We start from the raw sequence: 54,870 nt of genomic DNA on the forward strand, positions 1-54,870 counted from the left end.
GTTCGCTGGAGGAGGCCTGGGAAGCGGCCGCGCGGGCGGGCCTGGCCGAGGACATCAAGGCCATGCCGATGGGCATGCACACGGTACTGTCCGACGGCGGCGGCACCGTCTCCGGCGGCCAGCGCCAACGGCTGATGATCGCCCAGGCGCTCATCCGCAAACCGCGCATCCTCTTCCTGGACGAGGCGACCAGCGCGCTGGACAACGCGGCCCAGCGGGTGGTCATCGAGTCCACGCGCGCCGAGCGCTGCACGCGCATCGTGATCGCCCACCGGCTGTCCACGATCATGGACGCCGACCGGGTGATCGTGATGTCCGAGGGGCGGATCATCCAGCAGGGGGCGCCCGCCGAACTCCTCGCCGACACGGACGGTCCCTTCCACGACCTGGTGCGCCGCCAGGTCGGCTGACGTGCCCCGAGCCGGCCGTCCGGCGCGGTCTGCCACAATCACGGCATGGCTGAGCACGACGCCGAACGCGGCTACCTGCTGGACAACCGGCAGTCCCAGGCGGGCGTCCGCTTCGGCGCCCTCGCCGAGCTGTTCGACCCGGTGACCTTCCGGCACGTCGACCGCCTCGGCATCGGCCCGGGCATGCGGTGCTGGGAGATCGGCGCCGGCGGTCCCTCCGTTCCCCTCGGACTGGCCGAGCGGGTCGGCCCGACGGGCACGGTGCTCGCCACCGACATCGACGTCTCCTGGATGCGCCACATCGCCGGCGGCGTGATCGAGGTGCAGACCCACGACGTGACGGCCGACCCGCCGCCGCCCGGCGGCTTCGACCTGGTCCATGCCCGGTTGGTACTGGTGCACCTCGCGGACCGCGCCGAGGCGCTGCGCACGATGGTCAGGGCGCTGCGCCCGGGCGGCCGGCTGCTCCTGGAGGACGCGGACCCCGCACTGCAACCGCTGCTGTGCCCCGACGAGTCGGGCCCCGAACAGCGCCTCGCCAACCGGTTGCGGTCCGGATTCCGTACCCTGATGGCCGCACGCGGCGCGGACCTCGCCTACGGCCGCACCCTGCCCAGGGTGCTGCGCGAAGCAGGGCTGGCCGACGTGCAGGCCGACGCCCACTTCCCGATCACCTCGCCGGCGTGTGCCGTGCTGGAGGAGGCCACGGTCCGGCAGATCCGGCAGCGCCTCGTGGAGCAGGGGCTCGCCACCGACGAGGAGATCGACCGCCATCTGGCGAATGTCGCCGCGGGACGGCTGGACCTGGCCACCGCCCCGATGATCTCCGCCTGGGGCCGCCGCCCCTGACCGTGACCGCCGGTCGCTACGGCCGGACGGCCGTACGCGCCGCGGCCGCCTCGACCGAGCGGCGGGCGGCCCGCACCGGATGCCGGTGGTCGAGCGCGTGCCGGGACCGGTAGGCGAGCGAGGGCTTGCCGTGGGTGTCCGCGGCGGCGATGAGCAACCCTCCCAGCGCGGACAGGTCCGTCAGGAAGTGGGCGCGCTGCCGCGCCCGTTCCTCCGGGTCCTCCACCGTCCAGAACGCGTGGCCGATGAGGGTGGTCGGCACCAGGGTGGCGGCCAGCGTGAGCGCGGCCAGGCGCGGCGCCCGCCCGGTCGCGAACAGCAGGCCCGCTCCGGCCTGGACCGCGCTGTTGACGCGTACCAGTTTCAGCGGGTCCCCGGCGAGCGCCGGGATGCGTTTCCCGACCGCCCGTGCGACGGGTTGGGCGAGTTCCGCCACGGCTTCGGGGCGGCGCAGGGTGTGCAGTCCGCCGGTGATGAACGGGGCGGCCAGCATGGGGCGGGCGAGTTTTCGAAGGACAGCCATGCCCACCCTGGTGCCCCGGCTCGGCCCGTCCATCCGGCCGGATCCGCCGGACGCACGGGCGGGGTGGACCCGCCGTCAGCTCAGGGGCTTGTCCAGAACGGCCTTGCGGTGGCTGAACGTCTCCAGCGAGTAGCGGCCGTGGTAACTGCCCATGCCGCTTTCCCCCACGCCGCCGAAGGGCAGGTCGGAAATCGTGAGGTGGGCCACCGGCAGTCCGAACGTCAGGCCGCCCGAGGAGGTTTCCCGGGTCAGGCGCCGGCGCGTGGTGTCGGATTCGGTGAAGGCGTACAGGGCCAGGGGCTTGTCCCGGTCGCGGATGAAGGCGATGGCCTCGTCGAGTCCGGCGACCTCGACCACGGGCAGGATCGGGCCGAAGATCTCCTCGCGCATGACGGGGGAGTCGGGCGCCACCTCGGCCAGGACGGTCGGGGCGATGTAGCGGTCGGCGCGGTCATGGGTGCCGCCGGTGACGGTGCGGCCGGAGTCGAGCAGGCCCGTCAGCCGGTCGAAGTGGCGCTCGTTGATGATCCGGCCGTAGTCCGGCGACGTCGCGGGATCGTCGCCGTACATCGCGCGCAGGGCCTCGGCCAGGGCCTTCTCCAGTTCCCTGGCGGTCTCGGGGTCGGTCAGTACGTAGTCCGGCGCGACACAGGTCTGGCCGGCGTTCATGAACTTGGTGGACGCCAGCCGGGCCGCCACGACGCCCAGGTCCGTGTCACGGTCGACGAAGGCGGGCGATTTGCCGCCGAGTTCGAGCGTGACGGGCGTGAGGTTCTCGGCGGCGGCCCGCATGACGACCCGGCCGACCCGGCCGTTGCCCGTGTAGAAGATGTGGTCGAAGCGCTGGGCCAGCAGCTCGGTGGTCTCGGCCACCGCGCCCTCCACGACGGCCACCGCCTCGCTGTCCAGGTAGCGCGGCAGGAGGTCGGCGACGGCGCGCGAGGTGGCGGGCGCCAGTTCACTGGGCTTGGCCACGACGCAGTTGCCGGCGGCAAGCGCGCCGACGACCGGGGAGAGCAGCAACTGGACGGGGTAGTTCCAAGGGGCGATGACGAGCACCACGCCGAGCGGGTCCTGCACGGTGTGGGCGACGGCGGGAGCGAGCCGTTCGGGTACAGGTGCCGGCTGCGGCCGCAGCCATTCGGCCAGGTGTTCCAGGGTGTGGTCGATCTCCCGCACGGTGAAGTCGATCTCGGTGCGGTAGGCCTCCGCCCGGCTCTTGCCGAGGTCGGCGTGGAGCGCGGCGGCCAGCTCGTCACCCCGCTCGGTCAGCAGCGTCCGCAGCGCTTCGAGCTGACCGGTGCGCCAGGCCAGGCACTTCGTACGGCCGGTGTCGAAGGCGGCGCGCAGCCGCGCGACGACGTCCGCGGGCTTTTCCGAGGGCTGGTCCGACATGCGTTTCTCCTGGGGTAGCACGAGTTCCGATGTATTTAGCAACTAATTGCCGGGCGGTATTCCCGGCAGGGGCGCGGGGTGCTCGTTGTAGCGGAGCAGATACGCGGCGAAGCGGTCGAGGTCGTCGGGGTGCCAGTCCGCGAGCCGCTCGTCGAACATCGCCCGCCGTTCCCTGACCGTCCTCGCCAGGGTCGCGGCGCCCGCGGGTGAGAGTTCCAGTACGTGTACCCGATGGTCCTCCGGGTCGGTGCGCCGCACCACCAGCCCGGCCCGCTCCAGCGCGGCCACCTGGCGGCTGACCGTCGACTTGTCCAGCGCGTAGTGGGCGGCGAGGTCGGAGGCCCGGCAGCCGTGACGTTCCTCCAGATGGCTGAGCAGGGTGAACGACACCAGGGAGAGCTCCGGGTGCATCCGTGCGGCTGCGGACCGGGCCCGCCGGGCGAACGCGGTCATCTCGCGCTGGATCGTGTCGACGGCTGCCGCCCGGCGCTCGTCGCCGGGGCGGGGGGTGTCCGATGTGTCCGTGGTCACGGCGACTCCTCTCTGTGTAGTTGTATAGTACAACCGAAAGGGAAGTTGTATATGCCAACTATTGGAGCGGTTGCCGGGCCCCGCCCGCCGCCCGAGCCGACACCGGAGGTCCTGTCGCATGTCCGGTCGCACATCCGCACACCACCACGCCGCGGACCCCGCGCTCCGCCACGTCCTCACCCATCTGCTGACCCCGCTGCTGATGTGCCTCGGCATGGGCCTCGCCTACATGGGAGCCTTCGTCCAGCCGGAGCCCCACCACCTGCCGGTCGCCGTCGTCGGCGAGGGGCCCCGCGCGATGGTCCTCGCCCAGACGCTCAAGGACGGCGCCGGCGAGGCACTCGACGTACGCACGCTCACCCACCGCGCCGACGCCGTCGACGAGCTCAAGGGCCGCCGCATCGCAGGCGCCTACGTCCCGAGTGACACGGCCCCCGAACTGATCGTCGCCACCGCCGCCTCCGACACCAGCGCCACCGTGGCGGAGAAGATCTTCACTCCGGTCGCCGCCCGGCAGGGCATGCCGCTCAAGGTGACCGACGTCGCCGGCACCGTCGCCGACGACCCGACCGGCCAGGGCCTGTTCTTCCTGCTCGTCGCGGTCAGTATCGGCTCCTACGCCTCGGTGGCGGTCCTGGGCGGTGCGGGCGCCGCACTGCGCATGCGCGCCCGCGCCCTGCTCGTCGTAGGCGTCTCCGGTGTCGTCAGCGCGATCGGCGCCCTGCTCGCCGGGCCGGTCTTCCACCTCGCCCACCACGGCCTCCCCGGCGTCTGGGGCCTGAGCTGGCTCTACTCCGCGGGCATCCTCTTCATCGGAGTGGGACTGCACACGTTCCTGAAGCGCTGGACGACGCTGGCCATGATGGTGCTCTTCGTGATGCTCAACTTCACCAGTTCCGGGGGACTGTTCCGGCCCGAGCTCCAGAACGGCTTCTTCGGATCGCTGCACGCCTTCTGGAACGGCGCCGGGTACGTCGACGGCCTGCGCAGCCTCGTCTACTTCGGCAGCGACGGCCTGCCCCGCCAGGTGGCCACCCTCGTCCTCTGGCTGCTGCTGGGGCTGGCGCTCACCGCCGCGGCCGGACTCGCAGAACGCCGTCGCACCGCCGGTGAGGCGCCTGCTGCCGAGCCGGAAGAGGAGGAGATGGAGGAAGCGGTCGGCGTCTGAGGCGCGGTCTCCACGGGGGCCGGAGCGCGCCGCTCCCCGGCCCGGGCCGGAGCACCCTGCTCCTTGGGATCGTCTTAGGCCCTGCCCGACCCGTCCTCGTCCCGGCGCGGCCCGTCCGCCGGCGCGCTCCAGAAACCGTCCAGGGCGGCCAGTACGAGCCGGCACACCGTGTCCGGATCGGCGCCGGCCAGGGGCTCGCGGGGGGCGACCGTCCGCATCAGGCCGATGCCCAGCAGCCAGGCCATCGCCAGGTCGGCGCGCAGGGCCCCGTCATCGGACGCGGAGAGCCCGGCCAGCACCTTCTGGTACGCCCCGCCCAGCTCCCGCAGCGTCCCGCTCGCCTCATCACCCCGCCCGACGGACCGCAGGTACACCTCCAGGGAGCGGTCGGTCCCCGCGGCGCTGCGCGTCAGCAGCGAACGCAGCGCCGTCTCGAACAGGTCCTCCGGCGCGGTGGCGTGCAGCTGCTCCAGGCCGCCGCGGGCGACGACCTCCGTCAGCAGCCCGTGCTTGGAGCCGAAGTAGCGGAACAGGAGCGCCTGGTTGGCTCCGGCGCGCTCGGCTATTGCCCGGACCGTGGTGCGTTCATATCCCCGTTCGGCGAACAGGTCACCTGCGGCTTCGAGCAGCCTGAGGCGGGTGGCCGCGGCGTTGCGGGGGTGCTCCGCGGGCTGCGGCCGGGGGGATTCGTCCACGCTGATGGTCCTCTCGGGGGGCGAAGGCCCGTCAGGATAACGGCCACAAACGGTCGTTGACCCGCCCGACCGCGCGTCCTACGTTGTAAGCAGCTGCTTACAACCCGCGTCCGGAGGCCGAAATGACGAACACCGGCACCACCGCCCTCGCCTACCCCTTCAACACCGCCGAGGGGCTCCAGCTCGCCGAGGAGTACGAGCGCGTACGCGCCCAGCCCGGCCTGTTACGCGTGCAGATGCCCTACGGAGAACCCGCCTGGCTGGTCACCCGATACGCGGACGCCCGCCTCGTGCTGGGCGACGCCCGCTTCAGCCGCGCGGCGGGCAGCTCCCACGACGAACCCCGCCAGTCCGAGGGCCGCACCGACAGCGGGATCCTCGGCATGGACCCGCCCGACCACACCCGGCTCCGGTCCCTGGTGGCCAAGGCGTTCACCGTCCGGCAGGTCGAGGGGCTACGCCCCCAGGTGCGCGCGCTCACCGCCGAGCTGCTCGACGAACTGGAGGCGGCCGGGCCCCCCGTCGACCTCGTGGACCGCTACGCGCTGCCCATCCCCGTCGCCGTGATCTGCCGCCTGCTGGGCGTGCCGGTCGTGGACCGCCCGCGCTTTCGGGTATGGAGCGACGCCGCGCTCTCGACCAGCTCGCTGACGGCCGAGGAGTTCGAAGCCAACCGCGAGGAACTGCGTGCGTACATGGCCGGACTCATCGAACAGCACCGCCGCGATCCGCAGGACGACCTGATGACGGCGCTCATCGAGGCCCGGGACAGCGACGGCGACCGGCTCTCGGAACTGGAGCTCATCGACCTGTGCGTCGCGGTCCTGGTGGCCGGGCACGAAACCACGGCCTCCCAGATCCCGAACTTCGTCCTCACCCTGCTCGACCACCCGGACCAGCTCGCCCTGCTGAGGCAGAACCCCGCCCTGATCGCGACGGCGGTGGAGGAGCTGCTGCGGTTCGTACCGCTGGGCAGCGGCGCCGGCCAGGCCCGGTACGCCACCGAGGACATCGAGGTCGGCGGGACCCTCGTCAAAGCCGGAGACCCGCTGCTGGTCGCGACCGGCGCCGCCAACCGCGACGCGCTGCGCTTCACCGCCCCCGGGGTCCTCGACATCCAGCGCCCGTCCAACCAGCACCTCGGTTTCGGCCACGGCGTCCACCACTGCCTGGGGGCGCAGTTGGCCCGTATGGAACTCCAAGAGGCGCTGGGCGCGCTCCTCCTGCGTTTCCCCGGCCTCAAGGTCGTCGGTGACGTCACGTGGAAGACCGAGATGCTGGTGCGCGGACCGCGCGTCATGCCGATCGGATGGTGAGTGCCGCGAGGCGGACGCCACTGTCCTTCCCCCGGGGCGGCGCGGCTCAGGTCTCCGTGCGCTACGAGGACGGACAACGGCCGGCTTTGAAGGCCGCGCAGGCGAATGCCACGCCGCCCACGGCGAACCAGGGGTTCCACAGCGCCAGCGTCCACCACCGCTGCCCGTCGCTGATGGAGGCGCCCATCTGCGTCACGTCGGACAGCAGCAGGATCTCGACGCCGGCGGCGCGCAGCAGGAGCACCGCGGCCACCCCCCAGCCGGCCCACCTCAGCAGCTGCCCGCGGCGCCCTCGGAGCGGCCGGCGGGCCAGCGCCCACCCCAGCAGGCCACCGACCAGACACAGGGCCCCGACGCCCCACAGCCCGGCGACGACGAACCACAGAGGCCGCTCGGCGGCCAGTGCGTCGCCCGCTGACACACCGAGGCCGCGCCTCCCGCCGAGGGCCCAGTAGAAGTGGAGCCCGCCGAACGCGGTCGCCCAGAGACATGCGGGATACCCCCAGAACCCACGCGGATGCTTTCGCCCACCCATGTCACCCACCCCCGGCAGCGACTGTACTCAACCGCTCCCACCGCCCCGGCCCGTCCCGTCGACGGGCCGACGCCAACCCATTCCAGAAAGCCACCCGACAGCAGCCGCAGACCGCCCCCTGACGGCCCTCGGCGGGACCTGGCCGCTCCGGCGCCGCCCTCCGGGGGACAGGGGTCCCCCCGACCCTCAACCCTGCGGCAGGCGGCCGGGGAGGTCTCCGGTGGACCTGCCTGACCTGCGGTTTCCTGCCATCGGGACCTAAGATTTCCCCCAGGGGAAAGGGGACCTGATGGACCGGAACATACGCACGGTGGACGATGTGCTGAGGCTCTTGGACGGCCTGTTGGCTCCGCACGCCGATCGCTCGACGGCCGGCGCGGCGTCCTGGTGGGACGGCTTCTACGCGGACCGTTCCCGGCCGGTGCCGTTCTTCGAGGCGAAGCCGGACGAGAACCTCGTCTCCTACCTCGACCGCGGCCTGGTCACCGGGGGCCGGGCCCTCGACCTGGGGTGTGGGCCGGGGCGCAACGCGTCGTACCTCGCTGCCCGGGGCTTCGAGGTGGACGCAGTCGACCTGTCACCGGCTGCCATCGCGTGGGCGCAGGACCGGGCCCGTGAGGCGGGGACGGACGTCCGGTTCCGCTGCGGCGACGCCTTCGACCTCGTCGGAACCGAGCTGAGCGGTCCGTACGACCTGATCTACGACTCGGGGTGTTTCCACCACTTGCCGCCGCACCGCCGCATCAGCTACCTCGGCGTCCTGGACCAGGCCCTGGCGCCCGGCGGTCACTTCGCCCTCGCCTGCTTCGCGGCCGGCTCGGTCGGCTCGATCGGCTCGGCCGGCTCCGAAGTCTCCGATGGAGACTTCTACCGGCAGCCCCGGGTGCGCGGCGGTCTCGCCTACACCCCGGAGGCATTGCGCTGGATCTTCTCCGCTCTGACGGAGGTGGAACTGCGCCGAATGCGGGACGAGCGCCCCCGGTCGCCCCGGTTCGGCGAACCCTTCCTCTGGACCGCCCTCTTCCGCCGCGAATCGGGCCGCGACGGAAGCGGCGGCGCCCCGCACTCACCGCCCGTGCGGCCGGGGCGTCACACCTTGTAGTAGAGGTCGAACTGTCGCGTGCCCGTAGCCGAGTTGTTGGTGATGCCGAAACAGAGCCGCAGCCCCTCCGGGCCGGTGTACACGGCCATGCCCTCCGGTTCGCGGGGGTCGGCGCTCGCGTCGGCCTCCGAGTGCGTGCGCTGGATGTAGCCGGTGGCCGGGTCGTTGAGCACTCCGTTGAGGTCCATCGAGGTCGTGTGGATGGTCCACTTGTCCACGCCCGACAGCGGCAGCGACGGGTCGCCGGTGCGGCTCTCCCCGTCCAGCATGTACACGTACCGGCCGTGCGAGGCGAAACCCTGGAACGTCGCGGCCGTGGCGGTCGGAGCCCCGTTGGCGTCCGCCTCGGGCAGGAACGGCTGCCGGATCCGGGCGAGCGGGGCCGGCAGGGCAGAGCCGTCGGCGGCTGCCGTCCGAGCCGCCGCCAGGTCGTAGGCGGCGAACCAGTGGTCGCTGCCGAGCGCGTAGCGCAGGAGGAGGATCCCGCGGGCGGCGTCCACGTACGGCGTCATGGAGGTCGCGGCGGGGTCAGGGGACGCCAGCCTCTGCACGGCGGGGTGGCTGGTCCACAGCACCGTCTTGTCCACGAACGGGAACCGTACGATCTCCTGGCCGTACCCGTTCCTCGCCGCGCCCGCCTCGGTCCATACGCAGGCCGGTGCGCTCGCGGTGGCCGGCTCGATGCCGAGCGACACCCCGTGCCCGAAGCCCAGCAGGTACATGTGACCGAGGACGTTGCCGTTCAGGTCGTGCCGGGTGAGGCACAGGTCACCGGAGGTGTCGTGCTGGGTGGCGCCGATGGACGGTGTGATGGCAGCCTGGCTGCCCGACTTGAGGTAGGCGACCTGGCTCGCCCCGGCTATCTGCAGGGTGTACAGGTGCCCGTTGACCGAGTCGAACGCGATGCCCTGCAGCGTGGTCGAGGTGTCCTCGTTGACGATGGCCGCCGGATTCCAGCGGGTTGACGGATGGTCCACCGCGATGAGCGGTGCCCCGTCGGGAATCTTCGCAGGGTTCACCGCGGGCTCCGCGTGCGCGGTACCGGCGGCGGTCGCGACGGACGCCGCCGCGCTCGCGACGGCAACGCCGGCCCCGGCGAACATCAGTCGTCGTCGGGACACTCCTGTCGATGGCATCTGACTCCTCATCCGCTGTAAGTGGTGCCGCTCGGCGCGGCGTTCAGGGGCCGGCCTGGCGGATCACTGTAAGGGAGCCCACCGCGAGACGGGGCGGCGGCCCGCCCCCTCGCCGACGGGATCGGGGCGGGAGCGTGGCCTGCACGGTCGGCGACGGATAATGACTCGCCCCCGGCCTGCCCGGCCATCGCCCGGTGCCAGGCGGTGGCCGCGGCCGCAGGGCGGGGCACTCCGTAGCGCATCAAGAGAGGGAAGGGCCATGACGCTCAAGGAAGGCCGGCGGGTGAAGCTGGCCGTGGACATCGGGCTGGCCGACGCGGTCGTCATGGCCGAGGGAGCGGCGGCGGGGCCCGTCGCCGGGTTCCTCGCCCTGGCGGCGGGGACGGAGGGAACCGTCGACCGGGTGGTCGGGGAGCAGGAACCGAGCGGGGAGGTCCGCGAGTACGAGCGGCTCAAGTCGCTCCTCGATTCCTTCGGCCACGACATGCCGCCGGAGAGCAGGAGGCAGCTGGAGGAAAAGGTCGGCTCCCTGGAGTCCGCGTGGGCCGCCCATCAGGAGCGGGGCGCGGGCGTGATGGTCAGGGTCCGCTTCGACAACGGGTTCGTGCTCGACGGTGCACGGGACGACCTCTTCACCCCCGCCTGACCGGTCTCTTCAACTCGCCCTGACCGGCTGGGCGAGTGTGGCCGGTATGCGGGGACCCATTGAAGATCCTATGGATTTCCGCAGAACGCGTGTGGATGTCCCCGTTGTCCCACGCTCCTTGTCCGAGGCGCGGACGATGGGAGGAACGGCTTCGGCGAGGAGGAACGGATGAGGACACGTCACCTGCGCAGCCTGCTGGTCTTCGGCGCGGCGGTACTGACCACACTCGGCACCACGACGCCTGCTCAGGCACTGCCCGCATGCCCGGGCAACGCGATCTGCTTGTGGAGGTTCCAGGACGGGACGGGTGACCTCTACGTCTGGCGGGGCGGCTACGTCGACCTCCCGGGGAAGTTCGTCGACCACGTCTATTCCTTCCGGGCCAACAGGACCGGCGCCTTCATCGACTGGGCGAAGGGCAAGGAGTGCCACGCGGTCCGCAAGGGCGACTACGGCAGCAACTACGGTTCCCGCTTCGGATCCAAGATGGATGCGGTCGGCGACAACTGCTGACTCCGTTGCGCCCTCCGGCCAAGGGCGGACGCGCCGCCCCGGCTCGGGCATGCCGTCATGCGCGGAGGGCCTTTCGCAGGAGTTCGCCGAACCGGGTGGGATGGGTGGTCAGGCCGGTGTGGCCGCCGGGGAAGTGGCGGAGTTCCGTGCCGAGGCGCTCCGCCAGGAGGGCTGCCGGACGGTAGGGCAGCTCGCCGCGTGAATCCTCGCCGCAGGCGAGCACGAGCCGGTCCGACACGGCCTCCAGCCGCTCGACGTCCGGGGCGTAGGACATGAAGCTCGGCACGATGCGCCCGACGAAGAACGGCAGGTTGGCCATCGTCCGCTCGGCACGTGCCGCTGCCTGCGGCGGCAGCCTGATCCCGGCCTTCGGGCCGGTGGTGTCGCCGTCCTTCCTCAGGCCGTCGGCGAAGACGGCCATCGCCTCCATCAGCCCCTGGGTGCGCAAGGTCTCCTGGACGCGCGCGATGAGCGCTCGGTGCTGTGGGGCGTCCGGCAGGACCTCCACCACCGGCGGCTCGTGCGCCACGACGCGTTCCACGCGTTCGGGGTGGGCGGTGAGGAGGTGCAGCGCGACGATGGCACCCGAGCTGGCGCCGAACACCCGGGCGGGCTCACCGGGCGACAGGAGTTCCAGTACGCGCAAGGCGTCGTCGGCGTGCTGGTCCACCCGCTGTTCGGCCTCGGTGTCGTCCAGCGTGCTCCGGGACAGGCCGCGCGGGTCGTAGGTCGCGACCGTGTACTCGTCGGCCAGGTCGTCGGCTATGCCGTCGAAGGATGCCGCGTCGCCCGCTCCGCCGGGGATCAGCAGCAACAGCGGCCCTCGGCCGCGGACTTCGTAGTGCAGGGTCGCGCCGCGCACGCGCAGGCTGCCGGTGGCCGGGGCGGTCATCAGGAGTCTCCTTCTCGGGACGGGGGCCAGTGCTCCAGGAGCGTGTGGAGCGCGTCGAGGGCGCGGAGCCAGGAGCGCTGCGGCGAACGCTCGTGAGCGAATCCGCCCGCCGCCTCCAGCGCGACGAACCCGTGGAACGTGCTGCGCAGCAGCCGGACCGCGTCGGTCAGGTCGGGCTCGGCCAGTCCGTAGCCGCGCAGCATGCCGTAGGTCAGCTCGACCGCCCGTCGCGGACCGGGCGCTTTCGCGGCCAGCTCCGGGTCGATCCGGATCGGGGCCTGGGTGGCCGTGTAGCGGCCCGGATGCGAACGGGCGTACTCGCGCCACGCGTTGGCGAACGCGACCAGTGCCTCCTTGCCGGCCCGCCCGGCCGTCGCCTCCGCGAGACGGATGGTCTTCTCGTCCGCCGCGAGCAGCGCGATCCGTCCGCGCAGGTCCTCCAGGCCGCGCACGTGCGTGTAGAGGCTCGCGTCCTTCACGCCGAGCCGGCGCGCCACTTGCGACATGGTCACCTGATCGAGCCCGACCTCGTCCGCCAGCTCCGCGCCCGCGGTCGTCACCCGCTCCGCGGTCAGCCCTGCGCGTGCCATGTACCCTCCCGTGATCCTAGGGGTTCTAGGTTTAACCTAGAGTCCCTAGGATCGGCAACCGGATACATCCCCCGCCGGTCACGTCACGTCATGTCGGCCCGGTCCACCACGTCACAGTCCGTGTAGACCGGCGGCCTCGTCATGAGCTCCGAGAGCCTGCCGGCGAGCTCGGCGGTCTCGGGCGCGCTGCTGTTGGCCATGGCCTTCTCGTAGGAGTCGAACTCGACCACGGCCAGGAAGCGGCGGGGGTTCTCACGGTCCTTGAGCAGGAGCCGGCTGTTGGGGCCGTTCTCCCGGCTCTGTGAACGGGTCTGTTCCTCGTAGGAGCGAAGGAGCGCACGCACCTCGTCCTCGCGCTCGGTCTCGAAGTCGATGATCTGGGCGAACTTCACGTCGGCCTCCGCGTCTGCCGCACCGGGCCCTCCCCAGGGGCCGGGGAGCGTTCCCGAAGCGTCTGCCGTGAAGGGAATCACCGCGGACGGCGCCGACCCCGGAACCACACCCGTCGGGCCCGGCCGATTCACGTGCACGGCGCCAAGGGCTCCGGCCGGCCGGAACCGGGGACACCGGCGCGGTTGCGGCCGCGACCGGCACCGAACAGCATGATCAGGGGCGGGACCGGCGACGGCGGACGGAGGAGGAAGCTGCCATGACCAAGGACGACGAGCTGCGCTCGGGCGACAAGGTCTCCTGGAGCAGCCACGGCAAGACCGTGTCCGGCGAGGTCAAAAAGAAGATCACCAAGCGTACGAAGGCGGCGGGCCGCACCGTCGACGCCTCCAAGGACGAACCGCAGTACGAGGTGGAGAGCGGCAAGTCCGGCCGCAGGGCCGTCCACAAGCCGCAGTCGCTGCGCAGGCGCGACGACGACACCTGATCGGCGCGAGCGACGCACGCCACGGTCAGGGGTCGTACACGCCGGCCGCCGGTCAGAGGGCGTAGAACACCCACAGGCCGCCGGCCCGGCGAAACCTCGCCGGGCCGGCGGCCTGTGCGGACTACCGGAACGTAGGCGCGGGTCAGGAGGCCTGGACGGCGACTTCGGTCTCGGCGTCGGGGTGGGGGATGCGGTGCAGCCCCCTGCGGTCGTAGAGGCGGGTGACGGCGAAGCCGAAGACCAGCGCGGCGACGAGGGCGACCCCCATCGAGGCCCACGCCCGGGTCAGGCCCGCGTCGGCCTGGGCCCCGTAGTACAGCAGGGAACGCATGCCTTCGGTGATCTGGCGCAGCGGCTCGAACTGGGCCAGGGCGCGGAAGAACCCGGGCAGCGCCTGGATCGGCACCGTGGCGCCGGAGGAGGGGACGGCCATCGCGACGAAGACGATGGTGGCCAGCAGCATGCCGGGGGTGCCGAAGGCCGCGAACAGGGCCAGGCTGCCGACGCCGACGACAGCGATGGTGGAGACCGAGTACAGCCACAGCAGGCCGAGGTGGGAGGCGTCCATGTCGAGGATGCCGACCGTGGCGACCTCGACCAGGGTGCCCATGACCAGGGACAGGCCGAGCATCAGCGCCATGCCGATGGCCAGGGTGCGGACGCGACTGGTGTGCTGGACGGGTTCGCGCTTGCGGAACGGGCCGAAATCGGTGTGGAGGTAGCCGAGCGCGGTGTCGACCTGGGAGTTGACCACGTTGGCGCCGAGCATGCCGCAGACGACCAGGACCAGCGCGTAGTAGAAGGCGCTCAGGCCCATGGCGCTGCGGGAGCCGAGCGGGTGGCCGTCGGCGACGTTCACGGTCACCGGGTCGGCCAGCTTGAGCTGTGCGGCCGTCGGCAGCGGTGCCTTCTGGGCCGCGGCCTGCTTGAGGAGCTCCTGGCCGAGCTGTGCGGAGGCCGCGTGGGCGGCCTTCTGGGCGGCCTGGGAGGACATGGAGGAGCCGATGCTGCCGGCGGCCTGGTTCGTCAGTACGGTCAGGGTCGGCGGGACGGGCTTGTCCTGGGTGGCGGGCTGGGGCGCGGCGAGCGCGGTCACCGAGGCCGAGAAGTCCTTGGGTATGACGAGGGCGCCGAAGACCTTGCCCCGGCCCAGCCGCTTGTCGGCTTCCTCGCGGCTGACGACCTGCCAGTCGATGCTCTTGTCGGCCCCGGCGGCCTTCTGTATCCCCGCGACGATCTGCCGACCCATGTTGACGCGGTGGCCGTTGACGTCGGCGCCGCCATCGGCGTTGACGAGGGCCACGGGCAGGTCGCGCAGGTTGCCCCGGGGATTGACGTTGCCGCCCACGTAGAGCAGGGCGAACAACATGGAGACCACTGCGGCGATCAGTCCCGTTCCGATCCACAGCTGTGGGCGGCGGAGCACGGAGGTGGGAGTGGGGTGAGGCATCGATTCTCCGGTGCGAGGCGGTGCGGTGTGGTGCATGCGGTGTGCGTGCGGTGTGCGTGCGACGTGGGTGCAGCGTGAGGGATGTGTGGTGAGGTCCCGGCTGGATACTTGAAGTATCCAGCTACTGGATATTGGCAGTATCTTGTAGTGGTGTCCAATCGCCGGTCGCCGATACCGGACCGCATGACCAGCAGGGAAGCCGTATGAAGATCTCTGAGCTCAGCCGGCGGACGGGCGTGTCGGTCGCCAGCATCAAGTACTTCCTGCGGCAAGGCCTGTTGCCCGCGGGCCGCGCGACGGCCGCCACGCTGGCCGAGTACGGGGACGAGCACGCCCAGCGGCTGCGACTGATCAAGGCACTGACCACGCTCGGCGGCCTGTCCATCGCCGCCACCCGTGACGTGCTCGGTGCCGTCGACCAGGCCGACAGCTCCGAGGGAGCCCTCGGAGCGATCAGCTACGCCCTCCCGGTGCCGGTGGCGGCCCAGCGCGCCGCCACCCCCGAGGAGGAAGCCGAGGCCGACGCGACCGCCGGGGCAGAGGTGGCGGAGCTGCTGGCGGACCTGGACTGGCAGGCCCCCGACACGTCACCGCACGTACAGGGACTGACGGCGGCACTGAAGGAGCTGCGGCGGCTGGACGCCCGGTACGCCCCGGACGAGCTCGCCGCCTACGCGAGGCTGGCCGAGTCCGTGGCCCGGCTGGACCTGGAGCGGGCGGCCGGTGTCGACGACCCCGTCGCCCTGGCCGAACGGGCGGTCATCGTCTTCGCCATCTGCGCCCCGGTGTTCGAGCTGCTGCGACGCCTCGCCCAGGAGAACCAGGTCCGCCGCCGGGTCGCGGGCGACGGCGCCGAGCCCGCACCGCCCCAGGCCCCCGGCGCCCGCAAGGCCGTCAGCCGAGAAATGGATCACGGCAGCGCGCAGTTGTAAGGGGCATGCCTCTTGATTCCGTGCGGACCGACCTGGTCCACCCCCTTCTGACCGGCCGGTTCAGCCCCTACGCGTTCGACCCGTCCGGGCGCGTGGACGACGACGCCCTCCACGCGCTTCTGGAAGCCGCCCGGTGGGCACCCTCCGCGGGGAACTCGCAACCATGGGGCTTCCTCACCGCCCGGCCCGGCGAACCGGACCACGCGCGGGTACTGCCGCACCTCGCGCCCAGCTCCCTGCGGTGGGCGAAGGACGCGGGTCTGCTCGTCGTCGCGCTGACCCGCCGCCACGTCGACGACTCGCCGCTCCTCTACTCCGAGTTCGCCGACTACGACCTCGGACAGGCCGTCGCCCACCTCACCGTCCAGGCCCAGGCGCTGGGACTGGCCACCCATCAGTTCCGGGCCTTCGACCTCGAAGCCCTGGCCGCGGAGCTGCGGCCGAACCCCGGATGGGCGATCGTTTCCATGATCGCCGTAGGGAAGGCGGCGGACGAACCCTCACCGGTACGGGAGCGGCGCAGCGCCGACGACCTCCGGACCGCGCCCTGGTCGTCCACCCCGGCGCAGTGACCCGCGCCCTCGTCCTCGACCCCGGCGCAGTGACGCGAGCCCGGCCGCCGTCGCACCGGGCCGTTCAGATGCCGATGTTCGCCAGCGCCACACCGATACTGCGCAGGGTCCCGGCGACCTTGGGATGGTCGGCCTCGAAGCGTTCCGCCGCACGCGTCACCCCGCCGGTCAGACCGGAGTGGGAGGCGGTGTCACCGGTCTGGAGCCGGTCCTCGATCCTGTCGATCAGCGCGTGCATGTCTTCGCGCTCCCGCAGCGAGAGGGCCGGCTGCTCTTCGAGCTGCTCGCGCAGCGACCGGAGTTGGTGACGCAGGTCCTGCTCGGACATGGGGTCCTCCCTGATTGGATCACTCGGCCATTCGACGTCAAAGGCTCGGTTCCGGCAGCGGGCTCTCGCGCGGCGCGGTTCCGACAGGGACTCCACTGCCCCGCCTCGGGCGGAACGATCACGAAACCGGGACGTTTGAAAGTGCGTTCGCGGCGCAGACGATCGTTGACAACAGCCTTATACATCGAGGTAGGAGACGGATCATGGGCATTCTCGCTTGGATTCTCATAGGGCTGCTCGCCGGCATGATCGCCAAGGCGATCATGCCGGGCAAGGACCCCGGCGGCATCATCATCACCATGCTCATCGGTATCGCGGGCGGTCTGCTCGGCGGCTGGCTCGGCAAGGTCATCTTCGGCGTCGACTCCATCGACGGCTTCTTCGACCTGTCCACCTGGGTCGCCGCCATCATCGGATCCGTCATCCTCCTGGCCCTCTACCGGCTGGTCACCGGCAACCGGCGCCACCACAGTCACGCCTGAATCACGCGCCTGAACCACGCGCCTGAACCAGGCACCAGGACCACCCGCCGCACCTCATCACGGCACCCCATACGGAAACGGCTCCCCTTCCCCGAAGGCGGAGCCGTTTCGCCACCCCGCCGGCCCGCATCCGCTACCGGCGCCCCTCACCACCCCCGCCGCCGGGCGAGCCCTGCTCGGCGGGGACACCCGCGACGGCGTGCAGGCTGCGCTCGGCCAGGATCAATGACCGCTCGCGGACGCAGTCGGCGTGCACGACGACCTCGCCGGGATCGAGGCAGTCGATCGCGCTCTGCACGGCCGCCAGCGCGGGCTCGTACTGCCGCAGCCTGCGCAGCGCACCCGCCTTGCGGAACAGGGCCTCCGGCCCCAGCAGGCCTCCGGAGAAGGCGGAGGCCTCCAGCAGGTCCAGCATCAGCGACGCCTGGCGGGGCAGGTTCTCCCCGAGCCACAGCCCGTGCAGCAACGCGTGGACCACCTTCTCCTCGTCACCCGCCCGGGCCACCACCGCTTCCATCAGCGCCAGCCCCTCCGTGCGCGAGCGCCCCAGCAGGGCGAAGGCGCGCAGGGCGTCGGTGTACGGGTCCGCGCGGTCACGGCCGGGCGGCAGCCCGTCGAAGAACTCCTCGATGGCCACGCAGCGGAAGTCGTACCGCAGCGTCGTCAGGAAGCAGTGCCACAGACCCCGCCCCAGGGCGGTGCCCGGATCCAGCGAGGTCACGTACGCCCCGTCCAGGAACAGCAGGGCGCTGAACCCCTCGGCCCGCGCCCGCCAGGCCAGGTCGCCCGTCACCCGGGCGGACTCGCGCCACGTCGCCCCTCCCCGCGCGAGCCATACCGCGGCCTCACGCGTCCAGTCCCGCCCCGAGCCGATCTCCTCCGTCACCCGGGCGCGCACCATCACCCAGCCCCGCTCCCGCAGCCCCTCCTCGCCGTCCGCTCCCTGGGCCAAGGCGTACTCCACGGCATCCGCCGCCCTCGGCAGCCGCCACAGCCCGCCGGCCGCCCGCTCCGAGGCCGCCGTCCACCTCGGGGGCAGCGCGCGGATCGCCTCCTTCGCCGCTTCGAGTCCCGGGTGTCGATCCACGTCCACCAGCCACCTTCCCGACCTGCCCGTCCACGTCGCATCCACCTCACGTCCCTCACGTCCGCGACGCACACCCGCGGCCGCGCCCCGCCCTCCACGGTGATACCCGAGTCGTGGACCAGGTCGGGTGACGGCGCGCAGGGCGACCCTCCGGACGCCGCAGGTCCCGCCCGCCTCGCCGGCGGGGCGGTGTGGATGTCCGTGGTGGTGGCGGTGCTGCTCGTGACGGGCCGGATCGTGGGAGGCTTGAGGGGATCGACCAGCCCGGTTCTGTCGATTCGAGGCTTCGAGTGGCCCGCTGGAACGCGGGTCGATGTTGGGCATGACGGTGATGCCGTCGCGGCTTTGAGCGTGGGACTTCACGCGGCACCGGCTGCGTGCCTGGCCGCGGCACTCGCGGTGCCGCCGCCTCGGGCTGCCACCCCTGCGTGGGGAGCATCCCATGATCAAGCGCCTCGGAATCCATGCGCAGGTGCTGGGCCGCACCGTGCTGTTCACCCTGTGCGGACCCGCCCACCGCGACGCCCGGCGCGACGTGGCCCAGGCGCTCGGGGATCTGCCGACGGGGGTCATGTCGATCATTCTCGACGTGGACCACGGGCCGCGCCGAGGCGGCGACCGGCTCGTGCGGCTGGTCGGCGACTACGCGCGGAGCCGGGGTCTGTATCTGGTGACGATCGGCCCGGCGGTCAGTGCCCCGAGATCCACCGTCCCCGCCGGCAGGGTGGCCGGCAGGGCCGGCACGGCGGAGGACGGGCTGAGCCGGGCGCTGTTCGCCCGGGCCCTGTGCGGCCAGGCCTCGGGTGTGCGCGCCGCCCGGAAGGGAGACCACCCGTGCGGGCGCTGACGGGCAGCCATCCCTGCGGCACGTCGCCTCCGCCGCTGGCCCCGGTACGCCAAGGGCACGCCGAATAGTCGTCAAGTCGGAGAAGCGGGTTGCTTTCGAGCACACCCCGGTCCTCGCTCCGGGCAGTCCCTCCGGCCGGGCGACCCCAGCCGGGCGACCGAGGCCGATGCCGGATTCGCCTCCGCGTTCGTGGTGCGTCGAAGCACGTTTTCCGGGGCCAGGGTGCGGCGGATGAGCGCGTGGGCCGCTTCCGTGGGGCGGGTGTTCGTGGCCCGGCTGTACTCGTGCAGGGCCCGCGCCGCATCGGCGATGGGCAGGCCCCCGGTCGCGGCCGGCATGCCGGTCGCGGTGTCGATCGCGGCTCCGGCGTTGCTGATCGGCAGGGCGTGGGCCCCGGCGAAACCGGCCCGGGCCGCCGCCGGAACGAGAACGGGCCACCGGTCTTGGTGGGCCGCGAGATCGCCGGCGTGCACCGGGGCGCCCGTCTTCCAGGCGTCGCTGCACAGGCCTTCGTCGCCCTGGACCTGGAAGGCCTCCACCCTTTCGGCCCTGCGGTCGGAGACGGACATCGGGCGCAGGGCCCCCCGGGCGGACCCGGTCGGCCCGTCAATCACTCAGCGACTCTTTTCCGGTGACGATGTCGCGGGCCGCCTCGGTCACGCTCTGTCCACGGGTGAAGGCATGGGCCCGGAGCCGGGCGAGGGCCTGTTGCGCATCGAGGCCGAGGAGCACCATGAGCATTCCGGTGGCCTGATGGACTTCCTCGTGGTCGTTCTCGGCAGCGTCCAGCCACTGCCCGCGGCCGTCGCCGGGCCCGCCCTCCAAGGCCAGGAACGCGTGGGTGATCGCGTCGGCCACGGGAAAGGCCACGGCGCGGTCGTGCGCGCTCAGCGGACCCGGCTCACTGCGGTAGAGGTCGAGGGTTCCCACCGTGCTGCCGCCCGTGCTCAGGGGGAGGGAGAAGACGGCGCGGACTCCGAGATCCAGGGCCTGCTGGGCGAAGACCGGCCAGCGTTCGGCGTCGGACCCGCCGGCGAGGTCGGCGGCCAGTACGGGCGAGACGAGCTCCAGTGCGCTGCGGCACGGGCCGACCCCGAGGGAGTACTGGGCTTCGGCGAGCCGTCCCGCCGTCTCGTCGCTCGACCACCACAGCGCCCGCGAGTCCTCGTCCCCGCTCAGCGACACGGACGCACCGGTGACGTCGAGGAGGTCGACGCAGGCCCGGCAGAGGCGGGCCACGACATCGCCGCCCGCGTCGACGGCCGACGGGCCGGTGATCCCGTCGAGGAAACCCAGCACGTCCTCCACGTCGGCGTGGGGTTTCGCACCGGTGCCGTCGCTCTGGTCGCCGGTGTCACCGTGAGGGTGCTGCGGGGACACCATGCCTCCACCTCCCCGGTCGGCGCCTGGTTCCAAGTGTCGCACCGGCCGTGACGCGGTGCGGGGACCGCCCGGCCGAACGCGGCCGCCGTACGGGTCCGCCCGAGGGGCGGGAAAGCGAGGGATGACTACGCGGCGCCGAGGGTGGATGCTGGTGGGGCAGCCTCCGAAGAGGAACCGGCGTCATGGAAAACTTCTTCGAGATCACCGTCGAGCGAAACGGTGACACCGTGCGCATCACCCCGGCGGGTGAGATCGACCTCGCCGCCGAGGCCGAGCTCGAAGCCGTCCTCGACTCCGTACCGGACCGGGGCGCGGTCGTCCTCGACATGAGCGCCGTGACCTTCATGGACCTCACCGGCCTGTACTTCCTGCTCGACCTGCGGCGGGTGGCCGACCGGCGCGGCTCGACGCTGACGGCCACGGGATGGCGGCGCCAGCCGCTGCGTCTGCTGGCCTGCACCGTCGGAGCCGGCGGGTCGGCCTACGGGTCCGCGGAGGCGACGGCGCCGGTGGCCCGGGCCGCGAGTCCGTGCCCGTCAGGCGCCGAGCCGGGCCACCGCGGCCTGCAGCACGGAGGCAAGGACCTCGGGATCGGCCTTCTGCGGCGGGCTGAGGGCGGACATCGCGTCCAGGTCCTGCGTGGAGGCGACCTCAAGCGCGCCCTCGTACGCGGGATCCCGCAAGCGGGCGGCTGCCACGACTTCCACCCGGCCCTGGATCACGATCAGGACCCGTTCCTCGTCCGCGTGCTCCAACAACGCCCGCACATGATCCGCCGTGACCGTGGTGGAGCGCGACCCGGGCGGTTCTCCGGGACCTGCGGCATGCGATACGCCGTCTCCCATGGCGTCCTCCTGCTGCGTCACCCGGCGCCTTCCCAGGGAGCGAGCGGTTACGCATACCGCCGGAGGGAGGCCCCCGCGCCCCCTGGGTGTCGCCTGCGGGTCGGACAACGAGGCCCCCCGCCGGCCCCCGTCAGGACACCGGTCCCCTCCCGTCCCGCAGCCGCTCGGCGAACCTCCGCGCGGCGGCCAGGTCACCGGCGTCGGGGCGCTGCTTGTGGAGCCCGCCGAACAGCTTGAACGGCGCCCAGGTGTCGAACGCCCGGCAGGAGAAGCTCCCGTCCACCGTGAACCCCCTGTCTTCGAGGAGCCGGACGACAGGACGGGTGAACGGCGCCGGCGGGATCTCGGGCAGGCCGCTGGTGGCGAACACGAACGCCCGGCCCCGCCCGGGGGGAAGTGCCTTGACGAAGTCGGTCAGCCGGGGGTGCAGCCTGCCGTAGAAGACGCCCGAGCCGAACCCCACGAGGCCGGCGCCGGCCAGCGCCGCCAGGTCGGCCTCCTCGGGCGTGACGACGTCGGCGCCGCCCAGCGCCCGGGCCATGGTGTCGGCGACACGGCGCGTATTGCCGTGCGCCACGGACGCGCACACGATGACGGTCTTCATCATGCTGATCCCTTCTCTCGCTCCTGCAGCGAGGACAGCGCAGCACCGCGGGATGTGACACCCCCGGCTGGCGGCCGCCACGTCGGCGCCGGGACGGCGACGGGCGCGGGCCTACAGCGCTTCGTCCACGGGCCGCCAAGCCGGGCCGGCGCCGTCGCGCCGGACGTGTCCGAACACCACGTCGGCGAAGTGGACGCCGAAGCCGATCGTGCCGGGCTCGGCCAGCTCGGCGACGAGACGACGGCGGTGGTCGGCGGTCCGGGCGCGGTCGTGGTCGAAGGCGGCGGACCATTCGGGGTGGTCGATCTGGACGGGGGAGTGCGCGGCGTCACCGAAGGCGATCAGGCGCCGGCCGCCCCCGGTGATGACGTACTCGGCATGCCCGTGCGTGTGACCGGGGGCGATCCGCACGCGTACGCCGGGGAAGACCTCCTGCCCGTCCGTGATCGTACGTACGCGCGGTGCGAGTGCGGCGACCTGCTCGGTCATGCCACCGGCTTCCAGGACGTCGCGCCGCTCCCACTCCGGCTCGGAGACCAGGTAGTCGGCGTGGCCGAACAAAAGCCGGTCGGTGCCGGGGGAGGGGAGGCAGGCCCAGCCGAGGTGGTCCGGGTGCAGGTGGGTGAAGGCCACCGCTTCTATGTCCTCGGGGCGGCGGCCGAGGTCGGCCAGGCTCTGCGGGAGCGCGCCTCCCCGGATCACGGAGAGGGGGCCGTCCTGAGCCTCGAACGTCTGCGGGCCGACGCCGGCGTCGATCAGCAGCGCGCGGTCGCCGTGCTCCACCAGCAGGGCGCCGACGCTGCCCGCGAGGTGGCCGGTGGCGTCCACGTACTCCGGGTGGGCGGCCCACACCTCGTCGGTGGTGTCCTGGAGCAGTTCCAGGGGCCGGAAACGCACCTCGCCGTCCGGAACGTACGAAACCCGCGTGTCGCCCAGCCGTATCGAGCGGATCCCCGCCGCCCGACGCAGTCGTTCGTCGTGGTTCACCGTCAAATCACCCATGAGATCTCTCCTGTGATCGGTCATCAGGTCGCCGCCGGACCGCCGGTGGCGACGGGGCCAACCATAAGCATCAAGTTCGAATCATTCAAGCTGTAAATGTTTTGTCTTGATGGACTTGCTAGGGTGGTGGCATGACGACGCCATCCGACTCCCAGGCCATCGCCGAGCGCCAGCTGTGCGGTCTGGTGAACGGGCTGGCGCAGCGGATCGGCGAGCATGTACGGGAGCGCGCGGCCACTTTGGGCCTCACGGCGTCCCAGGCGACCGCGCTGCGCGAGATGAGCGGGCCGATGACCATGCGGGAGCTCGCCGAACGGATGAGCTGCGAGCCCTCCAACACCACCTTCGTGGTCGACAAGCTGGAGAAGCAGAACCTGGTCGAGCGCCACCCGCACCCCACCGACCGCCGGGCCAAGCACCTCGTCCTCACCGCAGAAGGCACTGCACTGCGCCGGCGTCTCCTCGACCTCCTCGCCGTGGACAGTCCGCTGTCCGGCCTCAACCCCCAGGAGCAGCGGGTCCTTCACGGCCTGCTGGAGCAGGCCGTCACCCACCCGTAGGCCGTACCGCTCCCGGGCACGGCGCGGCGGCGGCGCCGATGCGAACCGGGCCGCCGCCGGTGGTGGCCGCCGTCAGCCGCCGACGTAGACGTCCTCCACGTAGCGGCCGTCCGCGACCAGCCCCCGGAGCCACTCCGAGGCCGTCGACCCGTCCTTCCCGCTGAACCGGACGTACAGCTGCCGGAAGGCCTCGCGGACGCCCGGGGCCATCCGGGAGCCGTCTCCGCACACATGGATGCGGGCACCGGCTTCGATGAGCCGCCAGATCTCCTCGCCCTCCGCCTCGATCCGGTGCTGTACGAAGCGGACCTCCCCTTCGGGCGCCAGCGAGAAGGCGGGGCGCATCGACACGGCCCCCTCGCGTTCGGCGTCCTCCAGCTCCGCCCGGTGCAGGTAGTCCACATCCGGGTGGTCGCAGCCGAAGTAGCACAGCGCGGGCGCCAGTTCGGCTCCCGAGGCACGCAGCGCGCGACGGTCGGCGATCGCCCCCCGGAACGGCGCGAGGCCGGTACCCGCACCGACCATGATGACCGGCGTCCGCTCGTCGTGCGGGATGCGGAAGGCCTCGCGGCACGGCTGTACCCGGGCGAGGACCGTGTCGCCGGGACGCACCCGGTGCAGGTACGAAGAGCCCACGCCGCGGAACACGCCGCCCCGTCCGGAGCGGTGGGGGGCTTCCAGGAGCGAGATCATCAGGTCGGCCTGCCCCGGCCCGGCGGAAGGCGACGAGGAGATGGAGTAGTGGCGGGGCCGCATCGGCTCCAGCAGCTCCAGCAGTACCGGCCACGGCAGGCGGCCCCGGAGTGCGGGGTGCTCCTCGACCAGGTCCACGAGGCTGCCCGGGCGGGCTCCGTCGGCCCCGGCCGCCCGCGCCGCGAGCCGTTCCAGTGCCGCCTTCTCCGGCGGACACGGGTTGTGCGCCGCGAGGACGGCCGCCTGCCCGGCCGTCACCGGGGCCTGGAGGTCGACGTACCGGCTGAGCAGTTCCCGCACGGCCACGGGCCGGTCGATCGGAAGGGTGGTCCGGCCGGGGCGGCGGGTGCGGATGTCCAGCACCGTGTCCGGGTCGGCTCCCAGGACCCGGGCGGCCCGCTCCACCTCGGCGGGGTCGTTGGCCGGGAGGACGGCGAGGTGGTCGGCGGTGCGGTAGCCGACCCCTTCGGGCAGCCTGACGCGCAGGAACCGCTTCGACCTGCCCGCCGGGTGGCCGAGGTCGCCGAGGTCCCCGGTGTCCGTCACCGTCATCGGCAGCAGGTCGTGTCGTCGGGCCAGCGCCCCGAGCGGCTCACCCGTGACCTCGGCGACTTCGTACACCGGGCCCGCTGACTCCCGAGACGGGGAGGCCGTCACGGACGCCGGGTCGCCGTAGCGCTCCAGCAGCGTGCGGCGCAGGGCGGCGGTGAAGCCGCGTACCGCCCCCGCGAGGTCCCCGGAGGCGTCCGCCTCGGCCCGTTCCATCAGCCGCCCCGCGCCCGCCGCGGCGAGGCCGCCGTCGATGAGCGCGGGTACCTGCTGGTACGTGGCGGCCCAGTTGCGGTCCCCGACGCCCAGGACGGCGTACCGCACGCCCTCGGCGGCGCCGGGAGCCGCCTGCGCCAGCCAGGAGACGAATCCGGCCGCGTCGTCGGTGGGCTGACCGTTGTACGACGCGGCGACGACGACCAGCGGCCCGTCCGTGGGCAGCCCGCCGTCGCGGTGGTCGTCCAGCGGCGCGACGCGGGTCTCGAAGCCCAGATCCCCGGCCATCTCGGCCAGGTCCTGCGCGTACGAGCTGCAGGTGCCGAAGTTGGATCCGTGCAGCAGCGTCAGCGTCGTACCGGGCACGGCCCGCGTGGGGGACGCGCCCGCTGCCGGGGCCGGTGCTTCCTCCCGGTGGCCGGCCGCGAGGACCGCCCCGAGGGCCGCGCGGGTGCGGGCGCGGTCGGCGGGAGTGCGCCGGCCCAACGCCATCGTGAACCCCTCGGGCTTGAGCGTGAGCGTCTCCTTGATGCGCAGCCCGTAGCGCGCGTGGTCGACGAACCGGTAGCGGTGCACGAGCATGCCCAGCAGCATCGTCGCCTCGTGGAGGGCGAACTGCCGCCCGATGCATGCCCGTTCCCCGGTCCCGAACGGCTTGTACGCGTGCGGGGAACGGGCCGCCTCGGCCTCGGCGGCGAACCGGTCCGGATCGAACTCCTCCACGTTGTCGCCCCACACCGGGTCGCGGTGCAGCATCGGGGTCAGCACCAGCATCCGCTGCCCCGCCTTCACCGGGTAGCGGCCGCCGATCACGGTGTCGGCGCGCGCCTCGCGTGCGAACGCGGCGGCGGTCGGCCACAGCCGCAGTGCCTCGTTCAGGACCTGGCGTACGTAGCGCAGCCTGCCGACGTCCTCGAAGGAGGGCTCGGGATCCGGGTCGTCGCCCCACAGCGCGTCCGTCTCCGCCTGGGCCAGGTGCAGCGCCGCCGGGTTCTTGAGCAGGTGGTACAGCGCGAACGAGAGCGCGCCCGAGGTGGTCTCGTGGCCCGCGATCAGGAAGGTGATCACCTGGTTCCTGATGTTCGCTCCGTCGAGCAGCTCGCCGGACCGGGGGTGCGGGGAGCCCAGCATCAGGCCCAGCAGATCGTCGGTCGAGGTGTCCCCCGAGGCCCGGCGCTGCTCGATCACCTCGTCGACCACCCGGGCCAGGTAGGCGGCGTCCGCGGCGAACGCCTCGTCCTCGGCGGTGTGGTCCGCGCCGGGCACCCGGCCGAGCTTGGCCTGGCTGTGGGCGAGGGCCCGGACGAGCGCCTGCACGAACGGGTGCGCCTGCTCACGCTCGAAGGAGGCGAAGTCGTAGCCGAAACCGGAGAGGCCGATGGTGTCCAGGGTCATGCGGGTCATGTCCTCGGCGACGTCGACCGGGGCCGACACGGCGGCGCCCGCGGCGAACCGGGCGTCCCAGGAGCCGATGAGCCGTTTGGCGACCCGCAGCATGTGCGGGTGGTAGGTGCGCATGGAGGTGAGGGCGAAGGCCGGGAGCAGGATGTCGTGCGCCTTGCCCCAGTTGGGCTCGTCGTTGTAGGCGGTGAACAGCCCGTCGGCGGCGACCTCCCGTACGTTCTCCAGCGCCGGGCCGATGCCCTTGGCGAAGCGCTGCTCGTCGCAGAGTTCCTCCACCAGCGCCGCAGAGCTCACGAACATGGTCTCCCGGTCGTGGAAGCGCTGGACGAAGACCGGACCGAGCCGGCGGGCGTGCCCCATGGCCGTCTGCAGCGGGGTGCTCGTCATCCCCGAGCCGCTCACGTCGACGACCGGCGGGTACGGGGCGTGCGCAGCGGCGTCGTCGTCAAGGGATCCGGTGCCGGCGGTGTGCGATTCACTCATGGCGTCTGCCTCTTCTGGTCACGTCATTGCCTGGACCTGTACACCCGCCCACTGATCGGGCGCTGTGTCGTGTCCACGGTGACGCGGCCGCCGGGGCGATCCCGCACGAGAACTACCTATTCTTGTAGGGGTGTTTTCCGTGCCGGGCCTTGATCGGGGGCAGTCGCCGTGAGTGGGGGAGAGTGCGTGACGCAGCCGTCACCGCATGTGTTGAGCGAGGCGGCCGCAGCCTGGCGCTCACGGTTCGTCAGCTTGTTCGACAGGGCGCCCGTCGCACTGGCGATCAGCGACGCGTACGGCCTGATCCTCGGTGCGAATCCCGCCTTCGCCTCCGCATGGCAGCTCCAACCGGGCAAGCTGGAAGGCCGCCGGCTCCTCGACATCCTCACCCCGACCAACGACCGGCAGCTGCGCCGACTGGACGAGGCCCTGCGCTCGCGCCGCAGGTCCCGCTACCCCGTCGAGGTGAGCTGGCGGGCCCGGGGAACCACGCGACACGGCCGGGTCACCGTCGAACCGGTCTCCGACCCCGAGGACGACGTCCCCCGACTGCTGGTCTCGCTGACCGAGGAGGCGGGCGGTGCCCGGCCCGATCCGGTGCGCAAGGACGCGGCCAACGGCCTGAGCGCCCAGGAGGCACGCATTCTGCCGCTCGCCGCGGCGGGGGCGTCGGGATCGGCCATCGCCCGCGAGGTGGGACTCACCGTCGACGGGGTCAACTACCATCTGACCCGCCTGTGCCGACGGCTCGACGTACCCAACCGCCCGGCCCTGATCGCCCGCGCCTACGTCCTGGGCCTCCTGGACCCCACGGCGTGGCCCCCGCGCACGGCGGCGCCGGACGGCCCGGAGCAGCCGTAGGCGATCCGTGGGTGATCCGTCGGTGACGTGTCGGTGGCCTCTGGAACCGTGGACGACAGAGCTGCCCGCGGGGCGGCCGCCGCCCACCGCGAGGGAGTTCCGCCATGCCGTCCACGTCCTCCACCCCCTACTGGGACGTTCACCGGCCACCGGCCGCCCACGACAAGGTCGTCCTGGTGACGGGCGGCAACGCCGGCATCGGGTACTTCATCGCGGAGCAGCTGTCGGCCGGCGGAGCCACCGTCGTGCTGGGCAGCCGGAACCCCGCGAAGGCGCAAGCCGCCGCGGCCTCGATCCGCGTCCGGGTCCCCGGCGCGCGGGTGCGGACCGTACGGCTCGACCTCGCCGACCTCCCGTCGCTGCGGACAGCGGTGGAAGCACTGGGCACCGAACGCCTCGACGCGGTGGTCCACAACGCCGGTGTCGCGTTCGACGACCCGCCGCGCAGGCAGACGCCCGAGGGCCACGAGCTCATGTTCGCCACGAACCACCTCGGCCACTTCGCGCTGACCCACTGGCTGATGCCCCTGTTGTCGGGCGCACCCGCGGCCCGCATCGTGACGATGGGCAGCTTCGCGGCGAAGACCGAGCGGCTCGACCTGGACGACCTGCAGTCCCGGAACGACTACGCCCCCAAGCGCACCTACGGGCGCTCCAAGCTGGCGCAGATGTACTTCGGCATCGAACTCGACCGCCGCCTGCGCGCCGTGCGCAGCGCGGTGGCGAGCGTCGTGGTGCACCCCGGTGGGGCGCTGGACTCCCTGACCCCCTCACGGCCGCCCGTGCACGTGCGGACCCGCGGCGCACGGCTGCGCGGGGCGCCGGCCTCCCTCGTCGTCCAGGGCAAGGACGCCGGCGCCTGGCCGGCCGTCCGGGCGGTGCTCGATCCGCAGGTGCGCGGAGGCGAGCTGTGGGGCCCCCGCGTGTTCGGCTTGCGCGGCCGGCCCCGGCGCGAACCAGTGTGGAGCCACCTGGCCGACGCCTCCGCCGCGACGGGGCTGTGGGAGGCGAGCCGTGACCTGACCGGCGTCGACCCCGCGCGCCTTCCGTGAAGCACGCGGGAGCCCTCCGGGCCCTGCCGCGCCTCAGGTTCCGGGGGCGCGGCCCTTGGGCTGGCGCGGTTCGGGGGAGTCGGGCGCCGGAGGCACGGGGAGCTCGGTCGGCTGGCCCACGGTGAGCCCGACCGGGCTGCCGTGGTGCAGCACGGTGAGGGGTCCTCCGGACAGGAGCGTGTAGCGGACCGTCGCCTGGCCGATGTCGACGCGGATCCGGCGCTCCCTGACCCGGACGTTGAAGGCCAGCCGGGTCAGCGAGGTCGGCAGGCGCGGGGCGAAGCGTACGAGGGTTTCCGTTTCCCCGGCCTGCGGACTCCCGGTCTGCTGGTCCTGCGGGCGCCCGGCGGGGGCGGGACGGATGCGGCGCAGCCCGCCGAGGCCCTGGACCAGTGCGATCCAGGTACCGGCGAGCGAGGCCATGTGGAGGCCGTCGCGCGTGTTGTGTTCGAGGTCGTCCAGGTCCATCAGCGCCGCTTCGCGGGTGTAGGCCCAGGCCAGGCGCAGGTGGCCGGTCTCGGCGGCGAGGACGGCCTGGCAGCAGGCGGAGAGGGAGGAGTCCCGGACCGTCAGCGGTTCGTAGTACGCGAAGTTGCGGACCTTCTCCTCGGCCGTGAACTCGTCCGGGCAGGTGAACATGGCCAGGACCAGGTCCGCCTGCTTGACGACCTGCTTCCGGTACAGGTCGAAGTACGGGAAGTGCAGCAGCAGCGGGTACTGCTCCTCGGAGGTGCTCTCGAAGTCCCAGGGTTCCTGGTCGGTGAAGCCGAGGGCCTGTTCGTGCACCTGGAGCCGCTGGTTGTAGGGGATGGCCATCCGGGCGGCGGTGTTGCGCCAGTCCGCGATCTCCTCGGCGCCGACGCCGAGGTCCGGTGCCCGGTCCGGGTGGTGCGAGGCGGCGTAGGCCGCGGCGAGCAGGTTCCGCCGGGCCATGGCGTTGGTGTACAGGTTGTCCCGGGCGATGGCGCTGTACTCGTCGGGGCCGGTGACCCCGTCGATGTGGAAGACGCCGTCGGAGTCGAAGTGGCCGAGCGAGCGCCAGAGCCGTGCGGTGTGCACCAGCAGGTCGAGTCCCGGCCCGCGGTAGAAGTCCCGGTCCTCGGTGGCGAACACGTACCGCTCGACGGCCGCGGCGATGTCGGCGTTGACGTGGAAGGCGACGGTCCCGGCGGGCCAGTAGCCGGAGCATTCGGCGCCGTTGATCGTCCGCCAGGGGAACGCGGCCCCCTCCAGACCGAGTTGGCCGGCGCGTTCCAGTGCACTGGGGAGTGTGGAATGCCGCCATGCGAGGGCGGAGGCGACGGTGTACGGCGCGGTGTGCGTGAGGACGGGCAGGACGAAGGACTCGGTGTCCCAGAAGGCGTGGCCGTCGTAGCCGGTGCCGGTGAGGCCCTTGGCCGGGATGGCGCGCCGCTCGTTGCGCGCGGCGGCCTGGTAGAGGTGGAAGAGGGCGAACCGGACGGCCTGCTGGACCTCTTCGTCGCCCTCCACCTCCACGTCGGCGCAGGCCCAGAACTCGTCCAGGCACGCCCGCTGTGCGTCGAGCAGTCCCTGCCAGCCGGTGGTCCGCGCCCCCGCCAGCCCGCCCTCCACCTGGTCCCGTACGGCGGGCAGGGACCGCTGCGCCGACCATCCGTAGGTCACGAACTTGACGAGTTCGAGCCGTTGCCCGGGTTCGAGGGTGGCGGTGACGGTCAGACGGGCGACGTCCGGTTCGCTCTCCGCGGCCCACGCGGTGCCGGCGGGGCCCTCCACGATGTGGTCGGCCGCCACCGCGACGCGCTGCCCGCTGGTGGCCGTGCAGTGGATGAGGCGCAGCCGGGTGTCGTGCGCGTAGTGCTCCTCGGGGAGCAGCGGGGAATCGATGGCGGCGGCCATGCGCGGGTCGCCGGAGACGACGGGCAGCTGCTCGTTGGCGACGAGTTCGGACTGCACGGCGATGGTGGCCGGGCCGTCGACGGCCTCGACGGTGTACGAGATCGCCGCGACGGCCCGCTGCGCGAGGGAGACGATGCGGTGGGAGGTCAGGCGTACGGTCCGGCCGGAGGGCGTGGTCCACTCCGCGGACCGGCCGAGGACGCCGGTGCGGTAGTCCAGGACGCGCTCGTGCGAGACCAGTTCGCCGTAGCGCAGGTCGAAGGGGTGGTCGTCGACGAGCAGCCGGATGACCTTGCCGTCGGTGACGTTGATGGTCGTCTGCCCGGACTCCGGATACCCGTACCCGGCTTCGGCGTAGGGCAGCGGATGGCTCTCGTACACGCCGTTGAGGTAGCAGCCCGGCAGGCCGTGGGGCTCGCCCTCGTCCAGGTTTCCGCGCCAGCCGAGGAGGCCGTTGGACAGGGCGAACACGGATTCGCTCTGCGCGAGGACGTCGAGGTCGAGGGTGGTCTCCCTCAGCTGCCAGGGCTCGGTCGCGAAGTTCTCGTGAGTGATCATCCGCGGTCCAGCAGCTCGGCGAGATCGGTGACGACGACGTCGGCCCCGTGCGCGCGCAGTTCGTCCGCCTGGCCGGTGCGGTCGACACCGACGACGAAACCGAAGCCGCCCGCCTTGCCGGCGGCCACCCCGGCCAGCGCGTCCTCGAACACCGCGGCATCGTGCGGGTCGGTGCCGAAGAGGCGGGCGGCCGCCAGGTAGCTGTCGGGGGCGGGCTTTCCGCGCAATCCCTGCGCGGCGATGGTGAGGCCGTCGACCCGGTCCTCGAAGAGGTCCTCGATGCCGGCCGCCACCAGCACGTCCCGGCAGTTGGCGCTGGAGGAGACGACGGCCCGGCGCAGCCCCGCGTCGCGCACGGCGCGCACGTAGTCCACGGAACCCTCGTAGGACTCCACCCCCTGCTCGCGGATGGCACGGAGCACCAGGTCGTTCTTGCGGTTGCCCAGCCCGTGCACCGTCTCCTGATCGGGGCCGTCGCCGCTCGTGCCCTCGGGCAGTGTGATGCCGCGGGAGGCGAGGAAGGTGCGAACGCCGTCCTCGCGGGGACGGCCGTCCACGTACTCGTCGTAGTCGTGCACGGCGTCGAAGGGTACGAAGGCCGAGCCGTCGCGGTCGGCCCGCCGGCGCAGGTAGTCGTCGAACATCTCTTTCCAGGCGGCCGCGTGGACCTTCGCGGTCCGGGTGAGGACGCCGTCGAGGTCGAACAGGCAGGCGCTGACGTGGTCGGGGAGTCCCAGCATGCCGTCGAGGCTAGGAGCGGACGGCGGCCGCTGCGCCCCGCGGCGCCCGTAGGAGGAGTGCGGTCCCCCGTACGACTGAGGGGGTGTGGCGTTCGGAGCAGCGCGCCCGCCGCCTCACCGCGGCTCGGCCCGGCGCCGTTCGGGCAGGTGCCACCGGTAGGGGGCGACGAGGGACGCGATGCCCTCGGGCCCCCAGGATCCGGGGGCGTACGGGGCGACGGGCGGGGGCGCGTCCAGCAGCGGGGAGGAGACCTCCCACAGCCGTTCGATGCCGTCGGAGCGGGTGAAGAGGGACTGGTCGCCCAGCATGGCCTGGAGGATGAGGTGCTCGTACGCCTCCAGGGCGTTGTCGGTGGTGAAGGAGCTGCGGTAGCCGAAGACCATGTCGGCTTCGGCCAGTTGCATGGACGGGCCGGGTTCCTTGGCGAGGAACCGGGCGGTGATGGAGCCCGGGTCGGCGAAGTCGATGACGAGTTCGTTGGCGCGGCCGTCGGCCGCCTCCCGGGCGTCCAGGGGGAACATGCGCAGCACGGGCTCGCGCAGGCCGAGGGTGACGACGTGCCGGCCCTCGGCCAGCGCTTTGCCCGAACGCAGGTGGAAGGGCACACCGGCCCAGCGCCAGTTGTCGATGTCGACGCGCAGCGCGACGAAGGTCTCGGTGTCGGAGTCCGCGGCGACGCCCGGCTCGGCGCGGTAGCCGGTGTACTGGCCGCGCACGACGTGCGCCGGGTCCAGGGGCCGCATGCTGCGGAAGACCTTGACCTGCTCGTCCCGGAGCGCCTGCGCTTCGAGGGCGACCGGAGGTTCCATCGCCACGAAGCCGAGCAGCTGGAACAGGTGCGTGACGACCATGTCGCGGAAGGTGCCGGTGCCCTCGAAGAAGTGGGCGCGGCCCTGGATGTCGATCTTCTCGGGCACGTCGATCTGCACGTGGCTGATGTGGTCGCGGTTCCAGAGCGGCTCGAAGAGACCGTTGGCGAACCGGAGGGCGAGGATGTTGTCCACCGCCTCCTTGCCGAGGAAGTGGTCGATGCGGAACACCCGGGACTCGTCGAAGACGGCGTGGACGGCCTCGTTGAGCGCGCGGGCCGACGCGAGGTCGGTCCCGAAGGGCTTCTCGACGATGACGCGCGCGTCCTGGGCCAGGCCCGAGGCCCCGAGCAGTGCGACGACTGAGGTGAACGCCACGGGCGGGACGGCGAGGTGGAACAGCCGCCGCGCGGTGCCGCCGACGGCCTGCTCTGCTTCGTGGACCGCCGTCACCAGCGGCTCGGGGGCGTCCGGGTCGGCCGCGCCGAAGGAAAGGGCGGCCTCGAACTCCTGCCATGCGGGGCCCTCGGGGCGCGAGCGGCCGAATTCCGTCACCGCTTGGCGCGCGTGGGCGCGGAACTGCTCGTCGCTCAGCGCCTCGGCGGCCGGCGCGGAGCCGACGATGCGGTAGCGCTGCGGCAGGAGCCCCGCCTTGGCGAGGTGGAACAGGCCCGGCAGCAGTTTGCGCCTGGCCAGGTCGCCCGTCGCGCCGAAGAGCACGACGACGTGGTTCGCCGGGCGCGGCCGGGGCCGGTCCGCGGTCTGGGCCGGTTCCATGGCGGGCCTCCTCACGCGTCCGCGCCGGAGCGCTTCTCGGCATGGCCGCCGAACTCGCTGCGCATGGCGGACAGCACCTTGGCGGTGAACTCGCCGAGCCCCCGGGACTCGTAGCGCTGGAAGAGGGCCGCGCTGATGACGGGGGCCGGGACGCTCTCCTCGATGGCGGCCAGCACGGTCCAGCGCCCTTCCCCGGAGTCGGACACGCGGCCCGTGAAGTCGTCCAGCCGCGGTGAGCGGGCCAGGGCGTCGGCGGTGAGGTCGACGAGCCACGAACCGACGACCGACCCGCGGCGCCACACCTCGGCGACCTCGGCCACGTCGATCTCGTAGCGGTAGGCCTCGGGGTCGGACAGGGGGGCGGTCTCGGCGTCGGCGGTACGCGTGCGAAGGCCGGCGTCCGCGTGCCTGATGATGCCGACGCCCTCCGCGATGGCAGCCATCATCCCGTACTCCACCCCGTTGTGGACCATCTTCACGAAGTGGCCGGCGCCGCTCGGCCCGCAATGGAGGTAGCCGTGCGGCGCGGTGCCGTCGGTCCGGGTACGACCGGGGGTGGGTTCGGCGCTGCCGGTACCGGGCGCGATCGTGCGGAAGAGCGGGGAGAGCCGTTCGACGGGATCCCGCTCACCGCCGATCATGAGGCAGTAGCCGCGCTCCAGGCCCCAGACTCCGCCCGAGGTGCCGCAGTCGACGTAGTGGACGCCGTGCTCGGCGAGGGCCCGGGCCCGGGTGATGTCGTCCCGGTAGTACGAGTTGCCGCCGTCGATGACCGTGTCGTCGGGGTCGAGGAGCCCGACCAGCCGGTCCAGGGTCTCCTGGACCACGCCCGCCGGCACCATGAGCCACACGGCCCGGGGCCGCTCCAGCCGCTCGACGAGCTCCTCCAGCGAGAACGCCGGCGTCGCGCCGTCCGCCTCCAGCGCCCGTACGGCATCGGCGCTGACGTCGTGGACCACGCACCGGTGGCCGTCCCGCACGAGCCGGCGCACCAGGTTGGCACCCATCCGGCCGAGACCGACCATCCCGAGCTGCATGGGTGCGTCCGATGCCATCGCCGTTCTCCCGTTCTCCCGTTCCCGGCCGCCGCTCCGCGAGCCCGCGTGCGCGCGGCCGGCGCCCGTACGGCCCTTGGCCCCGCCCGCCCCACTCTGCCCGGCCGCCCCGCCCCCGGCACCCGGAACTGCGCCACTCGGCCCCGTCGGCGGTCCCGGGCCACGGGCGGCGGGCGGCGACCGGAGGCAGGGCGCGTCCGCCGTCGTACCGTTCATGATCGACAGCACCGGCCTCACCGTCGAGCAGCCGGCCGGCGCCTGGCGGCCTCAGCGCCCGCGCAGGTCCCACGCTTCGATGTCGCGGTAGTGGATCGGCCCGGGTCCGCGGCCGATGTTGCTGCCGACGAGGTGCAGGCGTCGGGCCTGCCACCGGCGGCCGGTGAACGCGGCCAGTTCACCGGCGGCCTTCACCACGCTGTGGGGGTCGTCGCGGCGGGCTCGGGCCAGGGTCAGATGGGGGCGCAGGGGCCGGTCCTCGAAGGCGATGCCGCACTCCCTGACCGCTCGGCGGACTTCGCCGGTGAGCCGGTGCAGCCCTTCGAGGTCACCCTCGAGCCCGCTCCACAGCACCCGTTCGTCGAAGTGCCCGCTGCCGTGCAGCGCCAGTTCCACCGGCGGGCTCACGGCGGCGAGTTCCCCGAGGGGCGGCCGCAGGAGCGGGACGGCGGAGACGGGGAGCTCGCCGAGGAACGCCAGGGTGATGTGCCAGTCCTCGATGCGGTTCCACCGCATCCTCGGGTACGCCGCGTAGGCGGGCCGCAGCTCGCGCGCGAGTTCTTCCTTCGCGTCGTCGGGCGGGGCGAGCGCTATGAACACGCGCACGGTCGAGGGCTGGATCTGTTCCTTCACGAAGGACTTAGTACACCACGGCCGGCCCCCTCGGCGGGGAGGGGGGAGGGCAGGAGGAGCACCTGCTCCCGGCCGGCCCCCCCTCAAGACCCGGCCGGACCGATCGACGCCGGCCGCGCGACGGTCCGGCCCGATCGACGCCGGCAGCGCGACGGTCCGGGCCGGCTGACGGCGGCCGGCCCGGACCACCGGGCTCAGGCGAGGTCGAACCGGTCGAGGTTCATCACCTTGTCCCAGGCGGCGACGAAGTCGCGTACGAACTTCTCTCCCGCGTCCTGGGACGCGTAGACCTCGCAGACGGCCCGGAGCTGGGAGTGCGCACCGAAGACGAGGTCGACGGCGGTGGCGGTCCACATCGTCTTGCCCGTGGCGGCGTCCCGGCCTTCGAAGACGTTCTCCGTGGAGGTGGAGGCCTTCCACTCCGTGCCCATGTCGAGCAGGTTGACGAAGAAGTCGTTGGTCAGCTTGCCGGGCCGGTGGGTGAAGACCCCGTGCTGGGACTGCCCGAAGTTGGTGTTCAGGACCCGCATGCCGCCGATCAGGGCCGTCATCTCCGGGGCGGTCAGTGTCAGCAGGTTGGCGCGGTCCAGCATGAGCGTCTCCGGCGACAGCTTCTCCCCTTCCCGCAGGTAGTTGCGGAACGCGTCCGCCTTCGGTTCGAGGACCGCGAACGACTCCACGTCGGTCTGTTCCTGCGATGCGTCCGTGCGCCCCGGTGCGAACGGCACCGTGACGTCGTACCCGGCGTCCTTCGCGGCTCGTTCGACGGCCGCGCAGCCGCCGAGGACGATCAGGTCGGCGAGCGAGACCTTCTTCCCGCCGGACTGTGAACCATTGAAGTCCTGCCGGATCTGCTCAAGGGTCCGCAACGTCTCGGCCACCTCGGGCGAGTCGTTGACCTCCCACTGCCTCTGCGGCGCGAGCCGGATCCGTGCCCCGTTGGCCCCGCCGCGCTTGTCGGTGCCGCGGAAACTCGCCGCCGACGCCCAGGCGGTGGTGACCAGCTGGGGTACGGACAGCCCGGAGGAGAGGATCCTGTCCTTGAGGTCGGCGACGTCCCCGGCCGAGACCAGCTCGTGGTCGACCTCGGGCACCGGGTCCTGCCACAGCTGCGGCTCGGGGATCCACGGGCCGAGATAGCGCGAGAGGGGCCCCATGTCGCGGTGCAGCAGCTTGTACCAGGCCTTGGCGAAGGCCTCCGCGAGCTGGTCCGGGTTCTCGTGGAAACGCTTCGCGATCGGCCCGTAGACCGGATCCACCTTCAGCGCGAGGTCCGTCGTCAGCATCATGGGGGCGTGCCTCTTCGACGGGTCGTGGGCGTCGGGCACCGTGCCCTGCGCCGACGGGTCCTTGGGGGTCCACTGGTGGGCGCCGGCCGGGCTCGTCGTCAGCTCCCAGTCGTACGTGAACAGGTTGTCCAGGTACCCGTTGTCCCACTTCGTGGGCGCGGAGGTCCAGGCACCCTCCAGCCCGCTCGTGAGCGCGTCGGCGCCCTTGCCGCTGCCGTACGTGTTCTTCCAGCCCAGGCCCTGCTGCTCGATGGGGCAGCCTTCGGGCTCGGGGCCGATGTACTCGGCGCTGACCGCACCGTGGCACTTGCCGAAGGTGTGGCCGCCGATGATCAGGGCGGCCGTCTCCTCGTCGTTCATCGCCATGCGCCCGAACGTCTCGCGGATGTCCCTGGCGGCGGCCATCGGGTCCGGGTTGCCGTTGGGACCCTCGGGATTGACGTAGATCAACCCCATCTGCACGGCACCGAAGGGACCGGTGAGCTCCCTGTCGCCGCTGTAGCGCTCGTCGCCCAGCCAGGTGTCCTCCGGCCCCCAGAAGATCTCCTCGGGTTCCCAGACGTCCTCGCGCCCGAACCCGAACCCGAACGTCTTGAACCCCATCGATTCCATCGCGCAGTTGCCGGCGAAGACCAGGAGGTCGGCCCACGAGATCTTCCGGCCGTACTTCTGCTTGACGGGCCAGAGCAGCCGACGGGCCTTGTCGAGGCTCGCGTTGTCCGGCCAGCTGTTGAGCGGGGCGAAGCGCTGGGCGCCGGCGCCACCGCCGCCCCGGCCGTCGGCGATGCGGTACGTGCCCGCGGAGTGCCAGCTCATCCGGATGAAGAGCGGTCCGTAGTGGCCGTAGTCGGCGGGCCACCAGTCCTGCGACGTCGTCATCACGTCGAAGACGTCCTGCTTGAGCGCGTCGAGGTCGATCGTCGCGAACTCCGCCGCGTAGTCGAAGTCCGCGTCCATCGGATTGGACAGGGGCGAGTGCTGGTGGAGCACTTGAAGGTCCAACTGGTTCGGCCACCAGTCCCGGTTCGACCGGGGTCGAGTCGGCGTGGGGGTCGGGGAGGGGATTACCGGGTTCTCGCTTTCGCTGCCGGACACGTCCGTCCTTCTTCCTGTCTCGGAGTTTCCTTGTGCTGGCTGCTTGCTTGTGACGTCGGGTGCCCGCCGGATGCCGAGCAATGCGACCCGGGCGCCGTGGAGCCCCGCCAGCTGGAAACGCCTCACCAGACCCGCGCCAGTCGACGCGGGGGCTAGACCGGCCGGCGAGAGACCCATCCTCACGCACCGCCGCCGCCCGCCACCTGCTCGACACGGCCGCGCACCGGCTGTTCCTCAAGCCGGCCCGGCCGTGGACGGGAGGGCCGGGGAATCGGCCGGGCGGGCGGACCTACGGCGTGGACGCGCGCCCGGCCGTGGCCGCGTCCAGGACAGTGGCAGGGGGCCGGCCCCGGCCCTTGAACCCCGAGGTATCGGAGGAGCCGGTGACGGCCGAGAGCATGACCGGTCCGGAGCTCGCGGAGAGCCTGCTCCAGGACACGGACGACGAGAGCGTCCGGGCCGCGACGCGTCTGCTGGGCGCCCACGACAACGGCTTCTGGCTGCGGCGCCTGATGGAGGACCGGACGCTCGAAACCGCCGCCGACAGACCGCTGGTCAAGCGGTCCGGCGCACACCGCTCGGTCGACTGGGACGCGCTCGGCCGCCTCATGCTCACCCTGGGGTGGTCCCGTCGTGCCTCCAGGAGCGAGGTCGCGGTGCTGGAGGTGGCGGCCTCCCTCGTCGGGGGGTGCGCCGTCCGGCTCCGGCAGGTCATCGAAGCGCTCGACGGAGCGGAGTTCCGGCTCGTCCTGCGGGCCATGGAGGAGGCGGCCTCCGGCAGGACCCCCTGACCGGCGGCCCCCCGGGAATGTCACCCGAATGGACGCGCTCCGGTGCCCTCGCCGTCCCTCCCGCCGGATGCTGATCCCGGCGCCAAGGTTCCGGCGCACCGCCCGATGAAGGAGTTTGTCGTGGCACAGCCTTCGACCCCCGAATCCCCCGCACGCGCCCCCCGCGGCGGTGATCTCTACAGCGGCCGCGGCGCCTGGGCGGCGGGCGGCACCCTGTTCGCAGGAGTCCTCCTCCTCGTGGACGGCATCCTCGGCATCATCAAGGGCATCGCCGGCCTCGCGAAGGACGACGTCTACGCACGCCTGGGCGACTACGTCTTCAAGTTCAACCTGACCGCGTGGGGCTGGATCCACCTCATCCTGGGCATCATCCTCGTCGTCGTCGGCGCCGGACTCCTCAAGAGGGTGCTCTGGGCGCGGGTCGCGGGTGTGGTGCTGGCCGGACTCGGCATCGTCCTCGACTTCATGTGGATGCCGTACACACCGGTCTGGGCGATCATCTCGATCGCGATCGGCGTGTTCGTCATCTGGGCCCTGTGCAACACCCCGCACAGCCACCCGTCGGCCGTCTGAGTTCGAACCCTCAACCGCTTCGGGGACCACCCGGTACGACCGGGCGGTCCCCGAACACCGCGCGCCACGGGTCCACCGGGGACGGAGTCGGACACCGCGGGTCGCTCAGGCCCCGTCGTCACGGCCCGCCGGCGTACGCAGCCAGCGGGCGGGCAGCGGTTCGTGAGCCACCACGTACCCCACCGAGATGGCCAGCGTGATGACGACGAAGAACGCGATGAGCCAGGACAGCAGGACGAACACCGAGCCCAGCCCGCCGAACTGCTGCATACTGCGCTCCACGGCGTGGGGCACGTAGATCTTCGATGCCACGGAAAGCAGCTGGCCCCCGGTCCCGGCCAGCACCGCCCCGGGCAGCAGCGGCAGCCACCCCACTCGGCCTCCCGACAACAGGTGCGGGGTCCACCACCACAGCAGGCTGCTGCTGACCAGCGCCACGAGGAAGCCGACCGCGAGCCCCGCCCCGAACGCGTTCTGCACGGGACCCTGGAACAGCAGGGCCCCCAGCCAGACGACGAGCCACGCCGGCCACCGCCAGGCGGCCGGCCGCGCCTTCGCCTGCGGCAGGTGCCAGGACCGCTCGCAGGTCTTCTGCAGGGCGCGGCTGCAAGCGGTCGCCGACAGCAGCGTCACCAGGATCCCCACCCCGCTGGTGCCCGCCAGGGCCGCGGGGTCCGTGGCCGCGTACACCGCACGCACCTGGTCCAGTGCGGCGCCGCGCAGGCCCACCGCCGTACGGATCGAGGAGACCAGCTCCTCCTGGACCCAGTCGGGCGCCACGGCCGCCACGACGAAGATCGCCGGCAGCGCCCCCAGGAAGGCCTGGGCCGCCAGCCGGGTCGCGCAGTCGAGGACCCGTACGGCCGCGAGCTGCTCCAGCAGCCGGCCCAGCAGCGGGGTGTGCCTGCGCATCCAGCCCGGCACGGCGAGCCGGCGCGTGCCGGGCTGCGGTTCGGGCACGGGAGGCGCTCCTCACGAGCGGGTGTGCGACGGTGGCCGACCCACTCTCCCAGGAACGCCGCCGCGTCCGGTTCAGCCGGAGGCGAGGAGCGTGAGCGTGTCGATCACGCGGTTCGAGAAGCCCCACTCGTTGTCGTACCAGGCGACCACCTTGACGTGGCGGCCGTCGACGCGCGTGAGCTCCGAGTCGAAGATCGACGAGGCGGGGTTGCCCGTGATGTCGGACGACACGAGCGGGTCGTCCGAGTACTCCAGCACGCCTGCCAGCGGTCCCTGTGCCGCGGCGCGGTACGCCGCCAGCACCTCGTCCCGCGTCACGTCGCGGGCCACGGTGGTGTTGAGTTCGACGATCGAGCCCACCGGGACCGGCACGCGGATCGAGTCGCCCGACAGCTTGCCGTCCAGGTTCGGCAGCACGAGGCCGATCGCCTTGGCCGCGCCCGTCGTGGTCGGCACGATGTTGACGGCCGCGGCGCGGGCGCGGCGGGCGTCGCGGTGCGGACCGTCCTGCAGGTTCTGCTCCTGCGTGTAGGCGTGCACCGTCGTCATGAAGCCGTGCTCGATGCCGGCGAGCTCGTCCAGCACCGCGGCCAGCGGCGCGAGGGCGTTCGTCGTGCACGAGGCGTTCGAGACGATCGTGTGCGCCGCCGGGTCGTACGCGTCGTTGTTGACCCCGTACGCGAGCGTGACGTCGGCGCCGTCGGACGGAGCGCTGACCAGGACCTTCTTCGCACCCGCCTTGAGGTGGCCGCGGGCGGCCTCCGCCGAGGTGAAACGGCCGGTCGCCTCCAGCACGATGTCGACGCCCAGCTCGGCCCACGGCAGCTGCTCCGGTTCCCGCTCCGCGAGCACCGTGATGCGGCGGCCGTCCACCACCAGGACGTTCCCGTCGACGGTAACCGGGCGGCCGAGCCGGCCGGAGGTGGTGTCGTAGGCGAGCAGCCGCGCGAGGGTCGTCGGCTCCGTGAGGTCGTTGACGGCGACGACGTCGAGGTCGGTGTCGCGTTCGAGCAGTGCGCGCAGCACGTTGCGTCCGATGCGACCGAAACCGTTGATGGCGATACGAGTCATGAGCGGTGTCCCCTTCTCTGTTCGCCCCCAGGTTCGCCTCCGGGTGTCCGCCCCGGACAGAGGCGGGATTGCCACGGTTCAAAAGGATCGCGCCAAAAGGATCTCTCCGGGGGCTCCCGGGGGATCCGGCTACGGGCCCCCCAGCAGGGAAGATCCCTCGCGGGTCGGCCCGCTACCCGCCCCGGGTGAAGGTGCGCCGGTACTCGCTCGGGGTGGTGCCGAGGATGCGCTGGAAGTGCAACCGCAGGTTCGCCCCGGTACCCAGGCCCACATCCGCGGCGATCTGCTCCACGCTGCGCTGCGAGCGTTCGAGCAGCTCCCGTGCGACGTCGATCCGGGCGCGCATCACCCACTGCATCGGCGTGTACCCGGTGTCCTGGGCGAAGCGCCGCGAGAACGTACGGGGCGACACCGCCGCGTGCCCGGCGAGCGCCTCCAGGGTCAGGGGTTCCCCGAGCCGGTGCAGCGCCCACTCCCGCGTCGCCGCGAACCGCTCGCCGAGCGGCTCCGGCACGCTGCGCGGCACGTACTGCGCCTGGCCGCCACTGCGGTACGGGGCCGCGACCAGGCGCCGGGCCGCGTGGTTGGAGGCGGCCACACCGAGGTCGCGGCGCAGGATGTGCAGGCACAGGTCGATGCCCGAGGCCGCGCCGGCCGAGGTCAGCACGCTGCCCTCGTCGACGAACAGCACGTTCTCGTCGAGCCGGACCAGCGGATGCCTGGCCACGAGCGCCCGTGCGTAGTGCCAGTGGGTCGTGGCGCGCTTGCCGTCGAGCAGGCCGGTGGCGGCGAGTGCGAACGCGCCCGTCGAGATGGCGGCGAGCCGCGCACCCCGGTCGTGGGCGGCGATCAGCGCGTCGATCACCGCCCGCGGCGGGTCCTCGCGGTCCGGGAACCGGTAGCCGGGCACGAAGACGATGTCGGCCCACGCGAGGGCGTCGAGCCCGTGCGAGACGGAGTACGACAGGCCGTCCCCGCCGGTCACGAGGCCCGGTGCCGCGCCGCACACCCGCACCTCGTACGGCATGCTCGCCCGGGTCGTGAACACCTGCGCGGGAATGCCGACGTCGAGCGGTTTCGCCCCGTCCAGGACGAGGACGGCGACGCGGCGGAGGCGGGAGGCTGACACATGCAGAGGGTACGCGCAGCCTCAGCGGCGCGGGCCGCCGACTGCGGCGGCCCGGGAGCGGTACACCAGGTAGGGCCGGGTCAGGTACCCGACCGGCGCCGTGAAGGCGTGCACCAGGCGGCTGAACGGCCACAGCGCGAACAGGGCCATCGCCAGCAGCGCGTGCACCTGGTAGGCGAGCGGCGCCGCGGCCATCGCCGGCACGTCCGGGTCGAGGGTGAGCAGGGAACGGAACCACACGCTCACGCCGAGCCGGTAGTCGTACGGGTGGTCCTGGAGGGTGGTCGCGGTGGCGGTCAGCCCGGCGAGCAGCACCGTGGCCAGCACCGGGTACACGGCCCGGTCGCTGCGACTGGTGGCGGCGCGCACCGCCGGGGTGCGCAGCCGCCGCACCAGCAGGATCACCAGCCCGGCGAGCGTGGCCGTCCCGGCGGCGCCGCCGACGAGGACGGCGTTGGCGTGGTAGAGCGGCTCGCGGATGTGCAGGCGCTCGGTGAGGGACTCGGGGACCAGCAGGCCCATCACGTGTCCGCCGATCACGAACAGCAGCCCGTAGTGGAACAGCGGGCTCCCGATGCGTAGCAGCCGGTGCTCGTGCAGCTGGCTGGAGCGGGTGGTGAACCCGAAGCGGTCGTAGCGGTAGCGCCAGGCGGTCCCGGTGACCAGGAGGGCGGCGGCGAGATAGGGCAGGACACCCCACAGAGCGGTGTGCAGGTGGGCCATCAGAGGTCCTCCAGGGGCAGGGGTACCCGCGGCGGCACGGCGGGGAAGGGGAGCAGGCCGACGGACTCGGCGGGTGGCCCGCTGCGGGCCAGGCGCAGCGCTGCCGCCCGGTCGGCCGGGGAGGCGCCCGGCAGGGTGGCGCACACGGCCTCGACCACCGCGGCGTAGGGGCCGCCGTGGTCGGCGAGGGCCAGGCGCAGCAGTTCGAGGGCCGCGCGGTGCTCCTGGAGGGCGGCCCGGCCCGGTCGGGGACAGCGGGCCGCGAACTCCAGGGCGAGGGGCAGGAAGTCGGGCAGTTCGGCGTCCGGCGGCTGCCAGCCGTGGTCCTGGTAGAGCCGGCGCCAGCGCAGCAGGGCCGCGCCGCGCCGGCGGGTGTCGCCGTCGGTGTAGTACGTCAGGTGGAGGGTGCGGCGGTGGCTGCGGTCGAAGGTGGCGACGTAACGCGCCGACAGCTCCAGCGGGGGCGTGCCGGCGACGGCCGCGCAGAAGCCGCGCAGCAGCCCGGCCGGAGCGCCCGGCAGGCCGTCGAGACAGTCCGACACCAGCCGCAGCCGGTCCGGCCAGTCCTCGTCGGGGTGCGACAGGAGCAGGGAGGCGGCCTGGTGGACCGCCGTGACGGTCACGGCTGCTCCCCCCGGCGGGGGAACAGCCCGGCGGGGCGGCCCTCGCCGTTCCAGTTCAGCAGGTTGACCCGGCCGCGCAGGGACCCCTTGCCGTCGCCCCCCTCCGCCTCGCCCGGGCCCCCGCCCACCGTCGCCGGTTCGGCGAGCGGCGCGTGGAAGGCCTCCGGGTCGTACATGCCGACCCCGCCGGCGCCGTCGAGACTGCACGCGGAAGTGAGGCCTTTCGGGTCCGGGTCGCCGGCGGTGTAGCCGGTGGGGATCACGTAGCGGTCCTCGTACTTGGCGATCGCCAGCAGCCGGTACATCGCCTCGATGCCGTCCGCGTCCAGGCCGACGGCCCGCGCGATCGCCGGGTCCTGTCGTTCGCCCAGGTTGATGCGGCGCATGTGCGAGCGCATCGCGGCCAGCCGGCACAGGGCTGCCTCGACCGGGGCGGGGTCCCCCGCCGTGAACAGCCCGGCGAGGTAGTCGAGCGGGATGCGCAGCGCGTCGATCGCCGCGAACAGCTTGGCCGGGTCCTCCCCGTCGTGTCCGGAGGCGGTGAGGGAATCGACGACGGGGGAAAGCGGCGGGACGTACCAGACCATGGGCAGGGTGCGGTACTCCGGGTGCAGGGGCAGCGCCACCCGGTAGGTGCTGATCAGCGCGTACACCGGTGAGCGGCGGGCCGCGGTGATCCAGTCGTGCGGGATGCCGGCGTCCTCGGCGGCCTGCTGCACGGCGGGGTCGTGGGGATCCAGGAAGCAGTCGAGCTGCGCCTCGTACAGGTCCTGCTCGTTCTCCACGGCGGCGGCCGCGCCGACCTTGTCCGCGTCGTAGAGCACCACCCCGAGGTAGCGCAGCCGCCCGACACAGGTCTCGGAGCAGACGGTGGGCTGCCCGGCCTCGATGCGCGGGTAGCAGAAGGTGCACTTCTCGGCCTTGCCGGTCTGGTGGTTGAAGTACACCTTCTTGTACGGGCATCCGCTCACGCACATCCGCCAGCCGCGGCAGCGGTCCTGGTCGACGAGGACGATGCCGTCCTCGATGCGCTTGTAGAGGGCGCCGGAGGGGCACACGGCCACGCACGCGGGGTTCAGGCAGTGCTCGCAGATCCGCGGCAGGTAGAACATGAAGGCCTGCTCGTACTCCATGCGGACCTGCTCGTTCATGCCGCGCAGCACCACGTCGCCGGCCGTGTGCGCGGGCCCGCCGCCGAGGTCGTCGTCCCAGTTGGGCCCCCAGGTGACGGAGGTGGGACGGCCGTCCACGAGGGAGCGGGGCGGGGCGGTGGGCAGGTCGTCGCCGAGCGGCGCCGTGGTGAGGTTCTCGTAGTCGTAGGTCCAGGGCTCGTAGTAGTCGGACAGTGCGGGCAGGTGCGGGTTGGCGAAGAGCCGCGCCAGGCGCCGGGCCCGGCCCCCGCTGCGCGGTACGAGACGGCCGCGGGCGAGCTTCCAGCCGCCCTGCCAGACGTCCTGGTCCTCGTAGCCGCGGGGGTAGCCCTGCCCGGGTCGGGTCTCCACGTTGTTGAACCAGGCGTACTCGGTGCCGCTGCGGTTGGTCCAGGTCTGCTTGCAGGTGACCGAGCAGGTGTGGCAGCCGATGCACTTGTCGAGGTTCATCACCATCGCCACGTGTGCCATCACCCGTCCGATGGTCTTCTCACGGCGGGGCATCAGTAGGTGACCTCCTGGGAGCGGCGGCGGATGACGGTGACCGCGTCGCGCTGGTTGCCGGTGGGGCCGTAGTAGTTGGGGCCGAAGCAGAGCTGCGCGTGCCCGCCGATCAGGTGGGTGGGTTTGATCAGGAGCCGGGTCAGGGCGTTGTGCACGCCGCCGCGGCGGCCCGTGGTCTCGGAGACGGGCACGTTCACCAGGCGTTCTTGGACGTGGTACATGAACACGGTGCCGGCCGGCATGCGGTGGGAGACGACTGCGCGGGCGACGACCACGCCGTTGGCGTTGACCGCTTCGATCCAGTCGTTGTCGGCCGCGCCGATCGCGGCCGCGTCGGCGGGGCTGAGCCAGATCGTCGGGCCGCCGCGCGCCAGGGTCTGCATCAGCAGGTTCTCCTGGTACTCGGAGTGGATGGACCACTTGGAGTGCGGGGTCAGGTAGCGGACCGTGACCGCCACCGCGGTCTCCTTGCCGTCGGCGGCGGGCCGGGGCTGCGCGTCCAGTGCGGACAGGTCCAAGGGGGGCCGGTAGAGCGGAAGTTGCTCGCCGAACTCGGCGATCCACTCGTGGTCGAGGAAGAAGTGCTGGCGGCCGGTGAGGGTGTGCCAGGGCTTGCGGTGCTCGGTGTTGATGGTGAAGGGGGAGTACCGCCTGTCAGGCGCCTCCTTGCCCGACCCTTCGAAGCTCGCGCCGACCTGCACCGGACGGGCCTGGGTGTCGGAGAAGACGATGCGCCGTTCGGCGACGGCGGCGGCGAGCTCCTCCAGTTCGGTGGCGGGCCCGCACCGTTCGGCCAGCTGCCGGAAGCCCTCCGCGGCGATCCGGCCGTTGGTGGTGCCCGACAGTGCGAGGATCGCCTCGCACAGCTTCACGTCGGTGTCGAGCAGCGGCCGCCCGTGGGCGGCCCCGGTACGGGCGGTGCCGCAGCGCTCCGCGAGCCAGCGGGTCTCCGCGCCGGTGTGCACGGTCACCCCGCGGACCTGCATGCCGTGCTCGTCCGACATCGGCCCGAACGCGGCGAGCTGCTCGGCGAGGGCGCCGTAGTCGCGCCGTACCAGCGTGTACTGGGGGGCGGTCGGGCCCTCGGGCGGCGCCTCCGCCGGGGTGTCGTGCTGGAGGGCGGTGGCCACCAGGTCCCAGGAGTCCTCCAGCCGGCCGCGGGAGAGCCGGGAGACCTCGGCGGCCAGGCCGTGGAAGATCTCGAAGTCGGTACGGGCCTGCCAGGGCGGGTCGATGGCCGGGGAGAAGGCGTGCACATAGGGGTGCATGTCCGTGCTGGACAGGTCGTGCTTCTCGTACCAGGTCGCCGCGGGCAGGACAAGGTCGGCGTACAAGGTGGTGGAGGTCATCCGGAAGTCGAGGGCGAGCAGCAGGTCGAGCTTTCCGCGTGGCGCCGTCTCCTGCCAGGTCACCTCGGCGGGCCGGTCGTCGGGCGCGGTCTCGGCGGCGGCGGCCCCGTCGTCGGCGCCCAGCAGGTGCCGCAGGAAGAACTCGTTGCCCTTGGCGGAGGAGCCGATCAGGTTGGCCCGCCACGCCGTCAGTACGCGCGGCCAGTTGGCCGGGTCGTCGGGATCCTCGCAGGCGAAGCCGAGCCGCCCGGCGTCCTGTTGGTCGCGGACCCAGTCCTGGGGGGCCATCCCGGTCTCGTGGACCCGCCGGCCCAGGTCGAGGGGGTTCTCGCGGAAGGTGGGGTACGAGGGCATCCAGCCGCGGCGGACGGACTCGGCCACCAGGTCGGCGGTGTGGCGCCCGGCGAACAGCCCGTGTCCCGACTCGGCGGCGAGGTCGCCCGCCGGGGCGCGGTCGTAGCGCCACTGGTCGGTGTGCAGGTACCAGTACGGGGTGCCCGCCATCTGCCGCGAGGGGCGCACCCAGTCCGAGGCGGTGGCCAGTTGCTGCCAGCCCGCGTACGGTCGGACCTTCTCCTGGCCCACGTAGTGCGCCCAGCCTCCGCCGTTGACGCCCTGGCAGCCCGTCAGCAGGAGCAAGGAGAGGAAGGAGCGGTAGATGGTGTCGGAGTGGAACCAGTGGTTCGTGCCGGCGCCCATCACGATCATGCAACGGCCGCGGGTCTGCTCGGCGGTACGGGCGAACTCCCTCGCCAGGCGCACCACGGCTCCGGCCGGGACCGAGGTGATCTCCTCCTGCCAGGCCGGGGTGCAGGGCGTCGAGGCGTCCTCGTACGAGGCGGGCCAGGATCCGCCGAGCCCGGGGCGGCCCACCCCGTACTGGGCCAGCAGCAGGTCGAAGACCGTGGTGACCAGGCGGCCGCCGACGCGGGTCACGGGCACGGCGCGTTCCACGCTCGCGCTGCCCTCGTCGAAGCGGGGCAGGGTGACGGACACGCTCGGGCCGCCCCCGTCCCCGTACAGGCTCAGCCGCGGTTCGATGCCGCCCAGGTCGAGGTTCCAGCGGCCTTCGCCGCCCTTGGACCAGCGGTCGCCCAGCGTGCCGTTCGGTACCACCGGCTGCCCGCTGGCCTCGTCGAGGAGCACGGGCATCCAGCGCCGGGCCGCCTCGTCCGGGCCGGTCTCCAGCCCCAGGTCGGCGGCGGTCACGAAACGGCCCGGAACGTGCCGCTGCGGCCCGCGCTCCTCCAGTTCGATCAGGAAGGGCAGGTCGGTGAAGCGGCGCACGTAGTCGGTGAAGTAGGGCACCTGCCGTTCGGTGAAGCACTCCTTGAGGATGACGTGCCCCATCGCCATGGCCAGGGCGCCGTCGGTGCCGGGGTGCGGGTGCAGCCATTCGTCGGCGAACTTGGTGGCGTCCGCGTAGTCGGGGGAGACCACGACGACCTTCTGCCCGCGGTAGCGGGCCTCCGCCATCCAGTGCGCGTCCGGGGTACGGGTGACGGGGACGTTCGAGCCCCACAGCATCAGGTACGCCGCGTCCCACCAGTCGCCCGACTCGGGTACGTCCGTCTGGTCGCCGAAGACCTGCGGCGAGGCGATGGGGAGGTCGGCGTACCAGTCGTAGAAGCTCAACATCGGCGCGCCGAGCAGCGCGTGGAAGCGGGCGCCGACGGCGTGCGAGGCCATCGACATCGCCGGGATGGGGGAGAAGCCCGCGATCCGGTCCGGGCCGTGCGCCCGCAGGGTGTGCACGTGCGCGGCGGCCGCGATCTCCAGCGCCTCCTGCCAGCCGATGCGGACCAGGCCGCCCTTGCCGCGGGCGCTCTGGTAGCGGCGGCGCTTGTCCGGCTCGGAGGTGATCTCCGCCCAGGCGGCCACCGGATCCCCGCCCAGGCGCTGTTTGGCCTCGCGGAACATCTCGACGAGCACGCCGCGGGCGTGCGGGTAGCGCACCCGGGTCGGCGAGTACGTGTACCAGGAGAAGGAGGCGCCGCGCGGGCAGCCGCGGGGCTCGTACTCGGGGCGGTCGGGGCCGGTGGTGGGATAGTCCGTCGCCTGGGTCTCCCAGGTGATCAGCCCGTCCTTGACATACACCTGCCAGGAGCAGGAACCGGTGCAGTTCACCCCGTGCGTGGAGCGCACCACCTTGTCGTGGGCCCAGCGCTCGCGATACGGCGCGTCGTTGACGGTCTGGTCCGTACGCAGCAGGGCGCGCCCATCGGCGGTGGCGTCGGCCCTGCGCAGCAGCCGACCCGCCTTGAGCAGTTGCTCCGAGGCGGCGTCGGCCGCCCGTTCCGCCGTGGCCCGGGCCTTGCTGCGCTTCACGTCGTTCGCCCCTTCGGGATGCGGACAGAGCCGGTCCGAAGGCTTCGGACCGGCACAGACCGGATGTGACACAGCCAGACTGCACCCGGCGGCGCGAGGGGCGGACGCGCCTTGTCCGCATTTGAATGTATCGAGAAGCTACCTTTGGGCGTTCTTGACACGCACCGTAACGGGCGATTACGGATCGTCAGAAGGCGAAGACGGCGTTCCCGTTGAAGGTCGCGGACATCGCGCACGCGTTGGGGAAGGTGTGCTTCCAGGAGATGCGGCTGCCCTGCCAGACCCCGTCCGCCGTGACGGTGACCGGGTCGTAGTGCATCGGGCAGACGCGGTGCGTGTCGGGGGCGGCCAGCAGCGTGTCGAGGCTGCCGGCGGTGGCGGCGAGCGCGGTACAGGCGGCCTTGGGGTCGGGGTGCGTGCCCTGGGCGGTCGGGGCGCAGCTGAGCGTGGAGGCCCGTACGACGGTCACCCCGTTCTCACCCTGGCCGACGGTGAGGACCACTGCGGAGGGGGCGTACAGGCTGGCGGGCTTGGCCTGCGCGATGCCGGTGGCGCCGGCCAGGGTCAGCAGGGCGGCGGCGGAGACGGCGGCGATGCGGTGGCGCACGACGTGACTCTCTTTCAATTCGAAGGTCAGGCGCAGGTGTTAGCTGCGTTCTGTCGACTGGACGCTGCCGATTCTGTCGGGTGTGAAGGGTGCGCGCACATCGATGACCGATTTACAGACATCACGTTCGATTATCGGTGACCGAACGGTCGTTCAGGCAGCTCAGGGGCGGTGTGTGCCCTGGGTGAGCGTGCTAGAACGCAGGGTGACACGCCGTCCGGCGCCCCGTACGCGGCCCTTTGACCTGCCGTTGGCCGCGCGCGGTTCATCGGACGTCCACTCAGGCTGACCGGATAGCGTCGGTGTCACCGGTCCCGCACCGAGTGACCGGCGGACGGGTCACCGTCCGACTGTGTTCATCAGGATGATTGCCAGGAGGTCGGCGAGGATGACGGCCACGACGCCGACGATCACGGCCCAGGCCCGCTGCGACTGGTCCAGGTTCATGCGTCGCCTCCCGGCCGCGAGGTGCCGCCCGGGCCTCCCGGGCGCCGCACACCCGCTTTCCGCCAGAATGACCCGGTTCGGCGTGCCGCACACCTCGGCAGGGAACCCGGCCGCATTTGCCATACCCGTCGCCGGGCGGCCCCGGCGGCTCGGCCGGGCTATGGCTTAGAGCCAGCCGTTGCGGCGGAAGGCGCGGTAGAGGAGCCCCGAGGCCAGCGCCATGAGTCCGAGGGCGAGCGGATAGCCGTAGCTCCAGCCGAGTTCGGGCATGTGCTGGAAGTTCATCCCGTAGACCCCGGCGACCATCGTGGGGACGGCGAAGATGGCCGCCCAGGCCGAGATGCGGCGCATGTCGTCGTTCTGCCAGGTGCCCACCCGCGCCTGTTGCGCGTCCAGCACCGAGTTCAGCAGCTCGTCCAGGGACCGGACCTCGGTGTCGGCGCGGCTCAGATGATCCGCGACGTCGCGGAAGTACGGCAGCACCTTCGGCGGATGATCCGGGCCGTCCTGTCCGGGGCCGGCCGGGAGCCCGTGCAGTACGGGGACGAGGGGCTGCACCGCGTCACGGAACTCCCGCACCTCCCGTTTCAGGGAGTAGATCGCCTCGGTGTGGTCGACGCGGGAGGTGGAGAAGACGCGGTCCTCCAGCTCGGTGAGGGCTGCCCGCACCTTGTCCGCGCTGTCGCTGTAGGCGTCCACGACCACGTCGAGCACGGCGTGCAGGACGGACAGCGGGCCGAAGCGCAGCATGCCCGGGTCCGCTTCGAGCCGCCGGGCGGCCTCGGCGGCCGGGTCGACCGGCCCGTGGCGCACGGTCAGCACGTACCGTGGGCCGACGAAGACCATCAGCTGCCCCGTCTCCACCGCCCTGTCCGCTTCGACGTACCAGAGTGTCTTGAGGGCGACGGCCAGCACGTCGCCGAAACGCTCGCGCTTCGGGCGCTGCCTTCCTTGGACCGCGTCCTCCACCGCGAGGGGATGCAGGCCCAACTCCCCGGCCAGCCCGACCAGTTCCTCCTCGGCCGGATCGACCAGGCGCACCCAGCCGAACTCGCCCTCACCCAGCCCGCGCAGCCGCTTCAGCACCAGCCGGCAGGCCTCGTCCTCCAGGCCGCACTCCACGCTCTCCGACCGGCCCAACCGTTCCTCGTACATCACGCATTCCATCCCACGCGCATGCTTCGACGCGCCGATTTCATGCGCCGATTTCATGCGCCGGGACCGGCTGTGGGTACCGCCCCCTGGTCAGGAGCCGTCGATGAGCCGCTGGAGACCGGGCGCGTAGAGGTCCGCCAGCCGTTCGGCGGTGGCGTGGGCGCCGGCGCCGTCCGGCCGGTGCAGGCTCAAGGTGGCGCCCAGGCCCAGCAGCTGCCCCGCGATGAGCTCGGCCCGCAGCTGGGCGTCGGGGCCGGTCAGGGCCGCGGCCAGCCGGTCGGTGACCTGCTCGCGGAACCGCGCGCGGAGCAGGGTGCGCTCGTCCTCGATGCCGAGGGAGAACACCACCCGCAGGAGCGGGTCCCCCCGCAACCGCGCGCGCAGCTCGACCATGGTCAGGACCAGGTGCCGACCCAGCACGGACGGCGGGGCGGAGAAGAGTTCGTCGGCGGCCGCCCCGAAGTCGACGACCGTGTTGAACAGGGCTTCCTTGCTGCCGAACCGCTTCACGATCAGCGACGGGCTCACTCCGGCGGCGGCGGCGATACCGCGCATGGTGACCTCGGCGTAGGGCCGCAGCGTGAACGCCCGCCGCGCGGCCCGCACGATGGCCTCGCGTCCGGTCTCGGCGCCCGCCTCCGCACCGGCGGGGGCGGCGACAGGTCCGTCGGTGCTGGTCATGCGCTCTCCTGGGCGGCGGTCACGGACGCTGACACCGTGACCGTACCGCCCTTGGCGGCGCGCCCGCGCGGCGCACCGCGTCCGGGCCGGTCCGACGGCAGGCACAGCGTGGCGCAGAGCGCCGCGAGCGCCGCTCCGCCGGCGATCAGGAAGATCAGGAGGTAGGCGTGCAGGGTCGGGGCGGTGTGTCCGCCCGCCACGAACGTCACATGGGCCAGCACGGCGGCGACGACCGCGCTGCAGCAGGCCTGTCCGACGGAACGCATCAGCGTGTTCAGTCCGTTGGCCGCCGCCGTCTCGCTCACCGGCACGGCCCGCATGACCAGCGCGGGAAGCGCCGAGTACGCGATCGCGGTGCCGGAGGCGACCACGGTGGCCCCGGCCACGATCAGCCAGAGGCTGTGACTGGTGAAGAAGCGGACCACGTAGCCGACGGCCATGACGACGGCGGCGAGCGCGAGCGCGGTCCGGGGTCCGTAGGCGGCGGAGATCCGCGCCGAGACGGGGGAGAGGGCGACCATGGCCACGCCGCCGGGCAGCAGGCACAGTCCGCTCACCACGATGGAGGCGCCGAGCCCGTATCCCGTGCTCGTGGGCTCCTGCACCATCTGGCCGGTGACCAGGGAGTTGGCGTAGAAGGCGAAGCCGATCAGCAGGGCCGCGACGTTGGTGAGCAGGACGGCGGGCCGGGCAGAGACCCGCAGGTCCACCATGGGGGAGGGCACGCGCAGTTCGAACCGTGCCCAGAGCAGGCCCACGGCCACCGAGGCCCCCAGCAGGCCCAGCGTGCGCGGGGAGGACCAGCCCCAGTCGGCGCCCTGGGTGATGGCGAGCAGCAGCCCGACGAGGAAACCGCTGAGCCCCAGGGTCCCCAGCACGTCGAAGCGTCCTCGGGAGCGCACCGCGGACTCCGGGACGATCCACAGCACCAGGAGCAGGTCGAGCACGCCGAGGGCGGCCGACGCCCAGAACATGGTGTGCCAGTCGAAGTTCTCCATGACCACCGCGGCCACCGGCAGACCTATCGCCGCACCGATGCCGAGCGTCGAGCTCATGAGGGCGATCGAGGACAGTACGCGGTCCGCGGGGAGCTCGTCGCGGATGATGCTGATGCCGAGGGGGATCACCGCGAGGGCCGCGCCCTGGAGGGCCCGCCCGGTGATCAGCACGCCGATGTCGGAGCTGACCGCGCAGAGTACGGAGCCGACGGTCAGCACGCCCAGCGAGGCGAGCAGCACGCGCCGCTTCCCGTACATGTCACCAACGCGGCCGAGCACCGGCGTGAAGACCGCGCCGGTGAGCAGGGTGATGGTGACCAGCCAGCCCGCGGCCCCGGGGCTCGCCCCCGTCAGGCGGGGGACGTGCGGCAGCAGCGGGACCACGAGGGTCTGCATGACGGCGACGACCACGCCGCAGAAGGCGAGTACGGGTACGACGGCCCGGGGGCGCGGGCCGGCTTCGGGTATCGCGGGGTCCATGCTGCTCCAGACCGGGACGAGAACGGACACAGCCGGGTGCACAACTGTTCACCCCCAGGGTAAACGATTGTGCACCCCCTGCGCCGCCCCGTCGGCCACGGGTCATGCGAACCCCCACCGGCCACCGCCCGCCAGCCGCCGGTGACCGCTCACCGCCCACCGGTCACGCGAACAGCGGGAAGCGGCCGGCGTCCGCACCGAGGCGGGCCCTGTCGGCATCGGACAGCGGCGCGCGCCCGGTCGCCGCGCGCGCGTACTGCGCGTCGTCCCACGCCACCGGCACCGGCCGGCCGAGAAGCCCGTCCAGTGTCCGGCGCACCTCGCCGAGCCCTTCGGCCGAGGGGCCCGGTGCGTCGGCGAGGGACGCGACGAGGTCGAGGTGGTGGACGGTCGCCTCGACGGCCAGCGTGCGGATCAGATCGCCGGCGAGCAGGACGTGGCCCTGAGTGGCGACCGGCTGGTCGGCCGCGGCGCCGGCCGCGGCGTTCACCATGGCGGCCGCGGTGTCCGAATACAGCTCGCACAGCTGGTCGACGCGCAGGAACATGCTGGCGACGACCCGGTTGAACCTCCGGCCGTTGGCCGCGCCCACGGGTTCCGGACGCCAGTCCTCCCAGTACGTCACCGCGTCACGGTCCGGCGGCCTTTCGACGGGCGTGTGCAGCGCGACCAGGCCGCGCTGGGCGTCGGACACGCAGTGGAAGACGAGGTCGCGGACCGACCAGCCGACACAGCCGGTCGGCAGCCATGACCGCTCGTCCGTGATGGTCTTGACGACGGCGTCGAACGCGCCGTAGGCCGCCCGCAACACAACGGCGGGCGGCGGTACTTCCCTCTCGTACGGCATGCCCGCGAGGGTAGGACGGACGTCCCGCGCGGACAACGGACAACACGGTCGGTCAAGCGCCGTCGGAGGACGCTTCGGCCTTCGAGTAGAGCACGTCGCGGGCCTGCTCCGCGGCGCGCGCGAGGCTTTCGGCGACGAAGTCGAGGAACCGGGCGACGTTCTCCAGGCGGACGGCGGCCGGGGTGCCGGGGCCGAGGATGCCGACGCCCTGCCGCGAGATCTCGACCTGCTGGGTGAGGGCGCGGACGCTGGCCTCCATCGAGTGGTACCAGAGGTTCTCGTCGATCACGTAGCGCTCCCGGCGCCGCTCGTCGCGTTCCCGGCGGACGAGGGCCTGGCCCTCCAGGAAGGCGATCGACTTGGAGATGGACGCCGGGCTGACCTGGAGGCGCTGGACGAGTTCGGCGGCGGTCATGCTGCCGGAATCGGTGGTGAGGAGGCAGACCATCACCCGAGCCATCATCTTGTTGGACAGACCCGACTGCATCATGACGGCGGTGAACTGCTCCTCGTACGCGGCCAGGGCCTCGGGGTCGCGTCCGTGCGGCAGGGCGGCCTGCTCGGCTCCGCGGGGCGGGGCGGACTTCCGCCGGTGGGCGCGGCGCTCGGTGGCGCGGTGGGCCAGGTCGGGGCGGTAGGCGGTGGGGCCGCCGTTGCGCATCACCTCGCGCGTGACCGTCGAGGTCGGGCGGTCGAGACGTCTGGCGATCTCGGCGTAGGCGAGGCCGTCGGCCAGCCCCAGCCCGATCTGCTGGCGTTCCTGCTGGGTGAGCCTGCCTCCCGGCATCGGGATCTCCTTCGTTCGGTTCGGGCGTCGCCAGCATAGCGTTCAGCTTCAATCATTGCAACGCACCGCAGCTCCATGTTGCATTTA

The 54,870-nt window shown here is 72.4% G+C and carries 54 protein-coding genes and 1 pseudogene (1 of these 55 running past the window's edge); 18 read left to right on the plus strand and 37 right to left on the minus strand.

The annotated features are described in order from the left end of the window. Together ACIA6C_RS13200 and ACIA6C_RS13205 are read left to right on the plus strand one after the other, a co-directional pair. A protein-coding gene (locus ACIA6C_RS13200) for an NHLP bacteriocin export ABC transporter permease/ATPase subunit (RefSeq protein ID WP_399275235.1) crosses the window boundary here: on the plus strand, positions 1 to 410 show its 3' end. It extends 2,461 nt beyond the left edge of the window; only the last 410 of its 2,871 coding nucleotides appear in the window; its start codon lies off the left edge, out of view; its stop codon occupies positions 408 to 410. 45 nt (positions 411 to 455) lie between these two features. Next, positions 456 to 1,259, plus strand: a complete 804-nt coding sequence (locus ACIA6C_RS13205) for a methyltransferase domain-containing protein (RefSeq protein WP_399275237.1) — start codon at positions 456 to 458, stop codon at positions 1,257 to 1,259. 16 nt (positions 1,260 to 1,275) lie between these two features. On the opposite strand, the gene ACIA6C_RS13210 is transcribed toward ACIA6C_RS13205, so the two are convergent. The 3 genes from ACIA6C_RS13210 to ACIA6C_RS13220 form a co-directional block, all read right to left on the minus strand. Further along, the gene (locus ACIA6C_RS13210; protein WP_399275239.1) at positions 1,276 to 1,782 is read right to left on the minus strand and encodes a DoxX family membrane protein; all 507 of its coding nucleotides are present in this window, start codon (positions 1,780 to 1,782) and stop codon (positions 1,276 to 1,278) included. Between the two features lie 75 nt (positions 1,783 to 1,857). After that, complete coding sequence (locus ACIA6C_RS13215) at positions 1,858 to 3,177, minus strand: aldehyde dehydrogenase family protein (RefSeq protein WP_399275241.1); 1,320 nt, start codon at positions 3,175 to 3,177, stop codon at positions 1,858 to 1,860. A gap of 42 nt (positions 3,178 to 3,219) precedes the next feature. Next, complete coding sequence (locus ACIA6C_RS13220; RefSeq protein WP_399276215.1) at positions 3,220 to 3,630, minus strand: MarR family winged helix-turn-helix transcriptional regulator; 411 nt, start codon at positions 3,628 to 3,630, stop codon at positions 3,220 to 3,222. Positions 3,631 to 3,826: 196 nt separating this feature from the next. On the opposite strand from ACIA6C_RS13220, the gene ACIA6C_RS13225 reads away from it, so the two are divergent. Then, positions 3,827 to 4,876, plus strand: coding sequence for a hypothetical protein (locus ACIA6C_RS13225; protein WP_399275243.1), 1,050 nt, complete (start codon positions 3,827 to 3,829; stop codon positions 4,874 to 4,876). Positions 4,877 to 4,950: 74 nt separating this feature from the next. Here ACIA6C_RS13225 and ACIA6C_RS13230 read toward each other — a convergent pair whose 3' ends face one another. Continuing rightward, a complete protein-coding gene (locus ACIA6C_RS13230; RefSeq protein ID WP_399275245.1) occupies positions 4,951 to 5,571 on the minus strand; it encodes a TetR/AcrR family transcriptional regulator in 621 nt (206 codons plus the stop codon). Between the two features lie 122 nt (positions 5,572 to 5,693). Here ACIA6C_RS13230 and ACIA6C_RS13235 point away from each other — a divergent pair, with 122 nt between their 5' ends. Beyond that, a complete protein-coding gene (locus ACIA6C_RS13235) occupies positions 5,694 to 6,887 on the plus strand; it encodes a cytochrome P450 (protein WP_399275247.1) in 1,194 nt (397 codons plus the stop codon). Between the two features lie 61 nt (positions 6,888 to 6,948). Here ACIA6C_RS13235 and ACIA6C_RS13240 read toward each other — a convergent pair whose 3' ends face one another. Beyond that, positions 6,949 to 7,422, minus strand: coding sequence for a DUF3995 domain-containing protein (locus ACIA6C_RS13240; protein WP_399275249.1), 474 nt, complete (start codon positions 7,420 to 7,422; stop codon positions 6,949 to 6,951). A 289-nt stretch (positions 7,423 to 7,711) separates the two neighbouring features. Here ACIA6C_RS13240 and ACIA6C_RS13245 point away from each other — a divergent pair, with 289 nt between their 5' ends. Continuing rightward, positions 7,712 to 8,524, plus strand: coding sequence for a class I SAM-dependent methyltransferase (locus ACIA6C_RS13245; protein ID WP_399275251.1), 813 nt, complete (start codon positions 7,712 to 7,714; stop codon positions 8,522 to 8,524). Here the strand turns inward: ACIA6C_RS13245 and ACIA6C_RS13250 are convergent. Beyond that, positions 8,512 to 9,660, minus strand: a complete 1,149-nt coding sequence (locus ACIA6C_RS13250) for a hypothetical protein (RefSeq protein ID WP_399275253.1) — start codon at positions 9,658 to 9,660, stop codon at positions 8,512 to 8,514. The two genes, ACIA6C_RS13245 and ACIA6C_RS13250, sit on opposite strands and share 13 nt — an antisense overlap. A 259-nt stretch (positions 9,661 to 9,919) precedes the next feature. Here ACIA6C_RS13250 and ACIA6C_RS13255 point away from each other — a divergent pair, with 259 nt between their 5' ends. Both ACIA6C_RS13255 and ACIA6C_RS13260 read left to right on the plus strand, forming a co-directional pair. Then, a complete protein-coding gene (locus ACIA6C_RS13255; RefSeq protein WP_399275255.1) occupies positions 9,920 to 10,306 on the plus strand; it encodes a hypothetical protein in 387 nt (128 codons plus the stop codon). Between the two features lie 168 nt (positions 10,307 to 10,474). Next, complete coding sequence (locus tag ACIA6C_RS13260; RefSeq protein WP_399275257.1) at positions 10,475 to 10,819, plus strand: peptidase inhibitor family I36 protein; 345 nt, start codon at positions 10,475 to 10,477, stop codon at positions 10,817 to 10,819. A 55-nt stretch (positions 10,820 to 10,874) separates the two neighbouring features. Here ACIA6C_RS13260 and ACIA6C_RS13265 read toward each other — a convergent pair whose 3' ends face one another. The 3 genes from ACIA6C_RS13265 to ACIA6C_RS13275 all read right to left on the minus strand — a co-directional run bounded on the left by ACIA6C_RS13265 (position 10,875) and on the right by ACIA6C_RS13275 (position 12,693). Continuing rightward, positions 10,875 to 11,711 (minus strand): alpha/beta fold hydrolase, encoded by an 837-nt coding sequence (locus tag ACIA6C_RS13265; protein WP_399275259.1) that lies wholly within the window; start codon positions 11,709 to 11,711, stop codon positions 10,875 to 10,877. Beyond that, positions 11,711 to 12,301 carry a TetR/AcrR family transcriptional regulator gene (locus ACIA6C_RS13270; RefSeq protein WP_399275261.1) on the minus strand — a complete coding sequence of 197 codons (591 nt, stop codon included), beginning with the start codon at positions 12,299 to 12,301 and terminating at the stop codon, positions 11,711 to 11,713. Before ACIA6C_RS13270 ends, ACIA6C_RS13265 begins: the two co-directional genes overlap by 1 nt. Positions 12,302 to 12,384: 83 nt before the next feature. Then, positions 12,385 to 12,693, minus strand: a complete 309-nt coding sequence (locus ACIA6C_RS13275; RefSeq protein WP_399275263.1) for a hypothetical protein — start codon at positions 12,691 to 12,693, stop codon at positions 12,385 to 12,387. Between the two features lie 257 nt (positions 12,694 to 12,950). On the opposite strand from ACIA6C_RS13275, the gene ACIA6C_RS13280 reads away from it, so the two are divergent. Continuing rightward, positions 12,951 to 13,178, plus strand: coding sequence for a DUF2945 domain-containing protein (locus ACIA6C_RS13280; protein WP_366080986.1), 228 nt, complete (start codon positions 12,951 to 12,953; stop codon positions 13,176 to 13,178). Between the two features lie 142 nt (positions 13,179 to 13,320). On the opposite strand, the gene ACIA6C_RS13285 is transcribed toward ACIA6C_RS13280, so the two are convergent. Then, complete coding sequence (locus tag ACIA6C_RS13285; protein WP_399275265.1) at positions 13,321 to 14,628, minus strand: YhgE/Pip family protein; 1,308 nt, start codon at positions 14,626 to 14,628, stop codon at positions 13,321 to 13,323. Between the two features lie 203 nt (positions 14,629 to 14,831). Here ACIA6C_RS13285 and ACIA6C_RS13290 point away from each other — a divergent pair, with 203 nt between their 5' ends. Together ACIA6C_RS13290 and ACIA6C_RS13295 are read left to right on the plus strand one after the other, a co-directional pair. Further along, complete coding sequence (locus ACIA6C_RS13290) at positions 14,832 to 15,560, plus strand: MerR family transcriptional regulator (protein ID WP_399275267.1); 729 nt, start codon at positions 14,832 to 14,834, stop codon at positions 15,558 to 15,560. Positions 15,561 to 15,565: 5 nt separating this feature from the next. Continuing rightward, positions 15,566 to 16,132 carry a nitroreductase family protein gene (locus tag ACIA6C_RS13295; protein ID WP_399275269.1) on the plus strand — a complete coding sequence of 189 codons (567 nt, stop codon included), beginning with the start codon at positions 15,566 to 15,568 and terminating at the stop codon, positions 16,130 to 16,132. A gap of 64 nt (positions 16,133 to 16,196) precedes the next feature. Here ACIA6C_RS13295 and ACIA6C_RS13300 read toward each other — a convergent pair whose 3' ends face one another. Further along, on the minus strand, positions 16,197 to 16,460 hold the full coding sequence (locus ACIA6C_RS13300; RefSeq protein WP_399275271.1) for a DUF4404 family protein: 264 nt from the start codon (positions 16,458 to 16,460) through the stop codon (positions 16,197 to 16,199). 203 nt (positions 16,461 to 16,663) lie between these two features. On the opposite strand from ACIA6C_RS13300, the gene ACIA6C_RS13305 reads away from it, so the two are divergent. Beyond that, positions 16,664 to 16,942, plus strand: a complete 279-nt coding sequence (locus tag ACIA6C_RS13305) for a GlsB/YeaQ/YmgE family stress response membrane protein (RefSeq protein ID WP_361135374.1) — start codon at positions 16,664 to 16,666, stop codon at positions 16,940 to 16,942. A gap of 133 nt (positions 16,943 to 17,075) precedes the next feature. Here ACIA6C_RS13305 and ACIA6C_RS13310 read toward each other — a convergent pair whose 3' ends face one another. Then, positions 17,076 to 18,029 carry a hypothetical protein gene (locus ACIA6C_RS13310; RefSeq protein WP_399275273.1) on the minus strand — a complete coding sequence of 318 codons (954 nt, stop codon included), beginning with the start codon at positions 18,027 to 18,029 and terminating at the stop codon, positions 17,076 to 17,078. A 442-nt stretch (positions 18,030 to 18,471) separates the two neighbouring features. Here ACIA6C_RS13310 and ACIA6C_RS13315 point away from each other — a divergent pair, with 442 nt between their 5' ends. Beyond that, positions 18,472 to 18,876 carry a hypothetical protein gene (locus ACIA6C_RS13315; RefSeq protein WP_399275275.1) on the plus strand — a complete coding sequence of 135 codons (405 nt, stop codon included), beginning with the start codon at positions 18,472 to 18,474 and terminating at the stop codon, positions 18,874 to 18,876. Between the two features lie 71 nt (positions 18,877 to 18,947). Here ACIA6C_RS13315 and ACIA6C_RS13320 read toward each other — a convergent pair whose 3' ends face one another. Together ACIA6C_RS13320 and ACIA6C_RS13325 are read right to left on the minus strand one after the other, a co-directional pair. Next, positions 18,948 to 19,445: a hypothetical protein gene (locus ACIA6C_RS13320; RefSeq protein ID WP_399275277.1), complete on the minus strand. Its 498-nt coding sequence runs from the start codon at positions 19,443 to 19,445 to the stop codon at positions 18,948 to 18,950. Between the two features lie 37 nt (positions 19,446 to 19,482). Next, on the minus strand, positions 19,483 to 20,259 hold the full coding sequence (locus ACIA6C_RS13325) for a GAF and ANTAR domain-containing protein (protein ID WP_399275279.1): 777 nt from the start codon (positions 20,257 to 20,259) through the stop codon (positions 19,483 to 19,485). A gap of 182 nt (positions 20,260 to 20,441) precedes the next feature. Between ACIA6C_RS13325 and ACIA6C_RS13330 the strand changes: the two are divergent. Next, a pseudogene (locus ACIA6C_RS13330) lies at positions 20,442 to 20,702 on the plus strand (STAS domain-containing protein); the annotation flags it as partial. Between the two features lie 93 nt (positions 20,703 to 20,795). On the opposite strand, the gene ACIA6C_RS13335 reads toward ACIA6C_RS13330, so the two are convergent. From ACIA6C_RS13335 to ACIA6C_RS13345, 3 genes are all read right to left on the minus strand, one after another. Then, a complete protein-coding gene (locus ACIA6C_RS13335; RefSeq protein ID WP_399276258.1) occupies positions 20,796 to 21,017 on the minus strand; it encodes a hypothetical protein in 222 nt (73 codons plus the stop codon). Positions 21,018 to 21,234: 217 nt separating this feature from the next. After that, positions 21,235 to 21,711 (minus strand): flavodoxin domain-containing protein, encoded by a 477-nt coding sequence (locus tag ACIA6C_RS13340; RefSeq protein ID WP_399275281.1) that lies wholly within the window; start codon positions 21,709 to 21,711, stop codon positions 21,235 to 21,237. Between the two features lie 108 nt (positions 21,712 to 21,819). Then, positions 21,820 to 22,710, minus strand: coding sequence for an MBL fold metallo-hydrolase (locus ACIA6C_RS13345; protein ID WP_399275283.1), 891 nt, complete (start codon positions 22,708 to 22,710; stop codon positions 21,820 to 21,822). A 131-nt stretch (positions 22,711 to 22,841) separates the two neighbouring features. Here ACIA6C_RS13345 and ACIA6C_RS13350 point away from each other — a divergent pair, with 131 nt between their 5' ends. Further along, the gene (locus tag ACIA6C_RS13350; protein WP_399275285.1) at positions 22,842 to 23,270 is read left to right on the plus strand and encodes a MarR family winged helix-turn-helix transcriptional regulator; all 429 of its coding nucleotides are present in this window, start codon (positions 22,842 to 22,844) and stop codon (positions 23,268 to 23,270) included. 72 nt (positions 23,271 to 23,342) lie between these two features. Here ACIA6C_RS13350 and ACIA6C_RS13355 read toward each other — a convergent pair whose 3' ends face one another. After that, positions 23,343 to 26,615, minus strand: coding sequence for a bifunctional cytochrome P450/NADPH--P450 reductase (locus tag ACIA6C_RS13355; RefSeq protein WP_399275287.1), 3,273 nt, complete (start codon positions 26,613 to 26,615; stop codon positions 23,343 to 23,345). A 186-nt stretch (positions 26,616 to 26,801) separates the two neighbouring features. On the opposite strand from ACIA6C_RS13355, the gene ACIA6C_RS13360 reads away from it, so the two are divergent. Together ACIA6C_RS13360 and ACIA6C_RS13365 are read left to right on the plus strand one after the other, a co-directional pair. Beyond that, positions 26,802 to 27,476, plus strand: a complete 675-nt coding sequence (locus tag ACIA6C_RS13360; protein WP_399275289.1) for a PAS domain-containing protein — start codon at positions 26,802 to 26,804, stop codon at positions 27,474 to 27,476. A gap of 104 nt (positions 27,477 to 27,580) precedes the next feature. After that, on the plus strand, positions 27,581 to 28,528 hold the full coding sequence (locus tag ACIA6C_RS13365; RefSeq protein WP_399275291.1) for an SDR family NAD(P)-dependent oxidoreductase: 948 nt from the start codon (positions 27,581 to 27,583) through the stop codon (positions 28,526 to 28,528). Between the two features lie 33 nt (positions 28,529 to 28,561). On the opposite strand, the gene ACIA6C_RS13370 is transcribed toward ACIA6C_RS13365, so the two are convergent. From ACIA6C_RS13370 to katG, 6 genes are all read right to left on the minus strand, one after another. Then, a complete protein-coding gene (locus ACIA6C_RS13370; RefSeq protein WP_399275293.1) occupies positions 28,562 to 30,964 on the minus strand; it encodes a glycoside hydrolase family 65 protein in 2,403 nt (800 codons plus the stop codon). After that, on the minus strand, positions 30,961 to 31,704 hold the full coding sequence (locus ACIA6C_RS13375) for a beta-phosphoglucomutase family hydrolase (protein ID WP_399275295.1): 744 nt from the start codon (positions 31,702 to 31,704) through the stop codon (positions 30,961 to 30,963). Before ACIA6C_RS13375 ends, ACIA6C_RS13370 begins: the two co-directional genes overlap by 4 nt. A gap of 114 nt (positions 31,705 to 31,818) precedes the next feature. Continuing rightward, on the minus strand, positions 31,819 to 33,291 hold the full coding sequence (zwf, locus tag ACIA6C_RS13380; RefSeq protein ID WP_399275297.1) for a glucose-6-phosphate dehydrogenase: 1,473 nt from the start codon (positions 33,289 to 33,291) through the stop codon (positions 31,819 to 31,821). Between the two features lie 11 nt (positions 33,292 to 33,302). Next, a complete protein-coding gene (gnd, locus tag ACIA6C_RS13385) occupies positions 33,303 to 34,346 on the minus strand; it encodes a phosphogluconate dehydrogenase (NAD(+)-dependent, decarboxylating) (RefSeq protein ID WP_399275299.1) in 1,044 nt (347 codons plus the stop codon). A 267-nt stretch (positions 34,347 to 34,613) separates the two neighbouring features. Beyond that, positions 34,614 to 35,195 carry an RNA 2',3'-cyclic phosphodiesterase gene (thpR, locus tag ACIA6C_RS13390; protein ID WP_399275301.1) on the minus strand — a complete coding sequence of 194 codons (582 nt, stop codon included), beginning with the start codon at positions 35,193 to 35,195 and terminating at the stop codon, positions 34,614 to 34,616. Positions 35,196 to 35,389: 194 nt separating this feature from the next. Then, positions 35,390 to 37,579, minus strand: coding sequence for a catalase/peroxidase HPI (gene katG / locus ACIA6C_RS13395; RefSeq protein WP_399275303.1), 2,190 nt, complete (start codon positions 37,577 to 37,579; stop codon positions 35,390 to 35,392). A gap of 383 nt (positions 37,580 to 37,962) precedes the next feature. On the opposite strand from katG, the gene ACIA6C_RS13400 reads away from it, so the two are divergent. Both ACIA6C_RS13400 and ACIA6C_RS13405 read left to right on the plus strand, forming a co-directional pair. After that, positions 37,963 to 38,370, plus strand: a complete 408-nt coding sequence (locus tag ACIA6C_RS13400) for a hypothetical protein (RefSeq protein ID WP_361135425.1) — start codon at positions 37,963 to 37,965, stop codon at positions 38,368 to 38,370. Between the two features lie 120 nt (positions 38,371 to 38,490). Then, positions 38,491 to 38,943, plus strand: coding sequence for a hypothetical protein (locus ACIA6C_RS13405; RefSeq protein WP_399275305.1), 453 nt, complete (start codon positions 38,491 to 38,493; stop codon positions 38,941 to 38,943). Between the two features lie 105 nt (positions 38,944 to 39,048). On the opposite strand, the gene ACIA6C_RS13410 is transcribed toward ACIA6C_RS13405, so the two are convergent. From ACIA6C_RS13410 to ACIA6C_RS13470, 13 genes are all read right to left on the minus strand, one after another. Next, positions 39,049 to 39,903: a YhjD/YihY/BrkB family envelope integrity protein gene (locus ACIA6C_RS13410; protein WP_399275307.1), complete on the minus strand. Its 855-nt coding sequence runs from the start codon at positions 39,901 to 39,903 to the stop codon at positions 39,049 to 39,051. Positions 39,904 to 39,975: 72 nt separating this feature from the next. Next, the gene (gene gap / locus ACIA6C_RS13415) at positions 39,976 to 40,974 is read right to left on the minus strand and encodes a type I glyceraldehyde-3-phosphate dehydrogenase (RefSeq protein WP_366081051.1); all 999 of its coding nucleotides are present in this window, start codon (positions 40,972 to 40,974) and stop codon (positions 39,976 to 39,978) included. Positions 40,975 to 41,146: 172 nt separating this feature from the next. Continuing rightward, on the minus strand, positions 41,147 to 42,103 hold the full coding sequence (locus ACIA6C_RS13420; RefSeq protein ID WP_399275310.1) for a GlxA family transcriptional regulator: 957 nt from the start codon (positions 42,101 to 42,103) through the stop codon (positions 41,147 to 41,149). A gap of 21 nt (positions 42,104 to 42,124) precedes the next feature. Then, entirely contained in the window at positions 42,125 to 42,826 is a 702-nt protein-coding gene (gene narI, locus ACIA6C_RS13425; protein WP_399275312.1) for a respiratory nitrate reductase subunit gamma, read from the minus strand. Then, a complete protein-coding gene (gene narJ / locus ACIA6C_RS13430; RefSeq protein WP_399275314.1) occupies positions 42,826 to 43,449 on the minus strand; it encodes a nitrate reductase molybdenum cofactor assembly chaperone in 624 nt (207 codons plus the stop codon). The genes narI and narJ overlap by 1 nt, the downstream gene beginning before the upstream one ends. Then, entirely contained in the window at positions 43,446 to 45,104 is a 1,659-nt protein-coding gene (gene narH / locus ACIA6C_RS13435) for a nitrate reductase subunit beta (RefSeq protein ID WP_399275316.1), read from the minus strand. Before narH ends, narJ begins: the two co-directional genes overlap by 4 nt. After that, positions 45,104 to 48,781, minus strand: a complete 3,678-nt coding sequence (locus ACIA6C_RS13440) for a nitrate reductase subunit alpha (RefSeq protein ID WP_399275318.1) — start codon at positions 48,779 to 48,781, stop codon at positions 45,104 to 45,106. Before ACIA6C_RS13440 ends, narH begins: the two co-directional genes overlap by 1 nt. Positions 48,782 to 48,968: 187 nt before the next feature. Beyond that, on the minus strand, positions 48,969 to 49,388 hold the full coding sequence (locus tag ACIA6C_RS13445) for a subtilase-type protease inhibitor (protein ID WP_399275320.1): 420 nt from the start codon (positions 49,386 to 49,388) through the stop codon (positions 48,969 to 48,971). A gap of 612 nt (positions 49,389 to 50,000) precedes the next feature. Then, positions 50,001 to 50,990 (minus strand): magnesium and cobalt transport protein CorA, encoded by a 990-nt coding sequence (locus ACIA6C_RS13450; protein WP_399275322.1) that lies wholly within the window; start codon positions 50,988 to 50,990, stop codon positions 50,001 to 50,003. Between the two features lie 90 nt (positions 50,991 to 51,080). Further along, positions 51,081 to 51,671, minus strand: a complete 591-nt coding sequence (locus ACIA6C_RS13455) for a TetR family transcriptional regulator (RefSeq protein ID WP_399275324.1) — start codon at positions 51,669 to 51,671, stop codon at positions 51,081 to 51,083. Beyond that, positions 51,668 to 53,149 (minus strand): MFS transporter, encoded by a 1,482-nt coding sequence (locus tag ACIA6C_RS13460; RefSeq protein WP_399275326.1) that lies wholly within the window; start codon positions 53,147 to 53,149, stop codon positions 51,668 to 51,670. Before ACIA6C_RS13460 ends, ACIA6C_RS13455 begins: the two co-directional genes overlap by 4 nt. 163 nt (positions 53,150 to 53,312) lie before the next feature. After that, positions 53,313 to 53,996 (minus strand): maleylpyruvate isomerase N-terminal domain-containing protein, encoded by a 684-nt coding sequence (locus ACIA6C_RS13465; protein ID WP_399275328.1) that lies wholly within the window; start codon positions 53,994 to 53,996, stop codon positions 53,313 to 53,315. Positions 53,997 to 54,048: 52 nt separating this feature from the next. Further along, on the minus strand, positions 54,049 to 54,783 hold the full coding sequence (locus ACIA6C_RS13470; protein ID WP_399275330.1) for a helix-turn-helix domain-containing protein: 735 nt from the start codon (positions 54,781 to 54,783) through the stop codon (positions 54,049 to 54,051). Positions 54,784 to 54,870: the final 87 nt, after the last annotated feature.

This window comes from Streptomyces sp. NPDC051578 (assembly GCF_044454045.1).
Lineage (GTDB): Bacteria > Actinomycetota > Actinomycetes > Streptomycetales > Streptomycetaceae > Streptomyces.

Bases quoted from the DNA above. Each gene is read 5' to 3' on its own strand.
- ACIA6C_RS13210 (WP_399275239.1), bottom strand. From the start codon at position 1,782: ATGGCTGTCCTTCGAAAACTCGCCCGCCCCATGCTGGCCGCCCCGTTC.
- narH (WP_399275316.1), bottom strand. From the start codon at position 45,104: ATGCCCCGCCGTGAGAAGACCATCGGACGGGTGATGGCACACGTGGCG.
- ACIA6C_RS13450 (WP_399275322.1), bottom strand. From the start codon at position 50,990: ATGTACGAGGAACGGTTGGGCCGGTCGGAGAGCGTGGAGTGCGGCCTG.
- ACIA6C_RS13215 (WP_399275241.1), bottom strand. From the start codon at position 3,177: ATGTCGGACCAGCCCTCGGAAAAGCCCGCGGACGTCGTCGCGCGGCTG.
- ACIA6C_RS13285 (WP_399275265.1), bottom strand. From the start codon at position 14,628: ATGCCTCACCCCACTCCCACCTCCGTGCTCCGCCGCCCACAGCTGTGG.
- ACIA6C_RS13340 (WP_399275281.1), bottom strand. From the start codon at position 21,711: ATGATGAAGACCGTCATCGTGTGCGCGTCCGTGGCGCACGGCAATACG.
- zwf (WP_399275297.1), bottom strand. From the start codon at position 33,291: ATGGAACCGGCCCAGACCGCGGACCGGCCCCGGCCGCGCCCGGCGAAC.
- ACIA6C_RS13305 (WP_361135374.1), top strand. From the start codon at position 16,664: ATGGGCATTCTCGCTTGGATTCTCATAGGGCTGCTCGCCGGCATGATC.
- ACIA6C_RS13265 (WP_399275259.1), bottom strand. From the start codon at position 11,711: ATGACCGCCCCGGCCACCGGCAGCCTGCGCGTGCGCGGCGCGACCCTG.
- ACIA6C_RS13290 (WP_399275267.1), top strand. From the start codon at position 14,832: ATGAAGATCTCTGAGCTCAGCCGGCGGACGGGCGTGTCGGTCGCCAGC.
- ACIA6C_RS13320 (WP_399275277.1), bottom strand. From the start codon at position 19,445: ATGTCCGTCTCCGACCGCAGGGCCGAAAGGGTGGAGGCCTTCCAGGTC.
- ACIA6C_RS13315 (WP_399275275.1), top strand. From the start codon at position 18,472: ATGATCAAGCGCCTCGGAATCCATGCGCAGGTGCTGGGCCGCACCGTG.
- ACIA6C_RS13225 (WP_399275243.1), top strand. From the start codon at position 3,827: ATGTCCGGTCGCACATCCGCACACCACCACGCCGCGGACCCCGCGCTC.
- ACIA6C_RS13370 (WP_399275293.1), bottom strand. From the start codon at position 30,964: ATGATCACTCACGAGAACTTCGCGACCGAGCCCTGGCAGCTGAGGGAG.
- ACIA6C_RS13455 (WP_399275324.1), bottom strand. From the start codon at position 51,671: ATGACCAGCACCGACGGACCTGTCGCCGCCCCCGCCGGTGCGGAGGCG.
- ACIA6C_RS13250 (WP_399275253.1), bottom strand. From the start codon at position 9,660: ATGCCATCGACAGGAGTGTCCCGACGACGACTGATGTTCGCCGGGGCC.
- ACIA6C_RS13470 (WP_399275330.1), bottom strand. From the start codon at position 54,783: ATGCCGGGAGGCAGGCTCACCCAGCAGGAACGCCAGCAGATCGGGCTG.
- ACIA6C_RS13375 (WP_399275295.1), bottom strand. From the start codon at position 31,704: ATGCTGGGACTCCCCGACCACGTCAGCGCCTGCCTGTTCGACCTCGAC.
- narI (WP_399275312.1), bottom strand. From the start codon at position 42,826: ATGGCCCACCTGCACACCGCTCTGTGGGGTGTCCTGCCCTATCTCGCC.
- ACIA6C_RS13325 (WP_399275279.1), bottom strand. From the start codon at position 20,259: ATGGTGTCCCCGCAGCACCCTCACGGTGACACCGGCGACCAGAGCGAC.
- gap (WP_366081051.1), bottom strand. From the start codon at position 40,974: ATGACTCGTATCGCCATCAACGGTTTCGGTCGCATCGGACGCAACGTG.
- ACIA6C_RS13245 (WP_399275251.1), top strand. From the start codon at position 7,712: ATGGACCGGAACATACGCACGGTGGACGATGTGCTGAGGCTCTTGGAC.
- ACIA6C_RS13240 (WP_399275249.1), bottom strand. From the start codon at position 7,422: ATGGGTGGGCGAAAGCATCCGCGTGGGTTCTGGGGGTATCCCGCATGT.
- ACIA6C_RS13280 (WP_366080986.1), top strand. From the start codon at position 12,951: ATGACCAAGGACGACGAGCTGCGCTCGGGCGACAAGGTCTCCTGGAGC.
- ACIA6C_RS13365 (WP_399275291.1), top strand. From the start codon at position 27,581: ATGCCGTCCACGTCCTCCACCCCCTACTGGGACGTTCACCGGCCACCG.
- ACIA6C_RS13270 (WP_399275261.1), bottom strand. From the start codon at position 12,301: ATGGCACGCGCAGGGCTGACCGCGGAGCGGGTGACGACCGCGGGCGCG.
- ACIA6C_RS13345 (WP_399275283.1), bottom strand. From the start codon at position 22,710: ATGGGTGATTTGACGGTGAACCACGACGAACGACTGCGTCGGGCGGCG.
- ACIA6C_RS13355 (WP_399275287.1), bottom strand. From the start codon at position 26,615: ATGAGTGAATCGCACACCGCCGGCACCGGATCCCTTGACGACGACGCC.
- ACIA6C_RS13255 (WP_399275255.1), top strand. From the start codon at position 9,920: ATGACGCTCAAGGAAGGCCGGCGGGTGAAGCTGGCCGTGGACATCGGG.
- ACIA6C_RS13220 (WP_399276215.1), bottom strand. From the start codon at position 3,630: ATGACCGCGTTCGCCCGGCGGGCCCGGTCCGCAGCCGCACGGATGCAC.
- ACIA6C_RS13300 (WP_399275271.1), bottom strand. From the start codon at position 16,460: ATGTCCGAGCAGGACCTGCGTCACCAACTCCGGTCGCTGCGCGAGCAG.
- ACIA6C_RS13235 (WP_399275247.1), top strand. From the start codon at position 5,694: ATGACGAACACCGGCACCACCGCCCTCGCCTACCCCTTCAACACCGCC.
- ACIA6C_RS13465 (WP_399275328.1), bottom strand. From the start codon at position 53,996: ATGCCGTACGAGAGGGAAGTACCGCCGCCCGCCGTTGTGTTGCGGGCG.
- ACIA6C_RS13460 (WP_399275326.1), bottom strand. From the start codon at position 53,149: ATGGACCCCGCGATACCCGAAGCCGGCCCGCGCCCCCGGGCCGTCGTA.
- ACIA6C_RS13295 (WP_399275269.1), top strand. From the start codon at position 15,566: ATGCCTCTTGATTCCGTGCGGACCGACCTGGTCCACCCCCTTCTGACC.
- ACIA6C_RS13205 (WP_399275237.1), top strand. From the start codon at position 456: ATGGCTGAGCACGACGCCGAACGCGGCTACCTGCTGGACAACCGGCAG.
- ACIA6C_RS13260 (WP_399275257.1), top strand. From the start codon at position 10,475: ATGAGGACACGTCACCTGCGCAGCCTGCTGGTCTTCGGCGCGGCGGTA.
- gnd (WP_399275299.1), bottom strand. From the start codon at position 34,346: ATGGCATCGGACGCACCCATGCAGCTCGGGATGGTCGGTCTCGGCCGG.
- ACIA6C_RS13350 (WP_399275285.1), top strand. From the start codon at position 22,842: ATGACGACGCCATCCGACTCCCAGGCCATCGCCGAGCGCCAGCTGTGC.